This is a genomic window from Pseudomonas sp. PA1(2017) (assembly GCF_001945375.1).
Classification (GTDB): Bacteria; Pseudomonadota; Gammaproteobacteria; order Pseudomonadales; family Pseudomonadaceae; genus Aquipseudomonas.
Genome location: NZ_MSXU01000015.1, coordinates 1 through 56050, shown reverse-complemented (window position 1 = coordinate 56050; position 56050 = coordinate 1). Strand labels below are relative to the sequence as shown.

At 62.2% G+C, this 56050-nt stretch carries 54 protein-coding genes and 3 pseudogenes (1 of these 57 cut by a window edge); 38 read left to right on the top strand and 19 right to left on the bottom strand.

Annotated features, from left to right (window positions below; genetic code table 11):
• The 3 genes in view from BVH01_RS20925 to BVH01_RS20915 are tightly spaced (each overlapping or abutting the next) and all read left to right on the top strand, a layout consistent with a single transcriptional unit that may run on beyond the window.
• Positions 1-61, top strand: partial view of a paraquat-inducible protein A gene (locus BVH01_RS20925; protein WP_075932178.1) — the 3' portion only. 599 nt of this gene lie to the left of the window's left edge; 61 of the gene's 660 nt are visible here — the last part of the coding sequence; the start codon falls outside the window, past its left edge; it ends in the stop codon at positions 59-61.
• Positions 48-671 carry a paraquat-inducible protein A gene (locus BVH01_RS20920; protein WP_075932177.1) on the top strand — a complete coding sequence of 208 codons (624 nt, stop codon included), beginning with the start codon at positions 48-50 and terminating at the stop codon, positions 669-671. The genes BVH01_RS20925 and BVH01_RS20920 overlap by 14 nt, the downstream gene beginning before the upstream one ends.
• Positions 664-2961: a PqiB family protein gene (locus BVH01_RS20915; RefSeq protein ID WP_075932176.1), complete on the top strand. Its 2298-nt coding sequence runs from the start codon at positions 664-666 to the stop codon at positions 2959-2961. Before BVH01_RS20920 ends, BVH01_RS20915 begins: the two co-directional genes overlap by 8 nt.
• Positions 2962-3055: 94 nt before the next feature.
• On the opposite strand, the gene mksF is transcribed toward BVH01_RS20915, so the two are convergent.
• The 3 genes from mksF to mksB all read right to left on the bottom strand — a co-directional run bounded on the left by mksF (position 3056) and on the right by mksB (position 7946).
• Positions 3056-5890, bottom strand: a complete 2835-nt coding sequence (gene mksF / locus BVH01_RS20910) for an Mks condensin complex protein MksF (protein ID WP_075932175.1) — start codon at positions 5888-5890, stop codon at positions 3056-3058.
• Positions 5887-6582, bottom strand: a complete 696-nt coding sequence (gene mksE / locus BVH01_RS20905; protein ID WP_075932174.1) for an Mks condensin complex protein MksE — start codon at positions 6580-6582, stop codon at positions 5887-5889. Before mksE ends, mksF begins: the two co-directional genes overlap by 4 nt.
• 119 nt (positions 6583-6701) lie before the next feature.
• On the bottom strand, positions 6702-7946 hold the full coding sequence (mksB, locus tag BVH01_RS20900) for an Mks condensin complex protein MksB (RefSeq protein ID WP_027909042.1): 1245 nt from the start codon (positions 7944-7946) through the stop codon (positions 6702-6704).
• Between the two features lie 270 nt (positions 7947-8216).
• On the opposite strand from mksB, the gene nspC reads away from it, so the two are divergent.
• Entirely contained in the window at positions 8217-9314 is a 1098-nt protein-coding gene (nspC, locus tag BVH01_RS20895; protein WP_075932173.1) for a carboxynorspermidine decarboxylase, read from the top strand.
• Positions 9315-9362: 48 nt separating this feature from the next.
• A complete protein-coding gene (locus BVH01_RS20890; RefSeq protein WP_075932172.1) occupies positions 9363-10607 on the top strand; it encodes a saccharopine dehydrogenase family protein in 1245 nt (414 codons plus the stop codon).
• Between the two features lie 220 nt (positions 10608-10827).
• Here the strand turns inward: BVH01_RS20890 and BVH01_RS20885 are convergent, their stop codons facing one another.
• From BVH01_RS20885 to BVH01_RS20875, 3 genes are read right to left on the bottom strand one after another with little or no spacing between them, the layout of a single operon-like run.
• Positions 10828-12135: a CitMHS family transporter gene (locus BVH01_RS20885; RefSeq protein ID WP_075932171.1), complete on the bottom strand. Its 1308-nt coding sequence runs from the start codon at positions 12133-12135 to the stop codon at positions 10828-10830.
• Between the two features lie 55 nt (positions 12136-12190).
• On the bottom strand, positions 12191-12511 hold the full coding sequence (locus BVH01_RS20880) for a hypothetical protein (protein ID WP_075932170.1): 321 nt from the start codon (positions 12509-12511) through the stop codon (positions 12191-12193).
• Positions 12511-13857, bottom strand: coding sequence for an acyclic terpene utilization AtuA family protein (locus tag BVH01_RS20875; protein WP_075932169.1), 1347 nt, complete (start codon positions 13855-13857; stop codon positions 12511-12513). Before BVH01_RS20875 ends, BVH01_RS20880 begins: the two co-directional genes overlap by 1 nt.
• 373 nt (positions 13858-14230) lie before the next feature.
• Between BVH01_RS20875 and BVH01_RS20870 the strand changes: the two genes are divergently transcribed.
• The 3 genes from BVH01_RS20870 to rimI all read left to right on the top strand — a co-directional run bounded on the left by BVH01_RS20870 (position 14231) and on the right by rimI (position 16461).
• Complete coding sequence (locus BVH01_RS20870) at positions 14231-15124, top strand: LysR family transcriptional regulator (RefSeq protein WP_075932168.1); 894 nt, start codon at positions 14231-14233, stop codon at positions 15122-15124.
• A gap of 87 nt (positions 15125-15211) precedes the next feature.
• The gene (locus tag BVH01_RS20865) at positions 15212-16012 is read left to right on the top strand and encodes an energy transducer TonB (RefSeq protein ID WP_139317886.1); all 801 of its coding nucleotides are present in this window, start codon (positions 15212-15214) and stop codon (positions 16010-16012) included.
• The gene (gene rimI / locus BVH01_RS20860; RefSeq protein ID WP_075932167.1) at positions 16009-16461 is read left to right on the top strand and encodes a ribosomal protein S18-alanine N-acetyltransferase; all 453 of its coding nucleotides are present in this window, start codon (positions 16009-16011) and stop codon (positions 16459-16461) included. Before BVH01_RS20865 ends, rimI begins: the two co-directional genes overlap by 4 nt.
• Before the next feature lies 1 nt (position 16462).
• Here the strand turns inward: rimI and BVH01_RS20855 are convergent, their stop codons facing one another.
• Positions 16463-16744 carry a hypothetical protein gene (locus tag BVH01_RS20855; protein ID WP_075932166.1) on the bottom strand — a complete coding sequence of 94 codons (282 nt, stop codon included), beginning with the start codon at positions 16742-16744 and terminating at the stop codon, positions 16463-16465.
• A 153-nt stretch (positions 16745-16897) separates the two neighbouring features.
• On the opposite strand from BVH01_RS20855, the gene can reads away from it, so the two are divergent.
• Both can and BVH01_RS20845 read left to right on the top strand, forming a co-directional pair.
• Positions 16898-17539, top strand: coding sequence for a carbonate dehydratase (gene can / locus BVH01_RS20850; protein WP_075932165.1), 642 nt, complete (start codon positions 16898-16900; stop codon positions 17537-17539).
• Between the two features lie 2 nt (positions 17540-17541).
• The gene (locus BVH01_RS20845; RefSeq protein ID WP_256562817.1) at positions 17542-18462 is read left to right on the top strand and encodes a DMT family transporter; all 921 of its coding nucleotides are present in this window, start codon (positions 17542-17544) and stop codon (positions 18460-18462) included.
• Between the two features lie 57 nt (positions 18463-18519).
• On the opposite strand, the gene BVH01_RS20840 is transcribed toward BVH01_RS20845, so the two are convergent.
• Positions 18520-19440 carry an ABC transporter substrate-binding protein gene (locus BVH01_RS20840; protein ID WP_168177305.1) on the bottom strand — a complete coding sequence of 307 codons (921 nt, stop codon included), beginning with the start codon at positions 19438-19440 and terminating at the stop codon, positions 18520-18522.
• A gap of 314 nt (positions 19441-19754) precedes the next feature.
• Here BVH01_RS20840 and BVH01_RS20835 point away from each other — a divergent pair, with 314 nt between their 5' ends.
• Positions 19755-20552, top strand: coding sequence for a hypothetical protein (locus BVH01_RS20835; protein ID WP_083659515.1), 798 nt, complete (start codon positions 19755-19757; stop codon positions 20550-20552).
• 26 nt (positions 20553-20578) lie between these two features.
• Here the strand turns inward: BVH01_RS20835 and BVH01_RS20830 are convergent, their stop codons facing one another.
• Positions 20579-20920 (bottom strand): zinc ribbon domain-containing protein YjdM, encoded by a 342-nt coding sequence (locus BVH01_RS20830; RefSeq protein WP_075932162.1) that lies wholly within the window; start codon positions 20918-20920, stop codon positions 20579-20581.
• A 73-nt stretch (positions 20921-20993) separates the two neighbouring features.
• Complete coding sequence (locus BVH01_RS20825; protein ID WP_075932161.1) at positions 20994-21398, bottom strand: RidA family protein; 405 nt, start codon at positions 21396-21398, stop codon at positions 20994-20996.
• Positions 21399-21620: 222 nt separating this feature from the next.
• Between BVH01_RS20825 and BVH01_RS20820 the strand changes: the two genes are divergently transcribed.
• Positions 21621-22511: a YihY/virulence factor BrkB family protein gene (locus tag BVH01_RS20820; protein WP_075932160.1), complete on the top strand. Its 891-nt coding sequence runs from the start codon at positions 21621-21623 to the stop codon at positions 22509-22511.
• Here the strand turns inward: BVH01_RS20820 and BVH01_RS20815 are convergent.
• The 3 genes and pseudogenes from BVH01_RS20815 to BVH01_RS20805 form a co-directional block, all read right to left on the bottom strand.
• Positions 22504-22980, bottom strand: coding sequence for an LEA type 2 family protein (locus BVH01_RS20815; RefSeq protein WP_075932159.1), 477 nt, complete (start codon positions 22978-22980; stop codon positions 22504-22506). The two genes, BVH01_RS20820 and BVH01_RS20815, sit on opposite strands and share 8 nt — an antisense overlap.
• Positions 22981-23037: 57 nt before the next feature.
• A pseudogene (locus BVH01_RS25045) lies at positions 23038-23425 on the bottom strand (EamA family transporter); the annotation flags it as partial.
• Between the two features lie 329 nt (positions 23426-23754).
• Positions 23755-24390 (bottom strand): TetR family transcriptional regulator, encoded by a 636-nt coding sequence (locus tag BVH01_RS20805; RefSeq protein WP_075932157.1) that lies wholly within the window; start codon positions 24388-24390, stop codon positions 23755-23757.
• A gap of 201 nt (positions 24391-24591) precedes the next feature.
• On the opposite strand from BVH01_RS20805, the gene BVH01_RS20800 reads away from it, so the two are divergent.
• From BVH01_RS20800 to BVH01_RS20790, 3 genes are read left to right on the top strand one after another with little or no spacing between them, the layout of a single operon-like run.
• Positions 24592-25731: an efflux RND transporter periplasmic adaptor subunit gene (locus tag BVH01_RS20800; RefSeq protein WP_075932156.1), complete on the top strand. Its 1140-nt coding sequence runs from the start codon at positions 24592-24594 to the stop codon at positions 25729-25731.
• Between the two features lie 14 nt (positions 25732-25745).
• Positions 25746-28889 (top strand): efflux RND transporter permease subunit, encoded by a 3144-nt coding sequence (locus BVH01_RS20795; RefSeq protein ID WP_075932155.1) that lies wholly within the window; start codon positions 25746-25748, stop codon positions 28887-28889.
• Positions 28886-30337 (top strand): AdeC/AdeK/OprM family multidrug efflux complex outer membrane factor, encoded by a 1452-nt coding sequence (locus tag BVH01_RS20790; RefSeq protein ID WP_075932154.1) that lies wholly within the window; start codon positions 28886-28888, stop codon positions 30335-30337. The genes BVH01_RS20795 and BVH01_RS20790 overlap by 4 nt, the downstream gene beginning before the upstream one ends.
• Before the next feature lie 62 nt (positions 30338-30399).
• On the opposite strand, the gene BVH01_RS20785 is transcribed toward BVH01_RS20790, so the two are convergent.
• The 3 genes from BVH01_RS20785 to BVH01_RS20775 form a co-directional block, all read right to left on the bottom strand.
• Complete coding sequence (locus BVH01_RS20785; protein ID WP_075932153.1) at positions 30400-31062, bottom strand: DedA family protein; 663 nt, start codon at positions 31060-31062, stop codon at positions 30400-30402.
• Between the two features lie 182 nt (positions 31063-31244).
• Positions 31245-31691, bottom strand: a complete 447-nt coding sequence (locus tag BVH01_RS20780) for a hypothetical protein (protein ID WP_075932152.1) — start codon at positions 31689-31691, stop codon at positions 31245-31247.
• 118 nt (positions 31692-31809) lie between these two features.
• A complete protein-coding gene (locus tag BVH01_RS20775) occupies positions 31810-32172 on the bottom strand; it encodes an RcnB family protein (RefSeq protein WP_075932151.1) in 363 nt (120 codons plus the stop codon).
• Between the two features lie 210 nt (positions 32173-32382).
• Between BVH01_RS20775 and BVH01_RS20770 the strand changes: the two genes are divergently transcribed.
• The 9 genes from BVH01_RS20770 (at position 32383) to BVH01_RS20730 (ending at position 42663) form a co-directional block, all read left to right on the top strand.
• Positions 32383-32772, top strand: a complete 390-nt coding sequence (locus BVH01_RS20770) for a DUF3592 domain-containing protein (protein ID WP_075932150.1) — start codon at positions 32383-32385, stop codon at positions 32770-32772.
• Between the two features lie 178 nt (positions 32773-32950).
• Positions 32951-33514, top strand: a complete 564-nt coding sequence (locus BVH01_RS20765; protein ID WP_075932605.1) for an antibiotic biosynthesis monooxygenase — start codon at positions 32951-32953, stop codon at positions 33512-33514.
• Between the two features lie 35 nt (positions 33515-33549).
• On the top strand, positions 33550-34368 hold the full coding sequence (locus tag BVH01_RS20760; RefSeq protein WP_075932149.1) for an alpha/beta fold hydrolase: 819 nt from the start codon (positions 33550-33552) through the stop codon (positions 34366-34368).
• 148 nt (positions 34369-34516) lie between these two features.
• On the top strand, positions 34517-36358 hold the full coding sequence (locus BVH01_RS20755) for an amidohydrolase (protein WP_168177309.1): 1842 nt from the start codon (positions 34517-34519) through the stop codon (positions 36356-36358).
• 248 nt (positions 36359-36606) lie between these two features.
• Positions 36607-38250, top strand: coding sequence for an MFS transporter (locus tag BVH01_RS20750; RefSeq protein ID WP_075932147.1), 1644 nt, complete (start codon positions 36607-36609; stop codon positions 38248-38250).
• A complete protein-coding gene (ycaC, locus tag BVH01_RS20745; protein WP_075932146.1) occupies positions 38247-38873 on the top strand; it encodes an isochorismate family cysteine hydrolase YcaC in 627 nt (208 codons plus the stop codon). The genes BVH01_RS20750 and ycaC overlap by 4 nt, the downstream gene beginning before the upstream one ends.
• A gap of 109 nt (positions 38874-38982) precedes the next feature.
• Positions 38983-39885, top strand: coding sequence for a LysR family transcriptional regulator (locus BVH01_RS20740; RefSeq protein ID WP_075932145.1), 903 nt, complete (start codon positions 38983-38985; stop codon positions 39883-39885).
• A 176-nt stretch (positions 39886-40061) separates the two neighbouring features.
• Positions 40062-41018: a GlxA family transcriptional regulator gene (locus BVH01_RS20735; RefSeq protein ID WP_075932144.1), complete on the top strand. Its 957-nt coding sequence runs from the start codon at positions 40062-40064 to the stop codon at positions 41016-41018.
• 211 nt (positions 41019-41229) lie between these two features.
• The gene (locus BVH01_RS20730; protein ID WP_075932143.1) at positions 41230-42663 is read left to right on the top strand and encodes a winged helix-turn-helix domain-containing protein; all 1434 of its coding nucleotides are present in this window, start codon (positions 41230-41232) and stop codon (positions 42661-42663) included.
• 11 nt (positions 42664-42674) lie between these two features.
• Here BVH01_RS20730 and BVH01_RS20725 read toward each other — a convergent pair whose 3' ends face one another.
• The 3 genes from BVH01_RS20725 to BVH01_RS20715 all read right to left on the bottom strand — a co-directional run bounded on the left by BVH01_RS20725 (position 42675) and on the right by BVH01_RS20715 (position 46899).
• The gene (locus BVH01_RS20725) at positions 42675-43079 is read right to left on the bottom strand and encodes a helix-turn-helix domain-containing protein (RefSeq protein WP_075932142.1); all 405 of its coding nucleotides are present in this window, start codon (positions 43077-43079) and stop codon (positions 42675-42677) included.
• 146 nt (positions 43080-43225) lie between these two features.
• Positions 43226-43858, bottom strand: coding sequence for a response regulator transcription factor (locus BVH01_RS20720; protein ID WP_075932141.1), 633 nt, complete (start codon positions 43856-43858; stop codon positions 43226-43228).
• Entirely contained in the window at positions 43855-46899 is a 3045-nt protein-coding gene (locus tag BVH01_RS20715; RefSeq protein ID WP_139317885.1) for a sensor histidine kinase, read from the bottom strand. Before BVH01_RS20715 ends, BVH01_RS20720 begins: the two co-directional genes overlap by 4 nt.
• A gap of 193 nt (positions 46900-47092) precedes the next feature.
• Here BVH01_RS20715 and BVH01_RS20710 point away from each other — a divergent pair, with 193 nt between their 5' ends.
• The 14 genes and pseudogenes from BVH01_RS20710 to BVH01_RS20645 all read left to right on the top strand — a co-directional run bounded on the left by BVH01_RS20710 (position 47093) and on the right by BVH01_RS20645 (position 55947).
• Entirely contained in the window at positions 47093-47368 is a 276-nt protein-coding gene (locus BVH01_RS20710) for a hypothetical protein (protein WP_075932139.1), read from the top strand.
• A gap of 145 nt (positions 47369-47513) precedes the next feature.
• Positions 47514-47879 (top strand): excalibur calcium-binding domain-containing protein, encoded by a 366-nt coding sequence (locus BVH01_RS20705; RefSeq protein WP_075932138.1) that lies wholly within the window; start codon positions 47514-47516, stop codon positions 47877-47879.
• A 122-nt stretch (positions 47880-48001) separates the two neighbouring features.
• A pseudogene (locus BVH01_RS20700) lies at positions 48002-48603 on the top strand (tyrosine-type recombinase/integrase); the annotation flags it as partial.
• 85 nt (positions 48604-48688) lie between these two features.
• Entirely contained in the window at positions 48689-48934 is a 246-nt protein-coding gene (locus BVH01_RS20695; RefSeq protein ID WP_070887646.1) for a plasmid stabilization protein, read from the top strand.
• Positions 48931-49350 (top strand): type II toxin-antitoxin system VapC family toxin, encoded by a 420-nt coding sequence (locus BVH01_RS20690; protein WP_075932137.1) that lies wholly within the window; start codon positions 48931-48933, stop codon positions 49348-49350. Before BVH01_RS20695 ends, BVH01_RS20690 begins: the two co-directional genes overlap by 4 nt.
• Positions 49351-49400: 50 nt before the next feature.
• Positions 49401-50390, top strand: a pseudogene (locus BVH01_RS20685) (tyrosine-type recombinase/integrase).
• Positions 50391-50445: 55 nt separating this feature from the next.
• Entirely contained in the window at positions 50446-50724 is a 279-nt protein-coding gene (locus BVH01_RS20680) for a type II toxin-antitoxin system RelE/ParE family toxin (protein ID WP_075932136.1), read from the top strand.
• 12 nt (positions 50725-50736) lie between these two features.
• On the top strand, positions 50737-51042 hold the full coding sequence (locus tag BVH01_RS20675) for a HigA family addiction module antitoxin (RefSeq protein WP_070881183.1): 306 nt from the start codon (positions 50737-50739) through the stop codon (positions 51040-51042).
• A gap of 304 nt (positions 51043-51346) precedes the next feature.
• Positions 51347-51625, top strand: coding sequence for a type II toxin-antitoxin system Phd/YefM family antitoxin (locus BVH01_RS20670; protein WP_177344624.1), 279 nt, complete (start codon positions 51347-51349; stop codon positions 51623-51625).
• A complete protein-coding gene (locus BVH01_RS20665) occupies positions 51618-51914 on the top strand; it encodes a type II toxin-antitoxin system RelE/ParE family toxin (RefSeq protein ID WP_075932135.1) in 297 nt (98 codons plus the stop codon). Before BVH01_RS20670 ends, BVH01_RS20665 begins: the two co-directional genes overlap by 8 nt.
• A 186-nt stretch (positions 51915-52100) precedes the next feature.
• Positions 52101-52394 (top strand): AAA family ATPase, encoded by a 294-nt coding sequence (locus tag BVH01_RS20660; RefSeq protein WP_075932134.1) that lies wholly within the window; start codon positions 52101-52103, stop codon positions 52392-52394.
• A 247-nt stretch (positions 52395-52641) separates the two neighbouring features.
• Positions 52642-53691, top strand: coding sequence for an N-acetyltransferase (locus tag BVH01_RS20655; RefSeq protein ID WP_075932133.1), 1050 nt, complete (start codon positions 52642-52644; stop codon positions 53689-53691).
• Positions 53669-54073, top strand: coding sequence for an ASCH domain-containing protein (locus BVH01_RS20650; protein ID WP_075932132.1), 405 nt, complete (start codon positions 53669-53671; stop codon positions 54071-54073). Before BVH01_RS20655 ends, BVH01_RS20650 begins: the two co-directional genes overlap by 23 nt.
• Positions 54074-54333: 260 nt before the next feature.
• The gene (locus tag BVH01_RS20645; RefSeq protein WP_075932131.1) at positions 54334-55947 is read left to right on the top strand and encodes a TIGR04141 family sporadically distributed protein; all 1614 of its coding nucleotides are present in this window, start codon (positions 54334-54336) and stop codon (positions 55945-55947) included.
• The last annotated feature ends 103 nt before the right edge of the window (positions 55948-56050 follow it).

Genomic DNA, 56050 nt, shown 5'->3' with positions numbered 1-56050 from the left:
CATGTCGCCCCACCAGATCTGGGAAGCGCTGGCCGGGGAGGACACCCATGCGCGCCATTGATGCGGGCCTGATCATCTGCCATGAATGTCATCAGCTCAATCCTCATCAGCCCGAGCTGAAGCGGCAGTTCTGCTCGCGTTGCGGCGGGCGTATATACGAGCGTCGTCCCAACAGCCTGGTGCGTACCTGGGCGCTGCTCATCACAGCGGCGATTCTTTATATTCCCGCGAACGTGCTGCCGATCATGACGGTCAATTCATTCGGCAAGGGCGCGCCCGATACCATCATGTCTGGCGTCATCACGCTGGTCGACAACGGCATGCTGCCGATCGCCATCGTGGTGTTCGTCGCCAGCATTCTGGTGCCGACCTTCAAGCTGGTCGGCATCGGTCTTTTGCTGTATTCGGTGCAGCGGCATCAGCCGATGTCGGCCCGGCAGCGCATTTTGATGTACCGCTTCATCGAATGGATCGGGCGCTGGTCCATGCTGGATATCTTCGTCATCGCCATTCTCGTGGCGGTGGTGCGGTTCGGCAGTCTGGCCAGCGTCGAACCGGGTGTGGGAGCGGTGGCTTTCGCCAGCGTGGTGATCCTGACCATGCTGGCAGCACTGACCTTCGACCCACGGTTGATTTGGGATAACACGGAATCGGATGACGACCATGAATGATCTGCCCACCGCCAGGACGCGTCCGGCCTCCAACTGGTCTGCTATATGGGTATTGCCTCTGATTGCGCTGCTGATTGGCGGCTGGCTGGCATGGCGTGCCTACAGCGAAGCCGGCATCGAGATCCAGGTGGTCTTCGCCAGCGGTGAAGGTATCGAGGCTGGCAAGACCGAAGTGGTCTTCAAGGGCATGTCGGTCGGCAAGGTCACCAGCCTGACCCTGGACAAGAGCGACAAGCAGCGCGGCGTCATCGCTACGCTGGAGATGAACAAGGACATCGAGCATCAGCTGCGGACGGGCACTCGTTTCTGGTTGGTCAAACCCAGCGTTAGCCTGGCCGGCATCACGGGGCTGGAGACGCTGGTTTCCGGTAACTACATCGCTTTCAGCCCCGGCGCCGGCGAGCCGGCCTACGACTTTCAGGCCCTGGCCCAGGCGCCACCGTTGTCCGATGAGCAGCCCGGGTTGCACCTGACCCTCAAGGCCGATCGATTGGGTTCGCTGAATCGTGACAGCCCGGTGTTCTTCAAGCAGATCCAGGTGGGGCGTGTGAAGGACTACAAGCTCGCCGATGATCAGACTTCGGTGGAAGTGAAGGTATTCATCGAGCCCGCCTACGCTCATCTGGTGCGTAAACACACACGTTTCTGGAACGCTAGCGGCATCAGTGTCGACGCCGATTTCTCGGGGGTGAAAGTGCGTAGCGAGTCCCTGGCCAGCATCGTGGCCGGCGGTATCGCTTTCGCAACGCCAGAGCACCGCAAGGACAGCCCGCCGACCGATCCCAGTAAACCGTTCCGCCTCTATGAAGACTTCGACGCCGCCCAGGCCGGCATCAAGGCGATGGTCAAGCTCACCGATTTCGAGGGTCTGCAGGCCGGGCGCACACCGGTCATGTACAAGGGCATTCAGGCCGGTCTGTTGAAGAACCTCAAGGTCGATCCGGATCTCAAGAGCGCCACCGCCGAACTGGCCATGGATCCGCTGGCCGAAGACTATCTGGTTGAAGGCAGCCAGTTCTGGGTGGTCAAGCCGTCGATTTCCCTGGCTGGCATCACCGGGCTGGAGGCGTTGGTCAAGGGTAACTACATCGCCATTCGCCCGGGTGAGCTGGGCGGGCCACCGCGTCGCGATTTCGTCGCCCGCACCAAGGCGCCACCGCTGGATCTCGGCGCCGAAGGTCTGCACCTGGTGCTGTTCAGCGACACGCTTGGCTCGGTGGATGTCGGCAGCCCGATTCTCTATCGGCAGATGAAGGTCGGCTCGGTGCAGAGCTTCCAGCTCGCCCGCGACAACAAACAGGTGGTGTTGGGCGTGCATATCGAACCCGAGTATGCCGGGTTGGTGAATCGCACCACGCGCTTCTGGAACGTCAGCGGTATTACCCTCAAGGGCGGGTTGTCCGGCATCGAAGTCAAGAGCGAGTCGCTGCAAACCCTGATGTCCGGCGGCATCGCCTTCGAGACCGATGACCTGAAGGCGCCCGCCGATGCCAAGCGTGTACTGCGTTTCGACCTCTATGCCGATCGCGAAGCCTCATTGAAGAGCGGTGATGCGCTGAGCATTCGGGTGGAGCGCGGTGACGGGCTCTCGCCTGGCACCGAGATTCGGTACAAGGGCCTGCAGATCGGCAAGATCGAGCGGGTCGAGCTGACTGGCGACCTGCAGGCGGTGATGCTGCATGGCCGCATCACCACGGCCGCGCAGCAGGTGCTGCGCCCCGGTTCGCGCTTCTGGGTGGTCAAGCCCGAGATCGGCCTGACCGGCGCCTCCAACCTGGATACCCTGATTGGCGGGCAGTACATCGAAGTGCAGCCGTCGAACCAGGGCAGCGGTCGACAGACCGATTTCGTGGCGCTCAAGCAGGCGCCCGAGCAGGTGGTCGAAGAGCCGGGTTTGCGCCTGGTGCTCAGTGCTCCACGGCGTGGCTCGTTGAAAGCCGATTCACCCGTGACCTACCGTGAAATACAGGTCGGCAAGGTCACGGGGTACGAGCTGGGCGCCACCGCCGACCGCGTGCTGATCCACATCCTGATCGAGCCTCGCTACGCGGGGTTGGTGCATACGGGCAGCCGCTTCTGGAACAGTTCCGGGTTCGGTGTCGATTTCGGTTTGTTCAAGGGCGTGCAAGTGCGGACCGAGTCGGTGGAGACCCTGGTCGCTGGCGGCGTGGCTTTCGCCACGCCTGATCCGACGGGTAGCGCGGCACGACCCGGGCAGACCTTTGCGCTGTTCGACGAGGCGCAGCCGGAGTGGCTACAGTGGGCGCCGAAAATCGCCTTGCCCAAGTGATGAAGACAACCGGGCGCTAGCTCATAAGCTTTCCAATGCAGTGAAACGAAAAGGCCCGCGTACTCCGCGGGCCTTTTGCATTACAGGGACAGGATTACGCCAGTTCGGCCGCGTCCTGTTCACTGCTGGCAGGCGTTGCAGCCTGCTCGCGGCGTTTGATGTACTTCCAGTCCGCTTCGTCGATGTAGATGCCGTTCGGGCCGCTGCCGCCTTCCAGGTCGATGGCCACGGTGGCCGAGACCTGGGGTTTCACCGAGGCGAGGATCGGTACGAAGCCGAGCTGCAGGCTGGTTTCGATCAGTGCCTGCTGGTTGCGCTCGTCGATGTCCGCCGCCTCGTCGAGGTAGTAGGGCAGGCGTACTCGGCCGGCCAGGTCGCGGTCCATCAGGTGCAGCAGCAGATACATGTTGGTCAGCGCCTTGATGGTCATCGTGGTGCCGTTGGAGGCGGCGCCATCGATGTCGGTATGGATAACCGGCTGGCCGTGCACCTTGGTGATCTCGAAGGCCAGCTCGAACAGATCCTTGAGGCCCAACTGGTTGCCGTTGGCGGCGACCAGGCGCGACAGGTAGTCCTTGGCTTCTTCGTTCTTGGCGTCCTGCTCGACATTCTGGGTCAGGTCGAACACCGACAGGGTTTCGCCTTCCTCGTACTGGCCGGCGCTGTGGATGATCTGGTCGATATGCCGCAGGGCTTCCTTGTTCGGTGCCAGCACGATGCGGAAGCTCGAGAGGTTGGAGACCTGACGCTTGTTGATCTCGCGGTTGAACAGCGCCAACTGGTGTTCGAGGTTGTCGTAGTCGCTGCGGATGTTGCGCAGGGTACGGGCAATGTCGGTGACCGCTGCGCGGCGTGCCTTGGCGAGCGTCAGGGCTTCGTCCTGACGGTGCGCGTAGGCGTTGACCAGCAGTTGCAGGCGACGCTCCATGTCGTCTTCGCTGTCGAACTTGGCGACGCCCTTGAGGCGCACCTGGGCGTACAGCGCCTCGATCTGTCCATCGACGCGCTGCAGGCCCTGCCAGGTATCCTGATAGTCGTTGAGCAGCGGCAACAGGTTGTCCAGAGAGTCGTCGACCGGCTCCATGTACGGCGTGCCGAATGGCAGGTCGGCGGGTAGCAGCTGGCGACGGCGCAAGGCATCTTCCAGCGTGCGTTCCTTGGCCTCCAGGTCGGCGATCTGCCTACCGACCAGTTGCAACTTGGCGGACAACTGCTGGACGCGTTCGGTGAAGGCGTCACTGGCGCGCTTGAGCTCGTCTTGGGCGCCTTCCAGCTGGGCGAGTTTCTCCAGCTTTTGCGGCTCCTCGGCGGTCAGGGTCTGGCTCTTGCGGAAGTCTTCCAGGGCCTTCTGGGCATCGAGTACCGCCTGGTAAAGCTGCTCGGCCTGGGCCTTGCTGGCGGCGCGGTCGGCGGCGACCGATTGCTGGGTCTTGAGCTGCTTGAACTCGCGGTCGAGACGATCCTTCTGGTCGCGCAGGGCAGCGCGGTCGGCCAGGGCCTGCAGGGCCGGCGGCTCGATATGGGACAGGTCGATATCCAGGCCGGGCACCTGGAAGCGCTCGCCCTTGAAGCCGTCGAGGATGGCTTCCAGGGATTTCACCCATAGGTCGCCCTCGTCGAGCTGGATGCCTTTCTCGCCTAGCGGCAGGCTGAACAGCTGACCGTTGAACAGACGCATCAGGCGATCGACATCGGCCTGGGAGAACTCTTCGCGCAGGCGCGAGTAGCTGTTGTTGTCGGCGTGGTCGAGCTGCTGCTTGACCGACTTGAGGCGTTTTTCCAGGTCGCGCAGGCGCTCGTCCAGGTCTTCGCTGGAGAACTGACGGGACTGCGCCAGGGCGCCGGCCAGTTCGTCGTGGGCGTCCTTGGCGGCCAACAACTGGGCTTCCAGGACCTTGACGTCGTCGACCAAGGCAAAGCGGTTCTTCAGTACCGCCAGCTCGCCCAGCCAGCGCTGGATCTCGCTGATCTCGCGCTCCATGCGCATCAGTTCCTGGGTGCCGCCGCGCTGATCGTTCTGCAGGCTGTCTTGCTCGTTGCGGTAGTGCTCGGCCTGGATGACCAGTTCTTCCTTGCGGGCATCGGCGTAGTCGTGCCAGGTGCCCAGCAGATTGTCGAGCAGCGGCGAGAGGCGATGCAGCTTGCCGCGCAGTTGTTCGCGCTGGGTGACGCCGGATGCCAGGGCTTCGATCAAGGGGCCGGCAGTGACCAGGGCCTGGTAGTCCTGCTCCATGCGGCGCACGTCGCGGAAGGCTTCCTCGGTGGCGGCGATGTAATCGACGCTGCCCGAACGCAGGCTGTGCTCGAAGGCATCGAGGAACAACTGCTTGAGCTTCGCTGCGGTGATCTCGCGCATATGCAGGAGGTTGATGAACAGGGCGCGGAAGGTCTTCAGGCTCTGCTCGCTGGTCGAGCGCAGCGGGATCAGGGTCAGGTCCAGCGGGATGCTGGTGTGGCCGCCGACCAGCAGGCGACGCAGTTCGTCGGGCTTGAGTTCGTAGGCGGTGATGCCGGCCTGGCCGAGGTTCTTGAACAGCTCGCGTTGGCGCAGGCAGGTGCCGTTGTGCTGGTAGTGATCCAGATCCAGCTCGCCCTGGTAGGCGAAGAACTGGTGGCCGAAACCGCCGCCTGGGCCACGACCGGCCACGCCGATCACATGGGGGCCTTGGGGCAGGGCGACTTCGACGAGGATGTAGCTGGTGTCGGTGGCGAAGTAGAACTTGCGCGACTGCTCCAGGCTGTACTTGCCGAAGCTCATGTCCGACATCCGCGCCAGGATCGGGAACTGCAGCGCGTTGATCGACGCCGACTTGCCGAGGTTGTTGGCGCCGTACACCGACAGCGGGTTCTCCAGCGGGAACAGGCCGAGGCTGTAGCCGGCGGTGTTGAGCAGGGCGAAGCGGCGGATGCCGTAGCGTTCCTGGGTCATGCGTCTTGCTCCTGTGCGGCGCGCTCTTCGGCCATGGCGCGAGACATGGCGTCTTCTTCGGATTCTTCTGCAGCGTCGTCGAGGGTGATGATCGGGTCACCACTGTCGTCGTCTATCAGCACCGGTGCCGGCAGCGGCAAGTCGGTGCTGTGCAGGCTGGCGGCCAGGTCGCGGTCGTGCTGCACCGCCAGGCATACGTCGAGGAAGCGGTGCATCGGCGGCAGGAAACGGTACACGCCGTTGCTGTCTTCGGCGAAGCCAAGCTGGGTCAGGCGGCGGATGACTTTGTCTTCGAGCTCTTCATGGGTAGTGACTTCGGCCTGCAGGAACAGGTCGCGGTACTTGTCGAGCAGTGCCGGCAGCTCGTCGCGGCCGATGGTGCCGCCGTCGAGCACGGAGAGTGGATCGCGGCCCTGGTCGGCCAAATGCTCGACCAGGATGAAGGTGAACAGCGCCAGACGCTGGGCGGTCTTGTTGACCTGCGGCGCGGCCTGCTCGGGCACGAAGTAGTAGAAGCCGCGCGGGTCGCAGACCAGCTCGAAGCCCAGGGCGCGAAACAGCGCGCGATACTGATCCTGCATGCTGGACAGCTGGGCGTAGCACTCGGGCTCGCTACGCGAGATGTGGTAACCCTTGAACAGGTCGCGGAACGCGGCCGCGAGCTGGGTCATTTCTTTCAAATCAATGTTCATGCGTCATGCTCACGGGCAGTCGTAGGGTGGACGACGCTTTATCCGTCCACCGCATGGCAATCAATAAGTTGGACAAAAGACGGCGTTGGCTGCGCGCCCCGGTCCACCCTACGTAAAAATCAGGCACTGGGACGACCCACCAGGGCATAGGAGCTGATGCTGATCTCATGCTCGCGGGTCAGGTAGGTCTGGCGCTCCAGGCGGTCACGCTGGAAGCGGCCTTCGCGCGACAGGCGCGAGAACCAGTACAGCAGCTCATCTGTGGCGCCTTCGGGCTCCTGCTCCAGCAGCCAGGTCATCAGATCCGGCAGTGGCAGCGACTGCTCGCAGCGGTCGATCATTTCCCGGGCGGTTTTCGGCGCACGCGGGTTGTCACCCTTGCGCTTGCCGGTGGCTTTCGGGAAGTGGTTGGGCTTGGCCTCGAAGCGCGCCAGGGCATAGACGTAAGCCTCGACCTGGGAGGCGCTGCCCAGGAAGTTGCTCTGCGGTCGGGTGAACAGCGGCATGGCGGCCTGCGGCACGGCGTCGATGCCTTTCTTGCGGATTACCGACAGGGCCAGCGCCGCACCACGGGTCACGGCGTTGTGCCGGCGCGCTTCCTCGCGCAGCGGCAGCAGCAGTTCGCGGGCCTTGCGCAGGGTCAGCTGGGCGCTGGTCTGCATTTCCAGAATGCGTGCGTGGGTGCGCAGCAGCAAGTCGTCGTCGACCAGTTGGCCGAGGCGCTGCTGTTCGCCGAGCAGCTTGAGCAGCACCTGCTCGACGCGGCGCACGCCTTGCTCGAAGGCGCCGTCGGCGGCGACCAGCTGGATCATCGGCTCGACGTACTCGTCCCAGGTGGCCAGCACTTCGGCGTAACGCTGGCGCAGGGGAATCTGCCGGTCGCTGGTCTTGGCCCGCTCGGCCACGCCGATCAACGCCTGCTCGTCGTTGCCCAGCTTCTTCAACACATCGCGCACGCGCATGTCGAGCAGGCGCAGCTGGCGGGCCAGGTCGTTGCCGTCGCGCACTTCGAAGGCGTCCTGGATGTAGCCTGCCAGGCGTTCGAGGTGGCGCAGGTAGGCTTCGATCTCCAGGCACAGGCCCAGGCGGTGCTCACGGCGCAGGTACGACAGGAAGTCATGGATCTGCGCGTTGAGCTCGAAGCGGTTGGGGCTCTTGGCCACCGGCACCAGGATATCCAGGCGGATCCACTGATCGAGCAGGGCGGTGACATCCACCGCCGTGCTTTGCGGCGGCAACTGGGCGGTCAACTGGTTGCGCAGCTCCACCAGGCTCAGGGTGCCGGCATCGAAGCGTTCACCGAGCGGTTCGAGCAGGGCCCAGTGCTCGGCGAGGGCGCGCAATACGCGTTTGGGGTCGATCATCGCGGGACGGTCGCTCGCTTGCGAAAAAACGCCGATTGTACGGGAAACGGAGCCTAACCTTTAAGGGCAGCGACACATTGTCATGTACCGGTCACGCCAGGCGGGCATGCTCGGCGGCAGTCGGGCCAGGCAACGCGTCGAAATACCCCGATATGGACAAAATATGCTCAACGGCCTTTCGATCTGTGGCCGTTGTCGGCACAATTCGCGTCCGCTTTTTTCAGGAGGCTGGCGGGCTCCTGTTGGCCGACCTTTATTACGGACTGCGCAATGATCAAAACGCCGTACTACCTCATCGACAAACAGAAGCTGATTGGCAACATGGAGAAGATCGCCTACGTGCGCGAACACTCCGGTGCCAAGGCGCTGCTGGCCCTCAAGTGTTTTGCCACCTGGTCGGTCTTCGACCTGATGCAGCAGTACATGGACGGCACCACCTCCAGCTCGCTGTACGAGCTCAAGCTCGGCCGCCAGAAGTTCGAAGGCGAAACCCACGCCTACAGCGTGGCCTGGGCCGATGACGAGATCGAGGAGATGCTGGCCAACTGCGACAAGATCATCTTCAACTCCATCGGCCAGCTCGAGCGTTTTGCCGAACAGTCCGAAGGCAAGGTGCGCGGCTTGCGCGTCAACCCGCAGGTCAGCAGCTCCGATTACCTGCTGGCCGACCCGGCGCGCCCGTTCAGCCGCCTGGGCGAGTGGGACCCGGAAAAGATCGAAGCGGTGATCGATCAGATTTCCGGCTTCATGTTCCACAACAACTGCGAGAACGGCGACTTCGGCCTGTTCGACAAAATGTTGAGCCACATCGAAGAGCGCTTCGGCCACCTGCTGCACAAGGTCGAGTGGGTCAGCCTCGGTGGCGGCATTCACTTCACCGGTGAAGGCTATGCGCTGGATGCCTTCTGCGCGCGCCTGAAAGCCTTTTCCGAGAAGTACGGTGTGCAGGTCTACCTGGAGCCGGGCGAAGCGGCCATCACTGGCAGCGCTTCGCTGGAAGTCACCGTGCTCGACACCCTCTACAACGGCAAGCATTTGGCAGTGGTGGACAGCTCCATCGAAGCGCACATGCTCGACCTGCTGATCTACCGTCTCAATGCCAAGCTGGCGCCCAGCGAGGGTGAGCACACCTACATGGTGTGCGGCAAATCCTGTCTGGCCGGCGATATCTTCGGCGAATACCAGTTCGAGAAACCGCTGCAGATCGGCGACCGCCTGTCGTTCGTCGACGCGGCTGGTTACACCATGGTCAAGAAAAACTGGTTCAACGGCCTGAAGATGCCCGCCATCGTGGTCAAGCAACTCGATGGCAGCGTCGAGGTGGTTCGTGAATTCGGCTTCGACGATTACCTGTCGAGCCTGTCGTAATACCGCAGCACCTTTCTCAACGAGCGCAGTACCCTGGAGGTGAAACAATTGAAGAAGAACGTCCTTATCATTGGTGCAGGAGGTGTCGCCAAGGTGGTGGCCCACAAGTGCGCGCAGCACAACGACGAACTCGGTCGTATTGCCATCGCGTCACGGAACATCTCCAAATGCCAGGCCATCATCGACAGCGTAAAGGCCAAGGGTAGCCTCAAGGTACCCGCCGACATCCAGGCCTTCTCGCTCAATGCACTGGATATCGAGGCGACCAAGGCGCTGATCCGCGAGACCGAATCGCAGATCGTCATCAACGTCGGTTCCGCCTTCCTCAACATGTCGGTGCTGCGTGCCTGCATCGATACCGGCGTGGCCTATCTGGACACCGCCATTCACGAAGAACCGGGCAAGATCTGCGAAACCCCGCCCTGGTATGGCAACTACGAGTGGAAACACCTCGAGGAATGCCAGCAGAAGAACATCACGGCCATTCTCGGCGTCGGTTTCGACCCGGGTGTAGTCAACGCCTATGCGGCCCTGGCCCAGCAACAGCATTTCGACAAGATCGAGTCGATCGACATCCTCGACGTCAATGCCGGCAGCCACGGCAAGTATTTCGCGACCAATTTCGATCCGGAAATCAATTTCCGCGAGTTCACCGGTACCGTCTACAGCTGGCAGAACGCCCAGTGGACGACCAACAGCATGTTCGAGGTCAAGCGTACCGATGACCTGCCGGTTGTAGGTTCCCAGAACCTGTACCTGACCGGCCACGATGAAGTGCATTCGCTGTCCAAGAACCTGGACGTGCCCAACGTGCGTTTCTGGATGAGCTTCGGCGAGCACTACATCAACGTATTCACCGTGCTGAACAACCTCGGCCTGCTCAGCGAGCAGCCGGTAAGAACCGCCGAAGGGCTGGAAGTCGTGCCGCTGAAAGTGGTCAAGGCCGTGCTGCCGGATCCGTCCTCGCTGGCGCCGGGCTATACCGGCAAGACCTGCATCGGTGACCTGGTCAAGGGCACCAAGGATGGCAAGGCCCGCGAAGTGTTCATCTACAACGTGGCCGACCACGAAGAAGCCTTCGCCGAGACCGACAGCCAGGGCATCTCCTACACCGCCGGCGTACCGCCGGTAGCCGCTGCACTGCTGGTGGCCCGTGGCGAGTGGGATGCAGCACGTATGGTCAACGTCGAAGAACTGCCGGCCGAGCCGTTCCTCAAGCTCCTCGACGTGATGGGGCTGCCCACGCGCATCAAGGACGAGCATGGTGATCGCCCGTGGGATCAGGTTGTTTGATGACAGCGAGCAGCTGCGCGTCGGCCCTGCTGCGTTGAACCCAGGCTGGTACGCCAGCCCGGTCGAAGTGCTCATGTACTGCAGTACATGAGCCCGCGACTCCGACCGCTTTTCGCCTGGGTTCGCCTTGCAAGGCTCTAGCTCGCAAGCTCGTGGATGAGCGTCGTCAAGAAAAAGGATCGCCTCGGCGATCCTTTTTCGTTTCAGGCCGCCTGTGCGGTCAGACCGTCACCACGCCCAGCAGCACCGCCGAGGCCAGCATGATCAGGCTAATACCCCAGGCCCATAGCACGGTGTAGCGGATGTGCTTGTACAGCTCGACGCCGGCCAGGCCGATGGCCAGGTACACGCTGGGCACTACCGGGCTGACGCCGAAGCCGGTGTTCTCGCCGATCAGCATGGCATTGGCGACCGACGCCGGATCGACACCGGCGGCTACCGCCACATCGCGGATTACCGGCAGAAGGGCGAAGTAGTAGGCGTCCGGCGAGAACAGCATGCCCAGCGGCACCCCGAAAGCACCGATGATCACGTGAATCCAGTTGGCCGAGCCCTCGGGCAGCACGTTGATCATCCAGTGCGCCATACCGTCGGACATCCCCGCGCCGGCCAGCACGCCGAGCAGAATGCCCGCGGCGAGCATCACCAGGGCCATCTGCATGGCATCCGTGGCGTGGGCGCGCAGGGCCTTGTTCTGGTCGTCCAGGCTTGGATAGTTGAGCAGCAGGGCGATGCCCAGGCCGACCATGAAGCAGGCGAACAGCGGGAAGGCACCGGTGAACAGGCAGGCCAGGATGCCGGCGGTCAGCGCCAGGTTGGCCCAGTAACGCCAGTTATCCGGGGGCAGCATCTGCGAGGTGTCGACCTGAGGTCCTTCGCTTACCTCGTTGTCGGTGATTACCCCGCCGGCCGCTGCAAAGCTGCGTTGCGCGCGCAGGCCGAGAAACACTGCCAGGGCCATGACCAGCACCAGGCCGATACCCTGAATCGGGATCAGTGAAATCCACAACTGTGAGGCATCCAGCCCGGACACCGCAGCGGCGCGCGTGGTGGTACCGCCCCAGGGCACCATGTTCATCACTCCGGCGCTGAGCACCACCAGGCACAGCAGCATCTGTCGGCTCATGCCCAGGCGCAGGTACAGCGGCAACAGGGCGGGTATGACCAGCAGAAAGGTCGCGGCACCGATGCCGTCCAGATGGGTGACCGCGGTCACTGCCACGGTGACGATGGCCACGGCGAGCGGGCGGCCCTTGGTGCTTTTGAGTAGGAAGCGCACCAGCGGGTCGAATAACCCGCGGTCACGCATGATGCCGAAGTAGAGAATGGCGAAGATGAACAACGTGGCGGTCGGCGCCACGGTCTTCAGGCCTTCGGTGATGAATTTGCCGATTTCCGCTGGGGCGAAGCCGGCCAGCAGGCAGGCGACGACCGGCAGGGTGACGAAAGCCACCAGTGGGGTGATGCGGCGCATCAGTATCAGGATGACGATGGCGAACATCAGGGTGAAGCCGAGGGCGGTGATCATGACGATCTCTCCGGTTTTATTATTGTCTGGAGTCGCAGGGCTGGCGTGATCGAGTTCAAGCGGGTGCGGGCAGCCTCAGGTCGAGCAGCGCGTAGCTGAGGCTCTTGCCGTGGCGGTCGATGCCGGGGCTGGCATTCACACCGCCTTCCAGGGCGTTTTCCACCACGAAGTTGAGGCCGCCCAGGTTCGGCAGCTCGTAGCGCCGCACCGTGCCGATGCGGCGGTGGGCCAGGCAGGCCGCCACGCGCTCGGCGGTCAGCTCGCGGGCCAGCCAGGCATAGTGCGCCGGCTCGTAGGCGAACACCGCCACGCTGAGAATGTTGCCCTTGTCGCCGGCGCGGGCGTGGGCGTAGTCGCACAGCAGAACGTCGCTCATCAGAACCACTCCACCTGTTGCTGCACCGCGGTGCGGGGGATCAGGAAACTCGCCGTACCGAGGGATTCGGCGAGGTGTCGGCGCACACCACCGCCACCCGCCGGGCCATTGGTGTAGAGCGACTCGGCGTCGAGCAGCAGGTTTTCCAACAGCGCCTTGTCACGGTCGACGAAGCTGATGCGCAGGCGTACGTCCTGCGCATCCGGCGTGCTGGCAAGGCGCTGTTGCAGCCACTCGCCGCGTGCATCGTTGAACAGGCTGGCGACGCCGATCAGATCGATCCACGGCGTCAGGTGCGGCGCCAGGCGCGCGCAGCGCTGTAGCAGCACGTCACGGGCGAGTGCGGCGCGGGCCAGGGCGCCGGGGCCTGCATAGGAAATTTCTGCCTCGGCGAACCAGTTGCCGCGCAGGCCGACCAGACCCTTGAGCTCGGCGGGGCGTGGATGGCCGCGCACGCCCTCGACGGCCACCAGATCGGGGCCTACCTGGCGAACGCGAGCCTGGCTCAGGTCCAGAGTCACGTCCGGCGTCAGGTAGGCAGCCGGGTCGTGGACTTCGTAGAGCAGCTGCTCCTTGACCGTGCGCTCGGTGACGCAGCCACCGGTGCCAGCGGCCTTGCCGATGGTCACGCGGCCGGTGGATTCGATGCTGGCGATCGGGCAGCCGACATTGGCCAGATCCGGCACATCCTTGAGGCCCGGGTGGGCAAAGTAGCCGCCGCTGACTTGGGTACAACATTCGAGCAGGTGGCCCACTGCGGTGGCCAGGGCGATGCGATCCCAGTCCTCGGCCTGCCAGCCGAAGGCATGGCGCAAGGGGCCGACCGCCAGGCTTGGGTCAGCGACGCGGCCGCAAAGCACGATATCGGCGCCTTCATCCAGCGCCTGCACGATGCCATCGTCGCCGGTGTAGACGTTGACCGACACTACCTCGCCGTCAAGCGCGTCGGGCAGCCAGCCTTGCAGGCTGCCGCGCACCTCGAGCAAGTCGTCACCCACTACGCAGGCGATACGCGCCGCGGCGTAACGACCGCCCTGCAGTTGCTGGCGCAAGCGCAGAGCCGCGGCGCCGGGATTGGCCGCGCCGCCATTGGTGATGATCGGGATGCCGGCATTCAGGCAGATCTCCAGCACCGGTTCGAGGAAGTCGAACAGGCGCGTGGCGTAGCCGCTGTCGGGGTCGGCCAGGCGGCGCAGTTGCGCTTCGGCCAGGGTGCGTTCGGCGAGCAGTTCGAAGAACAGGAAGCGGCGGCCGTCGCGTGTGGCCAGGTCGCTTGCCAGTGCCAGGGCGGCATCGGGCCGGTCATTGGCGAAGCCTGCCCCGCAACCGATATGGACTGTTGTCATCGTTATGATCCAGGTCGAGGTTAAGGGTCTGTTGACGTTTCAGCACGAGCCACGTTGCCGCGAGAAATCTCGCCAGGTGAGGCGGAGGACGCACGGAATGGCGTTCCTTTTTCAAGTCCTCCGACGACGCATGGCGAGATTTCCCACGCAACCCGCAGGGCCGGGCTCGTTTGTCGCGATGCTGCGTTTCTCGCCGACTCATTTAGCACGCTAAACATCGCGGCTCGCGCCTTGCCTCGCGACGAAACGAGCTCCAGCGTGGCTGTGCGTGAAACGTCAACCGCCCCTCAGGTCAGCGTGCCGTGCCTGGATTTAGTTGTGAATTCGAAATGTGATATCAATTGATAAAACAATTTTATAAAAGTGCTCACTCATGGATATCAGCTTTCGCCAGCTTCAGGCCTTCGTCCTCATTGCCGAGCAGCGCAGCTTCAGCCGCGCGGCCGAGCAGATCCATCTGTCCCAGCCGGCGCTGAGCTACAGCCTGCGCAAGCTGGAAGAAGCGCTGGGGCTCTCGCTGTTGGCGCGCAACACCCGTAGCGTGGAGCTGACCGAAGCCGGCGTGCGCTTTCTCGAGCAGGCCCGGCGGCTGCTGCGCGACATGCACCACGCGGTGCACGATGCCCATGAGCAGTTGCACCTGCAAAGTGGTTCGCTGCGAATCGGCGTGCTGCCGTCTGTGGCCATCGAGCCATTGCCGCGGGTGCTGGTCGACTACCGACAGCGTTATCCGGGCATCGAGATCAGCCTGCGCGATGGCCGCGCCGGAGAGATCCGTCAGTGGGTCAGCAACGCCGAGGTGGACTTCGCCATCACTTCGGTAACCGATGAGCCGGGCGTGCTGGATTTCCAGCCGCTCTACGACGACAGCCTGGTGCTGCTGGTGCGCGGCCTGAGCCGCTCGCGCGACAAGAAGCTGCTGTCGGCGCTGCAGTCGCTCGATTACGTGGCCACCACCCGTGACACCAGCCTGCGCACCATGGCCGATGAGACCCTGGCGCGCATGGGCTTGCTGCGCGAGCCGGCATTCGAGGTCGCCTACATGAGCAGCGCCGCTGCGCTGGCGCGGGCGGGGCTGGGTTATGCGTTGCTGCCGGCCAGCGTGGCGGACACCTTCAACGGCGATGGCAGCCTGTCCGTGCATTCGTTGCCGATGGCGCCGGCTCGTGGCATTGGCGTGCTGCAACGCAAACCCTGCTACCTGAGCCCGCCGGCCCAGGCCTTCGTCAGCCTGCTCAAGCAGCAGGCCGAAGCCATTGGCCTGTAGCTACGGCTGACGTTTGGGGCTACCCGTAGCAGGCGATTCACGCGACAATCAGCGCCTTCGAAAATCGATGTGCCGGGTACCTGACGTTTGAACACCGAGCTGCGCCGCCGCGCCTATCTGGATGCCATGCAAGTGGCCAGTTGGCTGCCGCGCGTCGAACTGCCATTCGCGGCGCCATCGCGACCCGAGCTGCTGGTCGCCTTCGAGCCGGAACCGGAAGTCGTAGCGCCGCCATCGGTGCGCGCGAAGGAGCCTGCACAGGCCGTGGCGCCAGTGGTCAGCGAGGTGGTGGCGCGTGAGCGACCGCGCATCGAAGTGCCCAAGCCCGGTACCGCGAGCAAGGCCAGCGAGCCTGCCGCCGAAGAAGCCAGTGCCGCGCCGACACCGCGCGAACGGCCAGCGCCACCGCCGCGTTTCGCCCTGCAATTGCTGCGTGCCGGCAGCTGCGCGCTGCTGGTCGAGCTGCCCACCGGCGAGCCGTTCCAGAGCCGCGACCCGGCTTACTTGCTGCTCAAAGACCTGCTGCGTGCCGCCGGCTTGCCGGATGCCCCGCAGATCATCGGCGAGCCGGTGCGCTGGCCACTGCTGTTGCGCGGCAACATGGACCAAGGCCCGCAGGCCGCGCTGGATTTCGTGCAGAGCTTCATCGGCGCGCGCCTGGAAGAGCAGGAGCCCTGCGCCTGCCTGTGGCTGATCGGTCTGCCGGCCATTCGTTTCGCCGGTGACGCCGATGCCGAGGCCTATAACCGCGAGTTGCAGGTCGAGGAGCTGGGCGCCGCCTGGGCACTGCCGGGCTTGGAGTTGCTGATGGACGAACCGCAGCGCAAGCGGGAACTCTGGCATGCCATGCAGCGAGTTCGTCGGCGCTGGCTGGAGGCCTCGGCATGAGTGACGCAATCACCTTCCGCCGGGCCACCGAGGCGGATATCGATGCGGTACTGAAGATCGAATACGCCGCGTTCAGCCATCCATGGACGCGCGGCATCTTTCTCGACAGCCTGAAATCCTACGAAGTCTGGCTGATGTTCGAAGGCAGCCAGCAGGTCGGCCATGGCGTGATCAACGTGATCATCGATGAGGCACACCTGCTCAACATCACCGTAAAGCCGGAGAGCCAGGGCCGCGGCCTGGGCTTGCGTCTGCTCGAACATCTGATGGCCCGCGCCGCCGAACTCAAGGCCGGCGAGTGCTTTCTGGAAGTGCGCTCGAGCAATCAGGCGGCCTATCGCCTGTACGAGCGGTATGGTTTCAACGAGATCGGCCGCAGGCGCGATTACTACCCTGCGCCGGGCGGCCGTGAAGACGCGCTGGTGATGGCCTGCACGCTGGTGGAGTGAGTTAGCGGCGCGCCCAGCGCCGTTCGCGGCGCTCTTCCTCGACCTGGCTCAGGTCGTATTTGTCGAGAAACTCCTGAGACTGTTCATCGCCTTCCGGTTCATCCGCTTGTTTCGGCTCATCGGTCGGCCGCGCGGTTTTGTGCGCAGCGTCCTGGCCCGGTTTGCGCGGCACCAACGGCTCCACCACATCGCGCAGAATGGGCGGCTCCGCCGGTTGCTCGGTGGCCGTTTGGCGGCTGGCAGGCGGCGTCTTGTCAGTCATGACGAACTCCAGATCGGTCATTGGCTCTAGGCAATGGACGCCCGCGGGCCCTGAAAGATTCAGCGTTTCGGCCTTCAACCCTCTGATTCATGAGGGGTTCGGGGTGCGAATCGCCTTGTCAAAAAGGCCAGTGCATCCGTATGGTGCGCATCGACCTTCTCGGGAGCCGCCGCCGTGAGCGATCTCAAGCACCTGTTCGACAACAATGAACGCTGGGCCGAAAACATCACCCAGAACGACCCGGACTTCTTTCCCCGCCTGGCTCGCCAGCAGACGCCCGAGTACCTGTGGATCGGCTGCTCGGATGCCCGCGTGCCGGCCAACGACATCGTCGGCCTGCTGCCTGGCGAGCTGTTCGTGCACCGTAATGTAGCCAACGTGGTCCTGCACACCGATCTCAACTGCCTGTCGGTGATCCAGTACGCGGTCGACGTGCTCAAGGTCAAACACATCCTGGTCACCGGCCACTATGGCTGCGGTGGCGTGCGAGCGGCCATGCACGATGCGCAGTTCGGCCTGATCGATGGCTGGCTGCGCAACATCCGCGACCTCTATTACGAGCAGCATGCGCAACTGGCCGCATTGGCCGACGAGGAGGCGCGTGTCGATCGCCTGTGCGAGCTGAACGTGATGAAGCAGGTGGGCAACGTCAGCCGTACCAGCATCGTCCAGAACGCCTGGCACCGCGGCCAGTCGCTGGCGGTCCACGGCTGCATCTATGGCCTCAAGGACGGGCGCTGGAAGGATCTCGACGTCACCGTCAGCGCTGCCGATCAATTGCCCGAGCAGTATCGCCTGCGCCCGCCGCAGACATGAGTGTGGGTAAACCTTCACGTCAGCTGGCGATCGCCGGTGTACTGATAGCAGTGCTGTGCTGGGCGGGTAACGCCCTGGTGGCCCGTGCCTTCGCCGGTGAAATTCCACCGTTCGCTCTGGCGTTCTGGCGCTGGAGCCTGGCACTGGTGCTGGTGTTGCCGTTCGTAGCGTTGCCCCTTTGGCGCCATCGGGCAGCGCTGCGCCATGCCGGTTGGCGCCTGCTGGTTATCGCCGCTTTCGGTATCGCCGGCTACAACACCTTTCTTTACAGCGCGGCGCAAACCACCGCGGCGATCAACATCACCCTAGTCAACACCTGCATCCCGCTGATGACGTTCATCTTCGCCGGTCTGCTGCTGGGCGACTGGCCGGCTCGGCGCGCCTGGTGGGGCATGGCGCTGGCGGTGTCCGGGCTGCTGGTGCTGATTTGCCGTGGCGACTGGCAGACGCTGGCAGGCATGGCGTTCAACCATGGCGACTTGATCATGCTGCTGGCGGTGCTCGACTGGGCGCTCTATACCGTGCTGCTCAGGCGCTGGTCGGCGTATCTGTCGCCGATTCCGCCGCTGGCCCTGCTGGGCATCTTCATGCTCCTGGGCGTGCCGATGATCCTGCCGTTGTACCTGTACGAGCTGTCCACTGGCGCGCAGCTGCTGGCCACGCCGGCCAATCTCTCGGCCATCGCCTACACGGCAGTGTTCGCCTCCCTGGTCGCCTACCTGGGCTGGAACAACGGCGTGAAGGTGCTGGGCGCCTCCACCGCGGCGATGGGCAATTATTTGATGCCCGTGTTCACCGCGATCCTGGGTTGGGTTCTGCTCGGCGAGGCGCTGCAACTGTTCCATTGGTTTGGCGGGGCGATGATCTTCGCCGGGCTGCTGCTGGCCACCTTGCCGAAGCGCTCGCAGCGGGTGGCGGCCTGAAATGCCCGAGCTGTGGCCTGCCATGAACTGAAAACGCCCTCTTGCGAGGGCGTTGTTTTATCGGCGATAGGCTGCCAGCACCTGATCGATCTGCAGATCGACGCTCTGTAGACCGCCGCCGGACAGATACCAAAGCGCAGGATCGAGGTAGACGACTCGTTTGGCCTGTGCCGCCGGTGTACGCGCCAGTGGCGAATTGGCGAGGGTGGCGACATCCAGCGGCGTGGCGCCAATGGCCGCGCTGCGGTCGATGATGAAGATCACGTCGGGCCGGGCTGCGGCGATGGCATCGGCGTCCAGCGGCTGCGGGCGTTGGCGAGGTGCGCCTGCGGGCTGAGGCGCCGGCGCGGGCAGGGCGCGTGGCGCCTGCAGCAGGGAGTAGATCAGGGCCTGTTCGGTCGGTGCGAAGCGGCCGTCGTTGTGGGTCAGCACCAGGGTGCGTTGACCCGAGGTGGAGACTTGTTGGCGAGCCTTTTCAGCCTTGCCCTGCAGAATGTTCAGCGCCTGTTTCGCCTCAGCGGATTTGCCGACCAGTTGGCCAAGCAACCTGGCGTTGTGGGCGATGGTGGCGAAGTAGTCGTCGCCGGTAATGCCCATGTCCAGCGTTGGAGCCAGGGCCTGCAAGGCCTGGCGGCTTTCTCCCTGGCGGCCGGTGATCAGGATCAGATCCGGTTTCAGTGCCGCGATGGCGTCGATGTCCGGCGTTTTCATGTTTCCGGCGTCCTGGGTCTGACCGGCTTTTTCTGCCAGGTAAGGCGGTACGTTGCCGGGTACGGCCAGTACCCGCTCGCCGGCACCCAGGGCGAGCAGGCTGTCATAGCTGCCGTAATCGAAGCTGACGATTCGCTGGGGATCGCGAGCGACTTCGACCTGCTGGCCTGCCTGGTTGACGCTGAGGGTGGCGGAAGATTGTCGGGCGTCATGGCTGCAGCCAGCCAATGCCAACGCCAGAAGTGAAAACAGTGCGGCCTTGTTCACCTGATCGAGCTCCTTGGTCGTTCGGTTCGCAGCCGAATGCCGCAATCCTGAGGGGCTGGGAACATAGCATTCAAAGCTGATCGAGAAGCTTTCTCAACGGGTAAAGTTTGCAAATGCCAGACTGCTGCCACACCTGTAACTGCATTTCCTCGGGCAATGTAGGGCTGATTTGCCCCTGCCGGAAAACTTTACGGGATGCGCGGGGGTCTATGCCGTTGGCTGGTGTCAGCAATACGTTGCTAACGCTGTAACGGGCATGAAAGCGATTCAGTTGCTAGTGTTATGCCATCTGCAGAAGGAAGGGTCGTGAGTTAATGGATTACTCGCACGTCTCTCTAACTCGAAAAACGGCGCTCTCGCGTAGGCTGACGGCCGGGTATCCGTCGCTTCGTGGTGCCTGCTGGCGGGCCGTGTTGCTGGTGCTGCTGGTGACCAGCCTGAGCGGCTGCATACGCAATCAGGCCAACGGCGCCTTCACCAGCAACAGTGCCGCGGCCAGCCCCGGCGAACTGTTCCAGACCCATTCTGATCGCCTGGCCACCATTGGCATGCGCAACAACCTCAACAGCCTCTATCGTCTGATGGACAAGCTCTACCAGCGCAACCCGCGAGAGTGGCGCAAGACCGGGCTGACCAGCCGCGACGCGGCGGCGCAGTCGGTGCAGCAGGCGATCGAGCAGGGTAGGCCGCCGCCAGCGCTGGCTGGCCGGCAGGACATCGCGGCGCTCAGCTATGCACTGAGCCCCGAATTCCAGGGCGACCGGGTCGGCGCCTTCATCTACGCCATCGGCAGCATGGTGGTCACCGCCCACGGCGGGCGTACGCAGTTTTACCTCACTGATTCCATCGACGCGCAGTTCGTGCACAACGCAGCGCGTAACATCGAGAAGGCCACCTGGCTGCTGGCCACGCGGCGCGACGCCCAAGGCAATCCGTTGCTGCTTTCCAATGAGCTGTCCGGTGACGCACGCAACCTGAGCTTCGCCGTGGAGTTCAGCAAGATCGTCGCCCGCCTGGATTATTTGAGCGACGTGCTCGACGAGCGCTACCGGCGTATCGGCGTGAATTACGCCCACAGCCTGCTATTTCTGAATTTCCTGCCGGTGCAGTAGGCGCCCATTGTCAGGGCGCAACCGATTCAGACCTTTCTGACGAATTCCGATTTCAGCTTCATCGCGCCGATGCCATCGATCTTGCAGTCGATATCGTGATCGCCGTCGACCAGGCGAATACCCTTGACCTTGGTGCCGACCTTGACCACCAGCGAGGAGCCCTTGACCTTGAGGTCCTTGATCACGGTGATGGTGTCGCCGTCCTGCAGCACGTTGCCGACCGAGTCCTTGATCACCTTGGCGTCATCGCCCGCCGCCTCGTTGTCGGTGGCCGACCATTCGTGGGCGCATTCCGGGCACACCAGTTGGGTGCCGTCTTCGTAGGTGTATTCGGAGTTGCAGGCGGGGCAGGGTGGCAGCGTGCTCACGGGGTATCCTTCTGAGGCCGTGGAGAAAAGGCCGCAGATTATATAGGGTTTTACACGCTGCCGGGGATCGACATCAGGCGTCAGGCAATAGTGCCTCTGCCTCGATCTCGATCAGCCACTCGGGCTCCGACAGCCCGGTGACTACGACCCAGGAGGTGGCCGGGGGCTGCTCGGGGAAGAAACTGCGCAGGGCATCGACGATATGCGCCTGTTGGTCTCGCGCCTGGGCGGCGATGTAGATGCGCAGTATCAGCACGTGCCGCAGGTTGCCTCCGGCGGCTTCAAGAATCCTGCGCACATTGTCCAGCGCCGCCTGGGTCTGACTGGCCAGGTCATCGCCGACCAGTCGCTCGTGCTCGTCCACCCCGATCTGCCCGGACAGGTGGATGCGCCGCCCGCCCTGGCTGATCACGGCCTGGCTGAAGCCGTACTGCAGGGTGTCGAATACCGAGTCGGGGTTGAGTGTTTGCCTGTGCATCGATGCGTCCTCCATCAGAAACAGCCCGCCAGTCTAGCGTTGCACCCAGGGCCAGGCAGGCCGAGACTGTTGCCGGTTGTGCAGACGAGCGCGGATAACCCGAACTCATCGCGGCTTCGCTGTCTCCAAACGAGAGTGGTGGTTCGGCCCGTGCCGAGCGCTGCATCTGCCGATGAGTCCTGGGTCGCCGTTGAGCGGTCCGCCATAGCCAGTGGAGGCGCTATGTTTTTTCCCCAGTTGCCGGGTGTCAGCCTGTTCCAAGTGATGAAGAAGACGGTCACCGACTTCATTGACGACGAGCTGCCCACCTATGCCTCGGCCCTGGCCTTCCAGATGTTCTTTTCGCTGTTTCCCTTTCTGCTGTTTCTGGTCGCGCTGATCAGCCTGCTCGACATGCAGCCGTTCTTCGACTGGCTGCGTCAGCAGGCCGAACTGCTGCTGCCGCTGTCCACGGTCGAATTGGTCAACCCGGTAATCGACCAGTTGCAGACCCAGAAAGCCGGGCTGTTCTCGATCGGTATCGTGGTAGCGCTGTGGACGGCTTCGTCAGCGGTGCGCTCGACCATGGACGCGATGAACAAGGCCTATGGCGTTAAAGAGGGGCGCAAGCCGTGGAAGCGTATCCCGCTGTCGCTGCTGTACACCATCGGTATCGCGGCGGCGCTGCTGACTGCCGCCGCACTGATGGTGCTCGGCCCGCAGGTAATGAACTGGCTGGCGCATCAGATCGGTATCGAGCAGATCGTGGTTACTCTGTGGAACTGGCTGCGCCTGCCCGTGGCGGTGTTCCTGCTGATGATCGTGGTGGCGGTGGTGTATTACGTGGCGCCGGATGTCGAGCAACGCTTCCGCTTCATCACGCCAGGCTCGGTATTGGCGGTGGTGGTGTGGATCGCCGCCTCGGTCGGCTTCGCCTATTACGCGCAGAACTTCGCCAACTACAACGCCACCTACGGCAGCATTGGCGCGATCATCATCTTTCTGCTGTACCTGCACATTTCCTGTGCGGTGCTGTTGTTCGGCGCTGAGCTCAACGCGGTCATCGAGCATTATTCGGACGAAGGCAAGGAACCGGGCGAGAAGGAAGTGCAGCCGGAAAACGAGCCTACCTGACGGCAGGCGGCTCGGGCGGCCAGGTCAACCGGCCGCTGTCGCTGAAACGCCGCGTGCCGAACAGGCCGTCGGCGAGCTTGCCCCGCAGCTGATAGGGCAGGTTCTGCCCCGGTTGATGAGTGCTGGCGCCCCAAGCCTGGCGCAGCACCGAATAGGCCGAAATGGTCACCGGGACGCTGATCACCGTCTCACCAAAGCGTGGTACCTGACCGCGCTGGTCGCTGACGCCGCGCGCCAGCGGTTGGTCGTTGATGTCCAGGGCGAGCGATACGCCATTGAAGTCGATGGCACTTTCATTGGGATTCTGCACCCGCAACTTCACGGCGAAACGCGCTTCCAGCCCTTGCGACGGCAGCGGCTCCAGCCCGACCAGGTCGATATGCAGCGGATCGCGCGGTGCCCAGGATGCACAGCCGGCCAGCGCGGCCATCAGCAGCAGGGCATTCAGGTGGCGCAGTGTCGGGCGCATGGCAATTCTCCGGCAACGTTGATCGTGCAGTTGAGACCGCAGCCGGGAGCGATCGGCTCAGGCCGTCGCGCGTTGTCTGGCTGCCAGCACCAAGGCGATGCCACCCAATACGGCCAGTGAACTCAACCCCAGGCGCAGGCTCAGAGCCTCGCCCAGCAACAGCCCGCCAGCCAGCGAGCGCGGTGATGACCGGGACGCTCAGTTGCACGGTGGCGGCCTGGATGGCTTTCAGGTCGGCGATGGCCATGTATCAGATGGCGTAGCCGAGCCCGGAGGCCAGGGCACCGGACGCCAGGGCGTAAAGCACGCCACTTACGTCCCACTCCATGGTCTGCAGCAGCGCAAGGCTGAGCAGTGCGGTCAGGGGCTGGCAGCGCACGAAGTTGCCGGTGGTGGCCGCCAGTGCATCGCTGGCGCTGCGCCCCAGCAATGAACAGGCGCCCCAGGTCTAGCGGCGGGGGAGTCTTTTCTTGGGCGCGTGAGCGGATCTAAGCATGGCCGCTGAACGCGCGGGCCATGGGCACAAGGTTCCAGAACCTGTTCATGATCTTTAAGCCCAGGTTTGGCGACTAAGTGGCGCAAGCGGCCGTTATCCGAGCCATTGTGGGAGCCGCGACCTCGCGGCGAATCGCTCAGGCACCGCCGAAATAGGCAGTCAGGCTGCAATCGTTTCGCCCCGAGGTCGGGGCTCCCACAGGTTGGTTTGAGTGTCTGCTCCTGCCTTGTAGTTGCCGCTTCATGCGCAGATAAGACTTTGAACAGGCTCCAAGTCGATCAGCAGGTACGCAGCGCTTCGCTGTGTTGCAGCATGTCGATCATCGCATCGACCATCGCGTGGGCATGGGCCTGCAGGTCGTAGGCGTCAGGATTGAGCAGCCAGTGGGCCTGCAGGCCGTCCATGTAAGCATGCAGGCAGATCGCTGCGCGCTGGCAGTCGAGGTTGGCTGGCAGTTGGTTGCGGTTGACGGCATTACGTAATGTTCTGGCAATGCGTTGGTCGCATTCTTGCTGGAACACCTGCATCTGCTGGCGCAGGCCGCCGAGCTCGGAGCTGTATTCGCATTTGTATTGCAGAATTTCTCCGACCCGACGGCATTCGCTGTCGGCGTGCATACGCAACAGCAGCTGCACCAGTAGTTGGCGCATGTTGCCCAATGGGTCAGGTTCGTCCTCGCTTTCGCAGGCGCGAGACAGTTCTTCCTGGGGCAACAGGCGACGGTCGAGCATGGCCTGGAATACGTCGACCTTGTTCTGGAAGTGCCAGTAGATGGCGCCACGCGTGACGCCGGCTGCAGCGGCGATGTCCGCCAGTGAGGTGGCCGACACGCCATTGGCGTAGAACACCCGCTCAGCGGCATCGAGAATCTGCGCGCGGGTTTCTTCGGCTTCCTCTTTGGTGCGTCTGGCCATAGCGCGGCTTCCAGGCGTAAAAAATTCGGATCAAAACCCCTGGTCGGGGTCACACAGGCGCGCAGTGTCACACAAAAAGATGCATTTACAAACATTCTCGAACGTAAGTATATTTGCGCTCTATTTCCCAGTATCCACCTCGGCTATCTGCCAGGTACCGCCCCCCGCGGCTCGAATCACTTAGACATGAGGTCCTTTCAGATGCAGAAGAAGCCAGCCTTCGCCGCTATGGTTTCCGCTATCGCTCTGGCCACGCTGACGCTCGCTGGCTGCAGCGACGAGGCTGCTCCGCCACCGCGTCAGGCGCCGACTGTCGGCATCGTCACGCTGCAGGCAGAGCCTTACACGCTGACCACCGAACTGCCGGGCAGAACCGCCGCCTACCGCATCGCCGAGGTGCGTCCGCAGGTCGACGGCATCATCCAGAAGCGTCTGTTCGAGGAAGGTTCCGAGGTCAAGGCTGGCCAGCAGCTTTACCAGATCGACGCGGCGGTATACGAGGCAGCAGCCAAGAGTGCCCAGGCCACCCTGGCCTCGGCCAAGTCGCTGGCGGAGCGTTACAAGAGCCTGGTGTCCGATCAAGCCGTGAGCCGTCAGGCCTACGATGAAGCCCAGGCGTCTCGCCTGCAGGCCGAGGCCTCGCTGGAACAGGCGCGCATCAACGTGCGCTACACCAAGGTGCTGGCGCCCATCGCCGGTCGCGTCGGCCGTTCCGCCGTCACCGAAGGCGCGCTGGTCAGCAACGGCCAGACCAATGCCATGGCGACCATCCAGCAGCTCGATCCGATCTACGTCGACGTGACTCAGCCGACCAAGGACCTGCTGCGCCTGCGCCGCGAACTGGAAAGCGGCCAGCTGCAGAAGGCCAGCGATACCGCCGCCAAGGTGCAGCTGCGCCTCGAGGACGGCAGCACCTACGAGCACGAAGGTACCCTGGAATTCGCCGAAGTGTCGGTCGATGAAGGCACTGGCTCGGTAACCATGCGCGCCGTGTTCCCCAACCCTGACCACACCCTGCTGCCTGGCATGTTCGTGCATGCGCGCCTGCCCGCCGGTGTGAACAAGGAAGCGATCCTCGCGCCGCAGCAGGGTGTGACCCGCAATTCCAAGGGCGACCCGACCGCGCTGGTGGTCAACGCCGAGAACAAGGTCGAGCTGCGCCAGATCAAGGCCGAACGTACCGCTGGCAACCGCTGGCTGGTGCTCGACGGCCTGAAGTCCGGCGACAAGCTGATCACCGAGGGCCTGCAGTTCGTGCAGCCGGGGGCCGAGGTGAAAACCACCGAAGCGAAGAACGTGGCAGCGCCGCAACAGGCGGCTGACCAGGCTGAGAGCCGCTAAGGAGCGATTACACGATGTCGAATTTCTTCATCGACAGGCCGATTTTCGCCTGGGTGATCGCCTTGGTGATCATGCTGGCCGGCGGCCTGTCCATCCTCAAACTGCCGGTCAACCAGTACCCGAGCATCGCCGCGCCTGCCGTGAGCATCCAGGTCAACTACCCGGGTGCCTCCGCACAGACCGTGCAGGACACCGTGGTACAGGTGATCGAGCAGCAAATGAACGGTATCGACGGGCTGCGCTACATCAGCTCGGCGAGCAACTCCGACGGCAGCATGGAAATCGTCGTCACCTTCAACCAGGGCACCAACCCGGACATCGCCCAGGTTCAGGTGCAGAACAAGCTGCAGCTGGCCACCCCGCTGTTGCCTCAAGAGGTCCAGCAGCAGGGCCTGCGCGTCACCAAGGCGGTGAAGAACTTCCTCTTGGTGATCGGCGTGGTGTCCACCGACGGCAGCATGACCAACCAGGACCTGTCCAACTACATCGTCGCCAACATGCAAGACCCGATTTCCCGGACGCCGGGCGTCGGCGACTTCCAGGTGTTCGGTGCCCAGTACGCCATGCGCATCTGGCTCGACCCCGCCAAGCTCAACAACTTTCAACTGACTCCGGTCGATGTGCGTACCGCCGTACAGGCTCAGAACGTGCAGATTTCCTCCGGCCAGTTCGGTGGCCTGCCAGCCGGCCCCGGCCAGCAGCTCAACGCCACCATCATCGGCAAGACCCGCCTGCAGACCCCTGAGCAGTTCCGCAACATTCTGCTCAAGGTCAATCGCGACGGTTCCCAGGTGCGCCTGGGCGATGTCGCCAAGGTCGAGCTGGGCGGTGAGAACTACAACATCCGTGCGCAATTCAACGGCAACCCGGCCTCCGGTCTGGCGATCAAGCTGGCCACCGGCGCCAATGCCCTGGATACCGCCAAGGCGATCCGCGCCACCATCGAAGAGCTGAAACCGTTCTTCCCGGCCGGCATGGAAGTGGTGATGCCGTACGACTCCACGCCTGTGGTGCAGGAGTCTATCCATGGCGTGATCATGACCCTGATCGAAGCCTTCGTGCTGGTCTTCCTGGTCATGTACCTGTTCCTGCAGAACTTCCGCGCCACGTTGATCCCCACCCTGGCCGTACCGGTGGTACTGCTCGGCACCTTCGGCGTGCTGGCGGTGTTCGGCTACAGCATCAACACCCTGACGATGTTCGCCATGATCCTGGCCATCGGCCTGCTGGTGGACGATGCCATCGTGGTGGTCGAGAACGTCGAGCGGGTGATGCGCGAAGAGGGGCTGTCACCGCTCGAGGCGACGCGAAAATCCATGGGCCAGATCCAGGGCGCGCTGGTCGGTATCGGCGTGGTGCTGTCGGCGGTACTGCTGCCGATGGCCTTCTTTGGCGGCTCGGTGGGCGTGATCTACCGGCAGTTCTCGATCACCATCGTTTCGGCCATGGTGCTTTCGGTGATCCTCGCGCTGATCTTCACGCCGGCGCTGTGCGCCACCATGCTCAAACCGATCGCCAAGGGCGAGCACCATGAGAAGGGCGGCTTCTTCGGCTGGTTCAACCGTACCTTCGAGCGTAGCGTCAACGGCTACGAGCGTGGTGTACGCGGCGTGGTCAAGCGCAAGGCGCCGTTCCTGATCATCTACGCGATCATCGTGGCGGTGGCAGGCTGGCTGTTCACCCTGATCCCGTCGGCGTTCCTGCCCGAGGAAGACCAGGGCGTGCTGTTCGCCCAGGTGCAGACGCCGTCCGGCTCCAGTGCCGAGCGTACCCAGGCGGTCGTCGACGACATGCGCAAGTACCTGCTCGAAGACGAGAAGGACGTGGTCAATTCGGTGTTCACCGTGACCGGCTTCAACTTCGCCGGCCGTGGCCAGAGCTCGGGTATGGCGTTCATCATGCTCAAGCCGTGGTCCGAGCGTACCGCTGCCGGCACCAGCGTCGCCGAGCTGGCGCAGCGTGCCCAGGGCCGCTTCTTCGGTGGCGAGTTCCGCGACGCCATGGTGTTCGCCTTCGCCCCGCCTGCGGTCATGGAGCTGGGTAACGCCACCGGCTTCAACCTGTTCCTGCAGGACCGCGCCGGCGTTGGCCAGGCCACCCTGAACGAAGCCCGTGACAAGTTCCTGCAATTGGCCAACCAGAGCCCGGTGCTCAGCAGCGTGCGCGCCAACGGCCTGCTCGACGAGCCGCAGTACAAGCTGCTGATCGACGATGAGAAGGTGCGCACCCTGGGTGTGTCCCTGTCGGACGTCAACACCACTCTGCAGATCGGTTGGGGCGGCAGTTACGTCAACGACTTCATCGACCGCGGCCGCGTCAAGAAGGTGTACCTGCAGGGTCAAAGCGACTCGCGCATGAACCCCGAAGACCTGAGTAAGTGGCACGTACGCAACGACCAGGGCCAGATGGTGCCGTTCAGCGCCTTCGCCACTGGCGAGTGGACCTACGGCTCGCCCAAGCTGTCGCGCTACAATGGGGTGAGCGCCATCGAGATTCTCGGTGCGCCCGCGCCGGGCCACAGTTCGGGTGAGGCGATGGCCGAAGTCGAGCGCATCGCGGCCGAGTTGCCGCAGGGTGTCGGCTTCGACTGGACCGGGCAATCCTACGAGGAACGTCTGGCGGGTTCGCAGACCCTGGCCCTCTATGCGCTGTCGCTGCTGGTGGTGTTCCTCTGCCTGGCGGCACTGTACGAGAGCTGGTCGATTCCGTTCTCGGTGATCCTGGTAGTACCGCTGGGTATCCTCGGTGCGCTGCTGTTCACCCTGGGGCGCGGATTGTCCAACGACGTGTTCTTCCAGGTGGGCCTGATCACCACCATCGGTTTGTCGGCACGGAACGCGATCCTCATCGTCGAATTCGCCAAGTCGCTGCACGAGCAGGGCATGAGCCATCTCGAGGCGGCGGTCGAGGCGTGCCGCATGCGACTGCGCCCGATCATCATGACCTCCCTGGCGTTCATCCTCGGTGTGGTTCCGCTGGCCATTTCCAGCGGCGCGGGTGCCGGCAGCAAACATGCCATCGGTACCGGTGTGATCGGCGGTATGCTTACCGCGGCGGTGCTGGCGATCTTCTGGATCCCGCTGTTCTACGTGGTGGTCAGCTCGATGTTCAAGGACAAGAGCGCCAAAAAACTCAACGATGAGGAGGCCGTCCAGTGAGGCAGTCCCTGTTGTCTCTAGCCGTCGCGAGCATTGTACTCAGCGGCTGCACCATGATCCCCGACTACCAGCGCCCCGATGCGCCGGTCGACAGTGCCTGGCCCCAGGGCCAGGCGTACCAGGGCAGCGCCGTGCAGGGCTCGGTCGCGGCGGCCGATCTCGGCTGGCGCGAGTTCCTGCGTGACCCGGCCCTGCAGCGCCTGGTGGAAACCGCGCTCAACAACAACCGCGATCTGCGCGTGGCGGCATTGAACGTCGAGGCGTACCAGGCCCAGTACCGTATCCAGCGTTCGGAGCTGTTCCCCAACGTATCGGCCGATGGCAGCGGTACCCGCCAGCGTACTCCCGCTGACCTGTCGCAGACTGGCCGTTCCACGGTCGGTGGCCAGTACAGCGCGACCGTGGGCGTGAATGCCTGGGAAGTGGACTTCTTCGGTCGCCTGCGCAGCCTCAACGAGCAGACGCTGCAGCAGTACTTCGCCACCGAAGAGGCGCAGCGCAGCACCCAGATCAGCCTGATCGCCAGCGTGGCCAATGCCTACCTGACGCTGCAGGCCGACGAGGCGTTGCTCAAGCTGACCCGCGAAACCCTCGGCACCTTCCAGCGCAGCCTGGAACTGACCCAGCGCAGCTTCGACGTCGGTGTGACCGATGCCCTGTCCCTGAGCCAGGCGCGCACCTCGGTGCAGACCGCCCAGGCCAACCTGGCGCAGTACACCCGCCAGGTCGCCCAGGATCGCAACGCCCTGGGCGTGCTGCTCGGCGGCCCGGTGCCGGCCGACCTGCCGCAGGGCGAGGGGCTGAACAAGCAACTGCTGGCCGACGTGCCGGCGGGCCTGCCGTCCGACCTGCTGCAACGCCGCCCCGACGTGCTGCAGGCCGAGCGTGAACTGCTCGCTGCTAACGCCAGCATCGGCGCTGCACGTGCCGCGTTCTTCCCGAGCATCAGCCTGACCGCCAACGCCGGTACCGCCAGCCGCCAGCTGTCGGGCCTGTTCGACGGTGGTTCGGGCACCTGGCTGTTCCAGCCGCAGATCAACCTGCCGATCTTCACGGCCGGTCGCCTGCGCGCCAACCTCGACTACGCCGAGATCCAGAAGAACATCCAGGTGGCGAACTACGAGAAAGCGGTGCAGACCGCCTTCCAGGAAGTCTCCGATGGCCTTGCCGCGCGGGGTACCTTCGAGGAGCAACTGCAGGCGCAGCGCAGCCTAGTGGAAACCTCCGAGAACTACTACGACCTGGCCGACCGCCGTTTCCGTACCGGCGTGGACAGCTACCTGACCCTGCTCGATGCCCAGCGCCAGCTGTTCAGCGCCGAGCAGCAACTGATCGGCGTACGCCTGTCGCAGCTCACCAGCGAGATCAACCTGTACAAGGCGCTCGGTGGCGGCTGGAACGAGCGTACCCAGACCGCACCGGCCACCGCGGCCGCACCGCAGCCCTGATCGGTTGCGGTCAGCCACTAAAAACCCCGCGATCGCGGGGTTTTTTTATGGGCGTCAGGTTCTTACTGCGGTGTCTGCACGCGCGCCGAGCTGCTCATCTTGTGGCGAACCAGCTGGATCACGCCCGGCAGGATCGACACGATGATGATGCCGATGATCAGGTAGTGCAGGTTGCTCTGCACCGCCGGCAGGTTGCCGAAGAAGTAGCCGCCGTAGGTGAACAGGGTGACCCACAGGATCGCGCCGACCACGTTGTAGGCGGCGAAGTGGGCGTAGTTCATGCGGCCCATGCCGGCGACGAAGGGTGCGAAGGTGCGCACGATCGGCACGAAGCGCGCCAGGATGATGGTCTTGCCACCGTGGCGGGCATAGAACTGCTGGGTGATTTCCAGGTGGCGACGGCGGAAGATCTTCGAGTCCGGGTTACGGAACAGCCGCTGGCCCATGAAGCGGCCGATGGTGTAATTCACCGCATCGCCGAGAATCGCCGCGGTGATCAGCAGCAGCACCAGCAGGTGCACGTTCATGGTGCCGTGCACGGCGATGGCGCCGGCCACGAACAGCAGCGAGTCACCGGGCAGGAACGGCGTGACCACCAGGCCGGTTTCGCAGAACACGATCAGGAACAGGATCGCGTAGATCCATGTGCCGTATTGAGCGGTCAGGGCCGCTAGGTGCTGGTCGATATGCAGAATGAAATCGATAACCAGGTGAATGAATTCCATCGAGGGCTCCAACGATAGGGCAGCCCGATGACGATCCGGGCGGGCTGCTTGGGGGCGGCATTATGCTCGCATCGGCGTGCAAAGGCGCGAGGCTGAGGCAGGGTTTTGAGCTCTCGGCTCTGCAAGCGTTCCCTGCGGCGAGCGCGGTGCGATGAACGTAAACGTGGCCAGACGGCCGAGAGTTATTGCTTGCTGCGTGGCTGGATATGCAGCTCGGTGGTTTGGGCGTCCTTGGCCTGCAGGGTGGCCGGGTCGCGCTTGCTGCCGTCCTGCTGGGCGCGCTGTTTGGCGAGGGCGGCCATGCGCTCCGACCAGGCGAATTGCAGCTCGCGGTATTGCGGTGCTACTGCCGCGCTGTTGAGGCGCGCCTGTTCCTGCCAGAACTCGGTATCACCGCGCCACCAGGGGTCTTCCCCGGGCGCCAACGGCTCTATCGGCGCAACCTTGGGGGCGGCAGCCGGAGCCGGGGTGACCTTGATGGTGGTCGGCGCCGCCTGCTGATGCGCCGGATAGAATCGGGCGAACAGATGAGCAGCCCCATAAGCCAGCGCGGCGCCAACGGCCACCGCAAGGGCGCTGCGCGCGAACTCACTGCGCGGGCTTTTGGGTTTGCTTGCTGAAACTTTCATCATCCATCCCTAGAAGAGAAAGAACCGACACGAGGCATGACGGAACCTGCGTGAATGATAGCCACTTACGCGGCGTCGTTGAGCTTTATTTCCGTGTCGGTGCAGCGTGCCAGAGCGATTACTTGCCCTTGATGATGCGCTGGATGGTGCCGGTGTTGTTGTTGAGCAACACGTAGTCGGTACCAATCTTCACCCAGTGCTCGTGCTCCTTGTCTTCGGGCTCCGGCAGGTTGTGCTTTTTCAGATCCTTGATCGCGTAATCGTCACGCCAGTACTTGTGCGGCGCCGGGGTGCCTTCCTTGAGATCGCCGATGTGCATCGGATCCTTGGCTTGCGGATCTTCCTGGTCCGGCTGCTGCTTGAGCACCTGATCCTGATAGACCTCACGGGCCGGTTCCTGCTCGGCCGGGTCGGCCGCATGGGCCATGCCGCTGACCAGCAGGGCGCCAAACAAGATGCTGAGGGTAGGCGTGGTTTTCATGTGACTCTCCTTAATCCGTGTCCATATGAATGGACAGGATCAGGTTGCGGAAAACTCAACCTAAATTTTCGTCACCCCACCGGCCTGTCGTCTTCTTATACCGCGTTGCCGGTGACACTTCTGCACACCCCGCCGAACGGCAGGTTTTTTCCGTGAACCTTCGGGCTGCAGGGGGGCACTACTTATTCACGTACCTGATTCGAGTGACCCATGCCTGTTGCTGTTTTTCTTGCCCTGGTGTTCGGCTGCGTCGGCGCCTTACTCATGGGCATCGGCCTTTCCCGGCGCCGCGTCAGCCGCGACTGGCTGTGCGCGCAAGGGCGCATCATCGCCAGTGACTGGGGGCTCAGCACGCCGAGCCGTTATCCGCGTTTCGAGTGGCGCGACGAGCACGGCAACCTGCACATGCACGAGAGCAGCATGAGCAGTTGGCGCCACTACCGCAAAGGCGACCTGGTGGCGGTGCGCTACGACCCGGCCTTCCCTAAGCGCGCGGTGATCGACACCCCGGTGCAGCGCGGCGCCTCGTTCTTCTGGCTGGGCGGGCTGCTGTGCGGCATTGCTGGTCTGTTTCTGTTGGTTGAGCTGCTGCTCAACTAGCCGACCGTTTCCAGCCGCCGTTTCGAGCGGCTGTGACCATTGAGCACATACGTCCAATAACGCCGCTCGACGCAGCGGCATAGTGGCTGCACGGTCGGCCATGGCCACAGGCTTGCTGATCGTCACGCCGCAGGCCATGGCCTCGCGGATCGATTTCGCCGCCAGGGACGCCTCTTCGATGCCAGCCATTCAACCGAGCGATGTGCTGACCCTGGTCATCCAGCACAAGGTGCGCCCAGGTTGCCTGCCGGCCTACGAAGCCTGGCTCAAGCGTGCCCTGGCCGCTGCCGAACAGCAGCCCGGCCACCTGGGCGTCAACGTGATCCGTACGGATGGGCAGGGCGGTGCCTTCACCACCGTGCTGCGCTTCGCCGAAGGTTGGCAACTGGACGAGTGGATCGCCTCGGATCGCCGGCGTCTGCTGATCGACGAAGTGCTGCCGCTGCTCGAAGGCGGCGACCAGATCCAGGTCAGCCGCGACCACGAATTCTGGTTCACCCCCGAACATCCCCAGGCGCCCCAGCCGGCGAAGTGGAAGCAGGCGGTGCTGACCTACCTGGTCATCTGCCCGTTGACCATGATCATCCCGCTGCTGTGGCAGCCGCTGTTCCAGCAGTACCCGGCGCTGGCGGGCGTGGTACCGAGCAACCTGCTGATCACCCTGTGCATCGTCGTGCCGGTGGTGTTCTGGATCATGCCGGCGGTCACCCGCTGGAGCGCCGGCTGGCTGAGCGCCCGCTGACTTCCCCCTACGTTTCTACCCGAGAGGTAATTTCCATGAGCACATTCACGACCCGTGACGGCACCGAGATCTATTTCAAGGACTGGGGCAGCGGCAAGCCCGTGCTGTTCAGCCATGGCTGGCCGCTGGACGCCGACATGTGGGAATACCAGATGCAGTACCTGAGCAGCCGCGGCTACCGCACCATCGCCTTCGACCGTCGCGGTTTCGGGCGTTCCAGCCAGCCGTGGACGGGCTACGACTACGACACGTTCGCCGACGACATCGCCCAACTGATCGAACACCTCGATCTGTATGACGTGACCCTGGTGGGCTTTTCCATGGGCGGCGGCGACGTCAGCCGCTATATCGGCCGCCACGGCACCTCGCGGGTGAGCAAGCTGGCGCTGCTCGGCGCGGTCACGCCGATCTTCGGCAAGGCCGCGGATTTCCCCGAGGGCGTCGACGCCTCGGTATTCGCCGGCATCAAGGACGGCCTGCTCAAGGACCGCGCGCAGTTCATCAGCGATTTCGCGACGCCGTTCTATGGCATCGACAAGGGCCACGCGATCTCCGATGGCGTGCTCACCCAGACCCTCAACATCGCGCTGCTGGCGTCGCTCAAGGGCACCGTCGACTGCGTGACCGCGTTCTCGGAAACCGATTTCCGCGCCGACATGGCCAAGGTCGATGTACCGACCCTGGTGATCCACGGCGACGCCGACGCCATCGTGCCGTTCGAAACCACCGGCCGCCTCGCCGCGCAGATGATCGAGGGCGCCGAACTGAAGGTGTACGAGGGCGCGCCCCACGGCTTCGCCGTGACCCATCAGCAGCGTCTGAACGAAGACCTGCTGGCCTTCGTGTCCCGCTGATCGACCGGAGCGCCCAGCCATGACCAATGATCCCAAAGACCCGAAACGCCGCCAGGTCGTTGCTGCCGGTGGCCTGCTCGGCGCGGCTGGCGCGCTGTGGTCCGCCTTACCCTTTGCCGGCGGTGCCGGCTATGCATTCGGAGCCAACATGAACGACGCCGACTTGATCCTGCTCAACGGCAAATTCCACACCGTGGACCCCGAGCGCCCGCATGCGAGCGCCGTGGCGATCAAGGATGGCCGCTTCGTCACGGTCGGCAGCGACGCCGAGGCCATGGCCACCAAGGGCGCCGCCACCCAGGTCATCGACCTCAACAAGCGCACCGCGATTCCCGGCCTCAACGACTCGCACCTGCACCTGATCCGCGGCGGCCTAAACTACAACCTCGAGCTGCGCTGGGAGGGCGTGCCGTCGCTGGCCGATGCACTGCGCATGCTCAAGGACCAGGCCGACCGCACGCCCACCCCGCAATGGGTGCGCGTGGTCGGGGGCTGGAGCGAATTCCAGTTCGCCGAAAAGCGCATGCCGACCCTGGCCGAGATCAACCAGGCGGCGCCGGACACCCCGGTGTTCCTGCTGCACCTCTATGACCACGCCTTGCTCAACCGCGCCGCCCTGCGGGTGGTCGGCTACACCAAGGACACGCCTAACCCGCCCGGTGGCGAAATCCAGCGCGACGCCAATGGCGAACCCACCGGCATGCTGATCGCCCGCCCCAACGCGATGATCCTCTACTCGACCCTGTCCAAAGGGCCCAAGCTGCCCCTTGAATACCAGGTCAACTCGACCCGCCAGTTCATGCGCGAGCTCAATCGCCTTGGCCTGACCAGCGCCATCGATGCCGGCGGCGGTTACCAGAACTATCCGGACGACTATCAGGTGATCCAGGAGCTGGCCGACAACGATCAGTTGACCGTACGCATCGCCTACAACCTGTTCACCCAGAAGCCCAAGGAAGAGCTGGCTGACTTCCAGCAGTGGACCAGGACCGTCACCTACGGCCAGGGTACCGACTACTTGCGCCACAACGGCGCCGGCGAGATGCTGGCATTCTCCGCCGCCGACTTCGAGGACTTCCTCGAGCCGCGCCCGGACCTGCCGCCGAACATGGAAGCCGACCTGGAGCCGGTGGTGCGCCACCTGGTCGAGCACCGCTGGCCGTTCCGCCTGCACGCCACTTACGACGAATCCATCTCGCGCATGCTCGACGTGTTCGAGAAGGTCAACCGCGACATCCCGTTCAATGGCCTGCTGTGGTTCTTCGACCATGCCGAAACCATCACCCCGAAGAACATCGAGCGGGTGAGGGCGCTGGGCGGTGGCATCGCCATCCAGCACCGCATGGCGTTCCAGGGTGAATACTTCGTCGACCGCTACGGCAAGCAGGCGGCGGAAAGTACCCCGCCGATCAAACGCATGCTCGCCGAGGGCGTGCCGGTCGGCGCCGGCACCGACGCCACTCGCGTGGCCAGCTACAACCCCTGGACCTCGCTGTACTGGCTGGTCAGCGGTAAGACCGTGGGCGGCACCGCGTTGTATCCCGAAGGGCTGTCGCGGGAAGTCGCGCTGCAACTGTTCACCCAGGGCAGCGCCTGGTTCTCCAACGAGCAGGGCAAGAAGGGGCAGATCCGCGTGGGTCAGCTGGCCGACGTGGCGGTGCTTTCCCAGGACTATTTCAGCGTGTCCGAAGAAGCCATCAAGTACCTGGAATCGGTGCTCACCGTGGTGGGCGGCAAGGTGGTCTACGGCGCCGACGAGTTCGACAAGCACGGCAACCCACCGCTGCCGGTACTTCCGGACTGGTCGCCAGTAGCCAAGGTACCGGGGCACTGGAAGCCCGCTGCGCCGCTGCAGGCCGCCGTGCACCAGTGCGTCGGCTCCTGCGCGGTACACGCCCACAGCCATGAGCGAGCGCGGCAGAGCAAGGTGCCGGTGAGCGACTACGCCGGCTTCTGGGGCGCTTTCGGGTGTTCGTGCTTCGCGTTCTGACTGGCGTGTGCTGATCGCTTCTCAGAAGTCGCGCGAGAGCGATCAGGCCGCATGGCAAATGTGGGAGCGGGGCATGCGCGCGAATCGCGGGCATGGCCCGCTCCCACAGGAAGATTGAGGCTCGCCTGCCGCTACCGCTTGGGCCTGCGCAGTTAACGACACATTTTTTTATCGGCGTCTCTCCGCCGCCTCGGGCACCGCTGTGCCCATTTTTTACCGACAACGACTGCTGTTAAACGGGATAACCCATGACCCGCGTCACCCAACCAACCACCGCCGGCCCCTGGAGCCCACTGCGCACATCGGTGTTCCGCTGGCTGTGGCTGGCCAACATTGCCTCGAACATCGGCACCTGGATGCACGAGGTCGGTGCCGGCTGGCTGATGACCTCGTTGTCGGCCAGCCCGCTCGCCGTGGCGCTGGTGCAGGTGGCGGCGGCGCTGCCGATGTTTTTCCTGGCGCTGCCCGCCGGCGCCCTGGCCGATATCGTCGACAAGCGTCGCTATCTGCTGACCGTGCAGCTGTGGATGGCGACCGTGGCGGTGCTGCTCGCCGGCCTGACGCTGCTGGGCCTGATGAACGTGCCGCTGCTCCTGTTGCTGACCCTGGCCATGGGCATAGGTACAGCGCTGATGATGCCGGCCTGGTCGGCGCTGACGCCCGAGCTGGTCGGCAAGAGCGAGCTGCCGGCTGCCGTGGCGCTGTCCAGCCTGGGCATGAACGTAGCGCGGGCCATCGGCCCGGCTATCGCGGGTGTGCTGGTGAGCCTCAGCGGCCCCTGGCTGACCTTCGCCCTCAACGCCGTGTCGTTCTTCGCGGTGATCGCTGCGCTGTACGCCTGGAAGCGCACGCCCACGGTGAGCATCCTGCCGGCCGAGCGGCTGTTCGGCGCGGTGCGGCTCGGCGTGCGTTATGCGCGCAGCGCCAAACCGCTGCAGGCCGTGCTGGCGCGCACCTTCGCGTTCTTCGTTGGCGCCAGTGCCGGCATGTCGCTGCTGCCGCTGCTGGTGCGCCGCGAGCTGCACGGTACGGCGGCGGACTTCGGCATCCTGCTGGGCTGCGTGGGTGCTGGTGCCATCGGTGGGGCGATGTTCCTGCCCAAACTGCGTGAGCGGCTGCGCAGCGACCTGATCGTCGCCGGCGCCAGTCTCGCCTATGCCGCGGTGCTGTTCGGCCTGGCCTTCATTCGCGACTTCACCCTGTTGATTCCGGTGATGCTGGTCAGCGGTGCCGCCTGGATCGCCGTGCTGTCGAGCCTGCAGGTCGCCGCGCAAACCTCCGTGCCGAGTTGGGTGCGCGCCCGCGCCCTGGCCGTCTACATCCTGGTGTTCTTTGGTTGCAGCGCCCTGGGCGGCATCGTCTGGGGCTCGCTGGCCAGCGAGTACTCGCTGAGCGTGGCCCTGGCCAGCGGCGGGGCGATGCTGGTGCTCGGCGTGCTGCTGTCCTGGCGCTTCCGCCTGCCGGTCACCGATGCCGAGGACCTGGCGCCTTCCGTGCACTGGCCGGCCCCGGTACTCAGTGCTGACCTGGACCGCGAGCGCGGCCCGGTCATGGTCACCCTCGAATACGACATTCCTCGGGAGAGCGCCGAGGCGTTCAGCCACGCGATGCTCGCCGTGCGCGCCATGCGCCGGCGCAACGGCGCGCTGTCCTGGGGGCTGCTGCAGGACAGCGAGAACCCGCACCTCTGGCAGGAATTCTTCTTCGACGCCTCCTGGCTCGAACACCTGCGCCATCACGGCCGCGTCACCGTGGCCGAGCAGCGCATCGAGGCCGCCGCCCGTCAGTACCAGCGCGAAGGCGTTCCGGTACGCATCCGCCATCTGCTCGGCGTGCCCGAGCCGCGAGCGGTCGATTCCCGTTTTCCCACCCCACCCGGAGTTTCATCATGAGCAAGCCCTACAACCGCCTGGACAAAGACAACGCCGCCGTTCTGCTGGTCGACCACCAGGCCGGTCTGCTGTCCCTGGTGCGTGACATCGACCCGGACAAGTTCAAGAACAACGTGCTGGCCCTGGCCGACCTCGCCAAGTTCTTCAAGCTGCCGACCATCCTCACCACCAGCTTCGAAACCGGCCCCAACGGCCCGCTGGTTCCAGAACTGAAAGCGCTGTTCCCGGACGCGCCGTACATCGCCCGCCCAGGCCAGATCAACGCCTGGGACAACGAAGACTTCGTCAAGGCGATCAAGGCCACCGGCAAGAAGCAACTGATCATCGCTGGCGTGGTGACCGAAGTGTGCGTGGCGTTCCCGGCCCTGGCGGCCATCGAAGAAGGCTTCGACGTGTTCGTGGTGACCGACGCTTCCGGCACCTTCAACCAGATCAGCCGCGACTCGGCCTGGCAGCGCATGACCGCCGCCGGCGCGCAACTGATGAACTGGTTCGCCGTGGCCTGCGAGCTGCACCGCGACTGGCGCAACGACGTGGAAGGGCTGGCGAAGATCTGCTCGGATCACATCCCGGACTACCGCAACCTGATCACCAGCTACTCGGCGCTCACCGAAGGCAAGTAACAGGTGAGGGTGGCTGGCGCCTCAGCCGTCCACCCATTCAGCGGGCCGCGGCGAATTTCCTGTCGCGGCCCCATCCCTTTCTGCGGCGCAGCCTTTCCGGGAGCCCATCGTGAACCGCAATGATCTGCGCAAAGTCGACCTGCAGCTGCTGGTCGTGTTCGAAAGCCTGATGCACGAGCGCAACCTCACGCGCACGGCGGAAAAGCTCTACCTCGGCCAGCCGGCGATCAGCGCCTCGCTGACCCGTTTGCGTGACTATTTCAACGACCCGCTGCTGGTGCGCAACGGCCGCGAGATGGAGCCCACGCCCCGCGCGCTGGAAATTTTCCGCCGCCTGCCGGCTGCTCTGGATGGCATTTCCCAGGCGATCAGCGAGGTACGTGACTTCGACCCAAGTAACAGCAATGCAGTGTTTCGCATCGGCATGTCCGATGACGTCGAATGCGGCCTGCTGCCCCAGTTGCTCGCCCACCTGCGCCAACAGGCGCCCGAATGCGTGCTGGTGGTGCGCAATGCCAACTTCCTGCTGCTGCCCGGGTTGCTCGCCACCGGCGAGGTGTCCATCGGCATCAGCTACACCACCCAACTGCCGGCCAATGCCAAATGCCGTTGCCTGCGCGACATCCGCGCCATGGTGATTCGCGCCGCCGACGGCACGCCGCCACTGACCCTGGACGATTACTGCACGCGCCCCCATGCGCTGGTGTCGATGTCAGGCGACCTGTGCGGCAACATCGACCAGGACCTGGCGCGCCTGCAGCGCAGCCGCAGGATCGCCCTGGCGGTGCCGCATTTCAACGGCCTGGGCGCGCTGCTGCGCAACTCCGACATGATCGCCACCATTCCCGACTACGCCGCCGAGGCGCTGGTGCAGGGCGGCGGCCTGGTGATGGAAGAGCCGCCGTTCGAGATCGTGCCGGCGCAGCTGACCATGGTCTGGCGCGCCGCCCAGGATCAGGACCCGGCCGAACGCTGGTTGCGCGAGCAGATCCTCAGGTTCATGGCCGCCTGAAGCCGAATACCTTGCCTGGCGCTCTGCCACCAGCACTTTGGTGGGGCATGCCGGCACCTCTTGCGGGGGCTGTGCGGCCGGCTGTCATGCTCCGATAATCGACGCTAGGATTTACAAAACTGACGGTCGCTCCCACGGGGCAGCGGCATCCGGCCTTGTATGCTTCGAGATTGTGCATGACCACCAAAACCGTGGCGATTCTGCTCTTCGCCGACGTCCTGATGCTCGACGTGGCGGGCCCCATAGAGGTGTTCTCGGTCGCCAACCGTTACCTGCCCGAGAGCGACCACTACCGCATCGTCACCCTGGGCGCCGAGTCGCTCAGCGTGCGTGCTTCCAACGGCATCGTCATGCAGGCCGATCAACTGGCCATCGATGCACCGCCAGCCTACGACACCCTGCTGGTGCCCGGCGGGCCGGGGGCCTACAACGACCGGCATCCGTACCTGCATGGCTGGTTGCGTGAGGCGGCCCAAGCGTCGCGCCGGCATGGCGCGGTGTGTACCGGGGCCTTCATCCTCGGCGAGGCGGGGCTGCTCGACGGCCATCGCGTGACCACCCACTGGCATTATCTGGATCGCCTGGCCAAGCGCTTTCCCAAGGCGCAGCTGGAAACCGATCAGTTGTTCACCAAGGACGGCAAGCTGCTCAGTTCCGGCGGCGTGACGGCAGGTATCGACCTGGCGCTGTCGATGCTCGCCGACGACCACGGCAAGAAGCTCGCGCTGGACGTTGCCAAGGTGCTGCTGGTGGTGATCAAGCGCCAGGGCGGCCAGGCTCAGTTCAGCCCGCTGCTGCCACCGAGCACCCAGGGCGCCACGCCGCTGGACCGTGTGCAGCAGTACGTGCTGGAAAACATTCAGGAGCCGTTCAGCGTCGAGCAACTGGCCGAACTGGCGGCGATGAGCGTGCGCAACTTTGCCCGGGTATTCACCCGCGAGCTACAGATGACGCCCATGGAGTTCGTGCTCAACGCCCGTGTCGACCACGCCCGCTCGCTGCTGGAAAGCACCGAGCTGCCGTTGAAGACCGTGGCCTTTCGCAGCGGCTTCGGCAGCACTCGGCATATGCGGCAGATGTTCGACAAGCGCCTGGGCCTGACCCCGGTGCAATACCGTCACCAGTTCGGCTGATCGGCTGGCAAAGGGCCACGACGCCCGCGCTAGAGCGTTTCGTCGGTTGTCCGAGTTGCGCACCGCAATGGCCGAATCCGTCCCCCTGTGACGATGTTTGCGGGCAGACGAACGGTAGAGAATGATTCTCTTATCAGAACAGGAGCGGCAGAGCGCCGAGCAGCCGAGACCCGATGGGTGACGTCCGGCATGGCGGGAAGCTGAACAGGTCATGCACGATCTCGAACCCATTGGCAGCGATACCGTCCTGCGTTTCGGCCGCTTCGAGTTGCATCCCCAGCGTCGCCTGCTGCTCGACGGCGACCGCCCGCTGCCTATCGGCGCCCGCGCCCTGGACATCCTGCTGGTGCTGGTGGAAAGCGCCGGCAAGATCGTCAGCAAGGAGGCGATCATCTCCCAGGTCTGGCCGAAGACCTTCGTCGAAGAGATCAACCTGCGCGTGCACATCTCCGCCCTGCGCCGGGTGCTTGGCGTGTGCCCGCAATCGCGGGACTACATCACCAACGTGCGCCAGCGAGGCTACAGCTTCGTCGCCCATGTCGAGCAGGTCAGCCAGGCCGCGAGCGAGACGGCGCTGGCGCCCAGCCTGCCGGGGAGGCCGGTGCGTATCGAAGGCCGTGACAAGCTGATCGACGAACTGACGCGTCGCCTGCACTCACGCCGCCACATCACCCTGATCGGCCCCGGAGGAGTGGGCAAGACCACCGTGGCGCTGCGCGTCGCCCAGCAGCAGCTCGGCCACTTCACCGATGGCGTGCGCTTCGCGGACCTGGCGACGCTTGGCGAGCCGGCGCTGCTGGCCGCCACCCTGGCGTCGGAAATGGGCATCGCGGTGCCCGAGGGCGTCGATGCTCAGGCTCACCTGCTGGCGACCCTGGCCAACCGGCACATGCTGGTGCTGATGGATAACTGCGAACACCTGGTCGATGCCTGCGCCGCACTCAGCGAAGCGCTGCTGCAGGCTGCACCTGGGCTGCGCATCCTGGCCACCAGTCGCGAGGCGCTGCGCACCGCCGAGGAATACGTGCAACCGCTGGCGCCTTTGGAATCGCCGCCATTGGGCAGCCACCTGCGCCTGGCCGCCGCCCTGCGATATCCGGCGGTAAAGCTGTTCGTGCGTCGGGCGCGGGCGCGCCAGGCGGACTTCCGCCTGCTGGAAAGCGAAGTGCCGCGGGTGGCCGAACTGTGCTGGCGGCTCGACGGCCTGCCGCTGGCCATCGAACTGGCTGCAGCGCAGCTGGACGTACAGAGCCTGGAGGGCATCCTCGCCCAATTGGAGAACCACAGTTACCTGAGCCTGCTCGGTCGCCGCAGCACGCCAGCCCGGCATGCCAGCCTGCTGGCCTCGCTGGAGTGGAGTTACGCGCTGCTCAGCGCCGAGGAGCGCCGTTGCCTGCAGGGCCTGGCATGCTGCGATGCGTACTTCACGGTGGCCGATGTGCAGCAGGCGCTTTGCGGGCTGAAGATCAGCGACAGTGCGCGTTGCGCCGCACTGGCCCGGCTGGTGGGGCTTTCGCTGATTGGCTTGCGTCGTGACGGCGGGCAGGTCTATTACCACATGCTCGGCTGCACCCGCGCCTTCGCTCGCGAGAAAGCACGCGAGGCGGCGCTCGCCAGCTCCTGGGACACTCCGGCGCTGGCCTAGGCGCGGGCTAGCTAGCAGGCGACGCGCTGCAGCTCGATCGGCTGCGCCTGATGCTGGCGCTTGAAGGCCAGCGGCGTCATGCCCTGGCTGCGGGCGAACACCCGGCAGAAATGCGCCTGGTCGAAGAACCCGCACTCCATGGCGATCTGCGTCAGTGACAACGGCGAATGGCGCAGCAGCTCAATGGCCTTGTCCACCCGCTGCTGGCGCAACCAGACATGGGGCGACTGGCAGGTGCTCTCCTTGAATTTGCGAGTGAAGTGGCTGCGCGACAGGGCGCAGGCTTCGGCCACTTCGGCGACCGAAATGCCGGCATCCAGGTTGGCCAGCATCAGCTCTTTGGCGATCGCTTCCTGCCAGTCGGCGAGTTTGCCGGCGGCAGCTTGCAACTGTTGGCACTGGTGGACGGCCTTCATGTCGATATCCCATCTGGCGCCTGGCAGCGCGGCGAGCGACCGAATGTCGCGGAGCAGAAGGGATTGTTGAAGAGCGGGGTGGTGGCGGCGAGTTGCGTAATGTTAATTAAGGTTAAGCGGGCGTCCTGGCCCGCGGCCGAAGGGCGCTACTGCCAGCCGTCGATGATCCCGCGTTGCAGGGCGATACTCACCGCGTGGGTGCGGTTGCGTGCCTTGAGCTTGGTCATGATGCTGCGCATGTGGCCTTTGACCGTATCCTCGGAGATCGCCAGCAGCGCGGCGATATCGCCATTGCCCAGGCCCTGGGCGGTGCGCTCCAGCACCTGGGTTTCGCGCGGGGTGAGGCGATCCTCGGCAATGGTGGCGAGCAACTCGCTGGCGATCGGCTCCGGAAAGTAGCGCTTGCCCGCCGCCAGGCTGCGGATGGCGCTGACCAGCTCCTTGCGCAGCATGCTCTTGAGCAGGTAACCGCGGGCGCCGGCCTGCACCGCCTGCAGGGCACGAGCATCGCCGCTGTAGGTGGTGAGCACGGCGATACAGGCATCGGTGAACTGCTCGCGAATCACACGAATGGCCTCGGTGCCGTTTAGGCCGGGCATCTGCAGATCCATCAGGGTCACGTCCGGGCGCAGCTCGGCGAACAATGCCACGGCCTGTTCGCCGTCGGCGGCCTCGCCGACCAGTTCGATATCCGCGTGCGCTTCGAGCACGGCGGCGATGCCTTCGCGTAGCAGCGGATGATCGTCGACCACCAGCAGGCGAATTGGGGTGTGACTCATGCATCGTCTCTCGGTCGGGAGCGCGCGAACCCGCGACGCCATGGCTGTGGGGAGTGGTCAGCGTAGGACAGTGCTGCCCCGAGCTGCAGTTCCACCCGGGTGCCAGCGTTGGGCCGCGGCTGCACGGTGAGGGTGGCACCTACCTGCGCTGCACGCTCGTGCATGCCGCACACGCCCCAGCGTTCTGGCCGGCCCTCGGCCGTGGCGAAGGCGGCGGCGATGCCCTGGCCATCGTCCTCGACGCGCAGCCGCAAACAGCGTGCACCATAGCTCAGCGTGACGGTGATCCGTTGCGCGCGGGCATGACGCAGGGCATTGCCGATGGCTTCGACGGCGATACGGTAGATGGCGTCCTGCACGGCGGCGTGCAGCGGGCGTTTGTCGCCACTGACGTGCAGGGTGATCTCGCTGTCTGGCTCGTCCAGACCCTGCACGAACTGGCTCAGTTCGGTCGACAGTCCCAGGCCGCTGGCGCCCGGCTGGCGCAGGTGCTGCACGCGTTCGCGGCCTTCGTGCATTACCTCGTCGGCGCGATCCAGGGCGTGCTCCAGCCGGGCGCGTGAGGGGTGATCGGCAGCAAGCGTATCGGCGGCCGCCTGGAAGCGCAGCATCAGGCCCTGCAGGCTTTGCAGCAGGGTGTCGTGCAGTTCGCGGGCGATGCGATCACGCTCACCCTGCTGGGCATGCAACTGCAGGCGCAGGCGCTGACGGTCACGGCGCAGTGCACGGCGATGCAGCCAGCAGAGGCTCAGCAACAGGGCTGCGCTCGTCGGTACGTAGAACAACGGGCGCAGGTAGAACGCTGGCGCCACATTGAACGCCAGCACCGTCGGCGCGCCCGGCTCGCTACCACTCTGATCGAACGCCTGCACCTCGAAGTGGTAATCGCCCGCCGACAGGCCGGTATAGGTGGCCCGTCGCTGCCGCCCGGCCTCGATCCAGTCGCGGTCATAGCCCTGCAGGCGATAACGAAACGACAGGCTCTGTGGAGCGCGCAGGTTAAGCGCCGTGTAGTCGATGACCAGGCGCTGGCTGTCCGCCGGCAGCTGCAAGGTGCCGGGCAGAGGCTGGGGCTCGCCATCGACTTGCACGCTCTCGATCACCACCGCCGGCAATGGCGTGGCCGCAGGCTGGCGCGCCGGGTCGAGCTGGCTCACGCCAGCACTGGTGGAAAACCACAGCTTGCCATTGGCGCCGACCACACCCGTGGGCAGCGGCAGCACGCGGTAGGGGTCATTGGCCAGGCTGCCGTCCAGGCTCACCGAGCGGTAGTGCAGGCGATAGCCCGGCTCAGCCAGAGCCCGTGCTATTTCAGCTGCTGGCAACTGCAGGATGCCGCCCTTGCCATGCACCCACAGGTCGCCATCGCGGCCGGGCAACAGCGCATAGATATTGTCGAACTGGCCATTGGCCGGCAGCTGCAGGGTCTGGAAACGCTCACCGTCGAAGCGCGCCAGGCCATGCTGGCCGCCGACCCAGGTAACGCCTTCGTGGTGCAGTTGAGCGGTCACGTGGCCGATTTGCAGCCCATCCGCCGCGCCCCACTGGCGCAGCGCATCGCCTTGGCGGCTGACCAGCAGGTTGTCGCGGTAGCCGAACCACAACCGACCCTGTTCGTCGCGTCCGGCGCTGACCGGCATCATCTGGCTCTGCTGCTCGCTGACACCGGCAATTGCCTGCCATCGATCCCCGCGCAGCACGAACAGCCCGAGCTGATTGATCGACACCCACAGGCTACCGTCATCGGCCAGCGCCATCGTCCGCACTGACGCGTCCTGCGGCGCCTGGCTGGGTAGCCCGGCCTGTAGCGTCACGCCTGCCGTCGTCGCATGCCAGATGCCCTGAGGCCCGCCTGCCCAGACGCCATCGGCACGGTCGGCGAGCAGGGCGGTCACTGGTTCGGCGATGGGCCAACGCCGCAGGTCGCCATTGAGCAAGCGCATCAGGCCGCGGTTGCCGCTGGCCGCCCACAGCGCGCCATCGCCGGCCACCTCCAGCGCCGCATTGAGGGTGCCGGCCGGCAGTGGTGCGGGGTTCAGCTCACGTAGCCGAAAACGGTCCAGCCCGGCATTGCTGCCGGCCCACACGGTGCCGTCGCGATCCTCCAGCAGCGGCCAGAGGTAATCGGCGCTCAGGCCTTCATTGCGGGTCACCCGCTCGGCATTGGCCGGATCCAGCGGTATGTGCACGTTCTGGTAGCGGTGCAGCCCGTTGCCCGGTGTGCTGGTCCACAGGCCGCCCGCGTCGTCGAACAACAGGCCGTTGATCGGCGCTTCTACCATCTGGCTTTGCAGGTGCGGCTGGCTGCCGGGCACCACGCGGTGCAGGCGATTGACGTAGCGCTCGGCGATCCAGATCGAGCCATCTGCCGCCTGGGCGATCTGGCTGGCCCAATCGAGCGTGCCGTCCACCGCCGTGAAGCCTTGGGAACCGGCCGGGCGCTGATACAGGCGATGGCTGCTCGCCGCCCACAGCGTCCCGTCCCGGTCGACGAATACGGCCCGCGCGCTTCGGGCATCGAAGCCCTGGTCGGCACCGATTGCCATCCATTTCTTACCGTCGAAACGGGCCAATCCTTCATGGGCCGCCGCCCAGATCATGCCGTCGCGGTCGCGAGCCAGCCCATATAGCGTGCCACCGGGTAGGCCCAGGCCAGGTGGGAAGCTGCGCGAGGTGCGCCCTTGAATCAGCCGCGCACCACCGGCGCGCAGGCCAACCCACAGGCCATCGTCCACCGCCAGCAGGCTGGCCACCGTACCCAGTGGCTGGCCGTCGCTCGGCTGGTAGGCCGTGAAGTCGAAACCATCGAAGCGCAGCAGGCCGCTGTCGGCGCCCAGCCACAGATAGCCGTCATCGGTTTGCGCCAGGGCTCCGACCTGATTGGGGCCGTCATCGTCGGCCATGGTCCAGCGGTGGTGCTCGCGCTGGGCCAACGGCTCGGCTTGTACCGGCATGCCCAGCACGCCTGCCAGAAGCCAGACGCAATAGCCCCATACCCACAAGGGCTGGCGGCGAAGGTAAGGGGAGGTGAGGGCAGTCACGGCGCAAGTCGGGCGTGCAGGGAAAAGCGGATTGTGCAGCCGTGCCCGCCAGCGTGCCAGCGCCACCGCCTGATATCAGCCGATTGACGGTGCATATATCACCCACGCGAAATGGTTTACGGGCGTACACTGAACTTGCAACCGCCAATGCAGCTCTGATTGATCAGATAGACACCAGCCAGGAGGGCGAATCATGGGACCGGAAGACCGAGAGTGGTGGCGCGAAGGCCGCCGACAGCAGGGGCACAACGCCTCATGGGACAACTTCAGCGCCAAGCCCGACCCCAAGGGCGGCAACGTCCTGCGCATCCAACGCCCCCTCAAGCTCAGCACCATACCTTCCTACCTGCAACTGCCAGCCCAGCCGCTGATCGATAGCCGTGAAAACACCAGGACCAGCCGGATACTGCTTATTCTCGGTGTGGTGACCGTGGCGGCGCTGATCGTGGCGGGGTTTTTGGTGATCTAGATACAACGCATTGACGACGAAAAGGCTTATCGGGTGATCAGTCTTTTTGCGTTATGCGCCTGGTCGCACTCATTCAATGCGGTGACTGCAGGTTATGCTGCACGCAATCAGGCAGGCGACCGTCTGCGGGCAATGGAATGCAGCGATGAAAAAACTGATCGTGATAGCGGCACTGGGCTTTGCCTTCTGGCACTTCTATCTCAAGCCTCCCGCCAGCCCGGTGATCACCAATATCGGCGCCGATGGCGCCGTACTCAGCAACCCCGTTATCGAACAGCCGGCGCCGACATTCTCCCTCGAACGCTTCATCCCCACGTTCGCCAGCAGCGAAACCTCTCCGCGTCCCAGCTCTGCGCCCAAGCCCACCGCCAGCTATCGCTGCGATGGCCGCACCTATTGCTCGCAAATGCGCTCCTGCGAAGAAGCGACTTTCTTTCTGCGCAACTGCCCAGGCGTGAAGATGGACGGCAATAACGATGGGGTGCCCTGTGAGACGCAGTGGTGCCGATAGTTGACCCCGCTAAATATCTGCACGTAGTGCTGAAACGAGCCAGCCGACGACGCCCCGCTCAATCTAATTATTTGAGCTGAATGAGCTTTTATCTGTGTTTTAAGCAGTGCTTTTAGGCGTGCTATTTCGCGGCAGTTTTCTCCGAGCTGATCCGCCTCGGCGCATGGCATAGCGTCAACCCGCTGGCCAAGATCCGCCAGATCAAGACCGACCAGACGTTTCTGCCCCTGAATCAGGTCGGCCTGCTGCTCGATGAGTGCCGCAAGTCTTCCAACAACCATTGCCTATCCGGTCGCTCTGATCTGCTTGGCAACCGGTGCCCGTGGGGATGAAGCCGAAAGCCTGACTCGCGTTAGCCTGTTCGGCGGCAAGGCGCACTTTCACCGGATAAAGAACCGGAAGTCCCGGTCGGTGCCGATCCCCAAGGAAGTCGAGCAAGCTGCGCTATCGGTTGCGATGCCAGGATCTGGCCGACTGTTCATGCCCTGCAGGGCTGCCTTCCGTAGTGCCTATCAGCGCTGCGGCTTCCATACGCCGAGACAGCTAACCCACATTCTGCGGCACACGTTCGCCAGTCATTACATGATGGGGGGAGGGGATATTCTCAGCCTGCAGCGCATCCTGGGGGCACTCGTCCATTGCAATGACTATGAGATATGCGCACCTATCGCCTGATCACTTGGCCTCGGCCCTTCGACTGTCGCCGCTGCAGCAGAGCAGCTAGGCCATTGGCCTGTAAACATGTGTGCATGTCCACATGTATGCACGTATGATAGCAATGACTGCATTGATTTCATTTGGAGGGCCTTATGGCAACTATCACGATTCGAAATCTGGATGATGACCTCAAGGCCATGCTGCGCGTCGTTGCCGCCAGCCACGGGCGCTCCATGGAAGAAGAGGCGAGACTGATCATTCGCCAAGCGCTGACCAAGCAAGATAAGAAAGGTGGCTTAGGTAGTCGCATCCATGCCCGTTTTTCTGCAGTGGGTGGTGCCGACCTTGAAGTGCCTGAGCGAAACACTAAAGCCAGGGCTGCGAGCTTCGACGAATGATCCTGATTGATACCAACGTGCTTTCGGAGCTGATGAAAGCGAAGCCAGCGGTAGAAGTTCTGTCATGGATCGACCAGCAGCCTGCAGGGCAGCTTTACATAAGCTCCATCACCGTGGCTGAAATCCTCTATGGCATCGCTCGACTGCCGGATGGAAAGCGCAAGACTGCTTTCACCGATCTGGCGAAGCTGATGTTTGATGAGGATTTTGCGGGACGAATTCTGCCGTTCGATACCGATGCGGCGATTCGCTATGCCAGTTTGGCTGCCGCCAGTGAGGCGAAGGGAAGAGTGGCAGATATGGTCGATGCGCAGATCGCTGCCATTGCGGCGTTATACGATGCGCCTGTTGCTACGCGTAATGTTCGGCACTTCGATCACCTGGGGGTTAGCGTTATAAACCCTTGGGTGGATTGATCGTAGTAGGCACGCCGTGGCCAACGCCATGTGCGATGGGGCAGGGCGGTATGACGGCTCGTAAGGAAGGCAAAACGTGGACGGCAGACTTCTACGAAAACGGTCGTTCTGGTCGTCGAATCAGAAAGTACGGTTTTTTGACCAAGTCGGCTGCTCAACGCTATGAGTCGGATTACTTCGCCTCGCTGCAGGATACCGGCAGGCCAATTGATGATCGCCTGTCCGATCTGGTGACCCTTTGGCACTCGCTGCACGGCAGTAGCCTGATGGACGTGAAGGGCCGACTCTCCCGTACCCTGGCTGTCGTTGAACGCCTTGGTAACCCGCTAGCCTGTCAGTTCGATGCACTCGCCTGGGCTCGTTACCGGCAGGCTCGTCTGAAGGATGTTTCTCCACATACCGTCAATCATGAACAGCGCTACCTATCGGCTGTTTTCTCCGAGCTGATCCGCCTCGGCGCATGACATGGCATCAACCCGCTGGCCAAAATCCGCCAGATCAAGACCGACCAGACCGAGCTGACTTTTCTGACCCTCAATCAAGTCGGTGTGCTGCTCGATGAGTGCCGGAAGTCCACCAACAACCACACCTATCCCGTCGCCCTGATCTGCTTGGCTACTGGTGCACGTTGGGATGAGGCCGAAAGTCTGAGTCGTGCGGCGTTGTTCGGTGGCAAGGCCCATTTCCACAGGACGAAGAATCGTCAGTCTCGGTCGGTGCCAATCCCCAAGGAAGTCGAGCAAGCTGCGCTATCGGTGGCAATGCCGGGGTCTAGCCGTTTGTTCATGCCTTGCAGGGCTGCGTTCCGTGGTGCCTATCAGCGCTGCGGCTTCCATACGCCGGGACAGCTAACCCATATCCTGCGGCACACCTTCGCCAGTCACTACATGATGGGGGGAGGGGATATTCTCAGCCTGCAGCGTATCCTGGGGCATTCCTCGATCGCCATGACCATGCGCTATGCGCATCTATCGCCTGACCACCTGGAGTTGGCTCTGAGGCTCTCGCCCTTGCAGCAGAGCGGCCACGCGTTCACTTGAACATCCAGAGCAATGGTGTAATATGCCTATAACGCTTAACGTTAAGGATTAAAGCTTGATTTTGAGCTTCAAGTGTCCAGAGACCCAGGCTCTGTTCGAAACCGGTGATTCGCGGCGGTGGAAGAATATCTTTAATGTTGCCACCCGCAAGTTAACCATGCTGCACGCGGCCACTGAGCTTCGGGACTTACGGTCTCCACCCGGCAATCGACTTGAGGCATTGCACGGAAATCGGGCAGGTCAGTACAGCATCAGAATCAATGATCAATTCCGCATTTGTTTCGAGTGGTCGGACGCCGGCCCAACGAACGTTGAAATCGTCGACTATCACTAAGGAGGTCGCACCATGGCAATTAACGGTATGCGCCCCATCCATCCGGGCGAAATCCTTCGCGAAGAGTTTCTAGAGCCGCTGGATATTTCCCCGGCCGCACTGGCGCGTGCGCTCCACGTATCTGCTCCCACGGTGAATGAAATCGTGCGTGAGCGACGTGGGGTGACTGCAGATATGGCTATTCGTCTTGGGCGCTACTTCGATACGTCTGCGCAGTTCTGGATGAACCTGCAAACCGACTATTCGCTAGCAACGACTTTTGCCGCCAATGGCGAAGAGATTGAGCACGAGATTGAGCCACTGCGTGCCCAGGCATGAGGCTCGGTGGTCTGGGTGTAGTCTGTTTGTAGTCTGCCCCATAAACAAAAAAGGGCTTACCTTTCGGTAAACCCTTGTTTTGTTTAGTGGCTACGCAGGGACTTGAACCCCGGACCCCAGCACTATGAATCTTCTGAGGTCGCCTCCGTTCCCCCACATAGCGCCATAAAACAGGGGCTCCAGGCGTGTCGAATCCCCATTGCTACAGTGTTTTCCAGAAAAAAGGCTTCTCGTAGTCACTGGTTCAGCGTACGCTATGAGTGCTTTTAAAGGTGCTTTTTATGATGCTTCAAGAGGTGTTCTCATGACCTTTCCAGTGTTGGCTGATGTAGCCGCCTCCGTTACAGATCTCAAGCGTGATCCGATGGGTACCATTCGTGAGGGTCATGGCGAAACCGTGGTCATCCTCAATCGTAACGAACCGGCGTTCTACGCCGTACCTCCCGCTCGCTATCAAGCCATGCTCGAAATGCTTGATGATCTGCGATTGGCCGAAGTTGTTCGTGCTCGCCAGGGTGGCGAAACCGTTTCTATAGATATCGACGACCTGATCGCCGAAGCAGAGGCGGGTATTCGTGCCTAGCTTCAAGCTTGAGTTTCACGTCAAGGCCCGCAAGGAATGGGACAAGCTCGATGCCACCATTCGTCTCCAGTTTGCCAAAAAGCTCAAAGAGCGTCTGACCTCGCCCCGCATCGAGGCTGACAAGCTCAGTGGCATGACTGACTGCTACAAGATCAAGCTCCGCTCTGCCGGTTACCGTCTTGTCTATCAGGTTGTCGATAACAAGCTGGTGATAACGGTTGTGGCTGTTGGTAAGCGTGAGCGCTCTGAGGCCTATACAGCTGCTCAGAAAAGGGTAGAGCAGCCGTAATCATCTGAGCCTAGCCCGGTTGCACCCGAATGGCCCATAAAGCGACGCTTTCGGCTCGACCGGTCACTGATTGATACACACCTTTTCATGAAAATCCCGATTGTGGTCACCGGTCAGAAGCCTTTGCTTTGCTTTTCCAGTGATGGCGAATTAGCATCGAGCAAATGAACCGCATAGGGATGAGCGATGACCGTTTTCGTAGCGGGTGTCCATGGAGTTGGGAAAAGCTATCTTTGTCAGCAGTATGCCTTGGAATATGGCGTTCTTCATGAAAGCTCTAGCGGGCTGATCCGACAAGAACTATCCCTGGCTCAATGGTCTGCTGATAAAAAGGTTAAGAATGTTGACGCTAATCAGCTGGCATTAAGGTCTGCAGTCAATCGTATTAATCATCAAGGCCTGTCTTTGCTTCTAGACGGGCATTTCGTGTTGATCAGTTCTGGCTCGGAATTGATACGTCTGGAAGTCGTCCGTGTTTGATGGTCTCAGTCTGACTGGTGTCATCCTCATTGAGGCCGCTCCTGAACTGATTTCATCCAGGTTAGCAGAACGAGACTCCCAGAAAAGTGCTGTTAATGTACGCACCTTTATGGATGCAGAGAACGCTCAGGCACAGTCAGTCTGTCGGTCTCTCGATATTCCCCTCAAGATTTTATTCAGTCCCACGCATGAAGAGTTCTCAACTGTGGTGTCTGAATTTTTTAAGAAGTAGATGGAGATTTCGTAAATGGAGCTTGAGCTTAAGAAATTCAGAGATGTCAATCTGCAAGACGTTTTTTTTGACTCCTTGAAAGAGGCCTATCAAGAGTTTAGTGAATGGTTTAACCGCAAGGCCGATGACTCTGCTTATGTTTTTGAACAGGGCGATGGTTCAGTTCAAGGGTTTCTTTATCTCAAAGTTGAATTTGACTCTGTTCTCGATATAGATCCGCCTTTGCCACCAGGACGGAGACTTAAAGTCGGAACGATGAAAGTCAATCCCCATGGTACAAAAATGGGTGAGCGGTTTATAAAGAAAATTATCGATCACGCAATTCGAGAGCAAACAGAGCAAGTTTATGTAACGGTGTTTGCCCATCATGAGGCGCTTATTGACCTGTTTTGGCGCTATGGGTTTGAACAAATTGGAACCAAAACAACTGATAATGGCGTAGAACTCGTACTGGCTAAGCGCATCCATGCACCATATTCGGACATGTATAAAGGATATCCCCTGGTAAAGCTTGGGAGCAATAAAGCGTTCATGCTTTCACTTTATCCCGAGTGGCACACTCGACTGCTCCCCGATTCAATCCTTCGTAATGAACATAACGATATTGTTCAGGACATATCTTCGGCTAACAGCATTCACAAAGTCTACCTAACAAAGATGGCTGGGGTAGACACCCTGCGCAAGGGGGATTTGCTTGTTATCTACCGAACTAGCGATAACCAAGGTCCTGCTCATTATCGCTCTGTAGCAACATCCATAGGTGTGGTTGAAGAATATCGAAATATCAATAGCTTTGCTTCTAAGGAAGAGTTTTTTAGGTACTGTCGGCCATATAGCGTTTTTACGAATGCAGAGCTTGAACAGTTCTGGCGCAGAGGGAACTATCCTTTTGTATTCAAATTTATGTATAATCTGGCCTTTAAACGTAAAGTCACTCGCGCATGCTTGATCGAAGAGCTTGGGCTTGAAGCGAATCAGTACTGGGGATTTTTTCAGATTTCCCATGGTCAATTGAAGGCCATTGCGAATAAGGGGATGGTTGATGAAAGTCTTATTGTCGATTAAGCCAGAGTATGCAGAGAAAATTCTGACGGGTAAAAAGCGTTATGAATTTAGAAAATCTATATTCAAAAACTCGTCGGTGAAGACGGTTGTTATTTATGCAACAATGCCTGTAGGTAAAGTGGTCGGTGAGTTCGATTTTGATGAAGTGCTCTCTGACTCGCCTCAGGCCATTTGGGCTGAAACCAGTAAATACTCAGGTATCACTAAAAAGTTTTTCAACTCTTACTTTGACGGGCGTGAAAAAGCGCACGCGATAAAAGTTCGTTCTGTTCGGCGTTATGATGTTCCTGTATCGTTGAAAGAATTAGTCCCTAATGGATCTGCTCCTCAGTCCTTTCGGTACCTCGACGAACTGGTCATTCAGCCGGAGCTGGCATTCTAGCCAAGGTTACGAGAAGGGGTCGCTGTTATGGCCCTTTCTACGAACTAGCTTTCAACAACTGCTGCGCTAGCCTACCTTCTAAAACCCTCTCTGTTCCGCCTGCAAACCTGTCAATACAGGTTGTTACATATTTTTTTGCCAATGTAGCCACTTTTTGGGCTTTACGCAGCCACTAAGTCGGGATAGATTTTCTATAGTGGCTTTTTGCCTCCTTATGTTTGCTCCCTATTACTAATAAGACTATGGGTCATGAGGGAATAATGACTACTAAAAAAAAGGAAAGGAAAGAGCGGCTTTCCATATATAAGTCGAAGACAGGAAATTGTCTTGACTCTCATCTCATTAAGATCGAGTCCTCAAAGACTCCTATACCACTCGATATTGGCGGTATCGAAGCCTCGATACTATACATAAAAAAAGATCCACCTAAGACTTCCCCTTCTTGGACTAAGCTATTTGTTAGCAGGCCGGAAGTGGAGGCAGTGGACTTTGGTGAAAATTGTACTGTTGGTGCTGCACTAGTCATATCCCATGTAGGCGAAAAGTTCGTTTTAACTTTTGGTTCTGGATTCCACCTTCTTCAAAGTGAAAATATAGAGCGAGATTTTGGTCTTAGAATAACTTTGAATTCTGTGGATCCGGATAAGCTTAGGAGCTTGGATAAGGCTAGTTATGATCATAATCCATTAAACTCTAGGACGCAAAGTACAAGAGAGGTGGACATATTTGATCTTCACATTGATTCAGAGATGGATATATTACATGCAGTGACTGGAGCATCTACTGTAGAGGTGTTTGGGTCTCAGGTTACCGGGCGGGATGCCCTTGTTCTTGCTGTTGCTACTGACTTAAAAGGTATTGTTGAAATTCTTGAAGAGGCATTAGCTCGTTATAATCAGAAGCTTCCTGAGAAGTTTGAGTGGGTAGATAACGTTTCCAGGGTGCGTGATGTTGAGTTGTGTCAAGTGCTTGATTTGGAGCTAGACGACGTATTAATAAAAAAAGATTTTGCGCGCCTATGGCTTGGAGAACCGGAGGTCGTTGATTGGGAAGGGCAGATTGGTTATTCCTTTGAAATGTGGGCCAAATCTCCTAGGTACCCAGTTCTGGAAATACAACACCTCTGCGAACACGTAGCTGGTAAAGGCTACTCACTGAATTGCGAGACACTGCGTAGTGTGACGGTGCATCTAAATAACAACGATTATAAAGATTTCAAACATTGGAGCGCCTACCGATGTCTTTATGCCGAAATGTCTCTAGGAGGGGAGGAGTACGTTTTAAGGAATGGTCTTTGGTATAAAATTGATAATAACTTCGTTTCTAGGGTCGATACGTATCTTACTGCTGAACTATTTGGTTATGGGCATACCTTGCCAATATATAAATGGGATACTGAGGGGGAATATAATCTAAACGTGTCTACTCTTGATGGTAGCTACCACCTCATGGATAAGAAGAATATTAAAATCGGTGGTGCTTACGATAAAATTGAATTCTGCGATTTAGTAAAAGACTGGAAAGACTTCATACATGTTAAATATTACAGGAGCTCTAGTGCATTAAGTCATCTTTTTGCTCAGGGCTGCGTTGCTGCAGAGGTTTTCATTCGAGATCAGGAGTTTAGGGTTAAGGTGAATTCGAAGCTCCCTATAGGATTACGTTTAGCTGATCCTAAGGTGATGCCTGATGCACGTGCTTTTGAAGTGGTTTACGCTATTGCTACGCAGAAAAAAATTCCTTCTCAACTTCCTTTTTTCTCAAAAGTTACGTTGAAAAACTCCGTTAAAAGTCTTCGCTCCCTCGGATACTCCGTGAAGCTGTGCAAGATAGATATTGATCCTACTATATTGATGAAGAAAAAATACAAGTGAATGTCATGTGATGGCTGGTCTGTCACGGGCTGAGTGGACACTGACTTAAGGTGGATAATGTCCGCCGCAAGGAGTGTTCATGACCCAGACCAGACGACGTTTT

What these genes read in the sequence shown, in the direction of transcription:
- BVH01_RS20645 (WP_075932131.1), top strand. Translation starts at nt 54,334, where the DNA reads ATGACTACTAAAAAAAAGGAAAGGAAAGAGCGGCTTTCCATATATAAG.
- BVH01_RS20690 (WP_075932137.1), top strand. Translation starts at nt 48,931, where the DNA reads ATGATCCTGATTGATACCAACGTGCTTTCGGAGCTGATGAAAGCGAAG.
- BVH01_RS20730 (WP_075932143.1), top strand. Translation starts at nt 41,230, where the DNA reads ATGCACGATCTCGAACCCATTGGCAGCGATACCGTCCTGCGTTTCGGC.
- BVH01_RS20660 (WP_075932134.1), top strand. Translation starts at nt 52,101, where the DNA reads ATGACCGTTTTCGTAGCGGGTGTCCATGGAGTTGGGAAAAGCTATCTT.
- BVH01_RS20710 (WP_075932139.1), top strand. Translation starts at nt 47,093, where the DNA reads ATGGGACCGGAAGACCGAGAGTGGTGGCGCGAAGGCCGCCGACAGCAG.
- BVH01_RS20805 (WP_075932157.1), bottom strand. Translation starts at nt 24,390, where the DNA reads ATGGCCAGACGCACCAAAGAGGAAGCCGAAGAAACCCGCGCGCAGATT.
- BVH01_RS20815 (WP_075932159.1), bottom strand. Translation starts at nt 22,980, where the DNA reads ATGCGCCCGACACTGCGCCACCTGAATGCCCTGCTGCTGATGGCCGCG.
- mksB (WP_027909042.1), bottom strand. Translation starts at nt 7,946, where the DNA reads ATGATCGACCCCAAACGCGTATTGCGCGCCCTCGCCGAGCACTGGGCC.
- ycaC (WP_075932146.1), top strand. Translation starts at nt 38,247, where the DNA reads ATGAGCAAGCCCTACAACCGCCTGGACAAAGACAACGCCGCCGTTCTG.
- rimI (WP_075932167.1), top strand. Translation starts at nt 16,009, where the DNA reads ATGAGTGACGCAATCACCTTCCGCCGGGCCACCGAGGCGGATATCGAT.
- BVH01_RS20720 (WP_075932141.1), bottom strand. Translation starts at nt 43,858, where the DNA reads ATGAGTCACACCCCAATTCGCCTGCTGGTGGTCGACGATCATCCGCTG.
- mksF (WP_075932175.1), bottom strand. Translation starts at nt 5,890, where the DNA reads ATGACCCAGGAACGCTACGGCATCCGCCGCTTCGCCCTGCTCAACACC.
- BVH01_RS20875 (WP_075932169.1), bottom strand. Translation starts at nt 13,857, where the DNA reads ATGACAACAGTCCATATCGGTTGCGGGGCAGGCTTCGCCAATGACCGG.
- BVH01_RS20785 (WP_075932153.1), bottom strand. Translation starts at nt 31,062, where the DNA reads ATGGAATTCATTCACCTGGTTATCGATTTCATTCTGCATATCGACCAG.
- BVH01_RS20835 (WP_083659515.1), top strand. Translation starts at nt 19,755, where the DNA reads ATGGATTACTCGCACGTCTCTCTAACTCGAAAAACGGCGCTCTCGCGT.
- BVH01_RS20770 (WP_075932150.1), top strand. Translation starts at nt 32,383, where the DNA reads ATGCCTGTTGCTGTTTTTCTTGCCCTGGTGTTCGGCTGCGTCGGCGCC.
- BVH01_RS20825 (WP_075932161.1), bottom strand. Translation starts at nt 21,398, where the DNA reads ATGCACAGGCAAACACTCAACCCCGACTCGGTATTCGACACCCTGCAG.
- BVH01_RS20795 (WP_075932155.1), top strand. Translation starts at nt 25,746, where the DNA reads ATGTCGAATTTCTTCATCGACAGGCCGATTTTCGCCTGGGTGATCGCC.
- BVH01_RS20885 (WP_075932171.1), bottom strand. Translation starts at nt 12,135, where the DNA reads ATGATCACCGCCCTCGGCTTCACCCTGATGTTCGCCATCGTCATCCTG.
- BVH01_RS20870 (WP_075932168.1), top strand. Translation starts at nt 14,231, where the DNA reads ATGGATATCAGCTTTCGCCAGCTTCAGGCCTTCGTCCTCATTGCCGAG.
- BVH01_RS20755 (WP_168177309.1), top strand. Translation starts at nt 34,517, where the DNA reads ATGAACGACGCCGACTTGATCCTGCTCAACGGCAAATTCCACACCGTG.
- BVH01_RS20655 (WP_075932133.1), top strand. Translation starts at nt 52,642, where the DNA reads ATGGAGCTTGAGCTTAAGAAATTCAGAGATGTCAATCTGCAAGACGTT.
- nspC (WP_075932173.1), top strand. Translation starts at nt 8,217, where the DNA reads ATGATCAAAACGCCGTACTACCTCATCGACAAACAGAAGCTGATTGGC.
- BVH01_RS20880 (WP_075932170.1), bottom strand. Translation starts at nt 12,511, where the DNA reads ATGAGCGACGTTCTGCTGTGCGACTACGCCCACGCCCGCGCCGGCGAC.
- mksE (WP_075932174.1), bottom strand. Translation starts at nt 6,582, where the DNA reads ATGAACATTGATTTGAAAGAAATGACCCAGCTCGCGGCCGCGTTCCGC.
- BVH01_RS20760 (WP_075932149.1), top strand. Translation starts at nt 33,550, where the DNA reads ATGAGCACATTCACGACCCGTGACGGCACCGAGATCTATTTCAAGGAC.
- BVH01_RS20855 (WP_075932166.1), bottom strand. Translation starts at nt 16,744, where the DNA reads ATGACCGATCTGGAGTTCGTCATGACTGACAAGACGCCGCCTGCCAGC.
- BVH01_RS20650 (WP_075932132.1), top strand. Translation starts at nt 53,669, where the DNA reads ATGAAAGTCTTATTGTCGATTAAGCCAGAGTATGCAGAGAAAATTCTG.
- BVH01_RS20820 (WP_075932160.1), top strand. Translation starts at nt 21,621, where the DNA reads ATGTTTTTTCCCCAGTTGCCGGGTGTCAGCCTGTTCCAAGTGATGAAG.
- BVH01_RS20725 (WP_075932142.1), bottom strand. Translation starts at nt 43,079, where the DNA reads ATGAAGGCCGTCCACCAGTGCCAACAGTTGCAAGCTGCCGCCGGCAAA.
- BVH01_RS20750 (WP_075932147.1), top strand. Translation starts at nt 36,607, where the DNA reads ATGACCCGCGTCACCCAACCAACCACCGCCGGCCCCTGGAGCCCACTG.
- BVH01_RS20775 (WP_075932151.1), bottom strand. Translation starts at nt 32,172, where the DNA reads ATGAAAACCACGCCTACCCTCAGCATCTTGTTTGGCGCCCTGCTGGTC.
- BVH01_RS20920 (WP_075932177.1), top strand. Translation starts at nt 48, where the DNA reads ATGCGCGCCATTGATGCGGGCCTGATCATCTGCCATGAATGTCATCAG.
- BVH01_RS20735 (WP_075932144.1), top strand. Translation starts at nt 40,062, where the DNA reads ATGACCACCAAAACCGTGGCGATTCTGCTCTTCGCCGACGTCCTGATG.
- BVH01_RS20915 (WP_075932176.1), top strand. Translation starts at nt 664, where the DNA reads ATGAATGATCTGCCCACCGCCAGGACGCGTCCGGCCTCCAACTGGTCT.
- BVH01_RS20765 (WP_075932605.1), top strand. Translation starts at nt 32,951, where the DNA reads ATGCCAGCCATTCAACCGAGCGATGTGCTGACCCTGGTCATCCAGCAC.
- BVH01_RS20780 (WP_075932152.1), bottom strand. Translation starts at nt 31,691, where the DNA reads ATGAAAGTTTCAGCAAGCAAACCCAAAAGCCCGCGCAGTGAGTTCGCG.
- BVH01_RS20675 (WP_070881183.1), top strand. Translation starts at nt 50,737, where the DNA reads ATGGCAATTAACGGTATGCGCCCCATCCATCCGGGCGAAATCCTTCGC.
- BVH01_RS20705 (WP_075932138.1), top strand. Translation starts at nt 47,514, where the DNA reads ATGAAAAAACTGATCGTGATAGCGGCACTGGGCTTTGCCTTCTGGCAC.
- BVH01_RS20695 (WP_070887646.1), top strand. Translation starts at nt 48,689, where the DNA reads ATGGCAACTATCACGATTCGAAATCTGGATGATGACCTCAAGGCCATG.
- BVH01_RS20670 (WP_177344624.1), top strand. Translation starts at nt 51,347, where the DNA reads ATGACCTTTCCAGTGTTGGCTGATGTAGCCGCCTCCGTTACAGATCTC.
- BVH01_RS20800 (WP_075932156.1), top strand. Translation starts at nt 24,592, where the DNA reads ATGCAGAAGAAGCCAGCCTTCGCCGCTATGGTTTCCGCTATCGCTCTG.